Raw genomic sequence first — 56,190 nt, 5'->3', positions numbered from 1 at the left:
TCGTGGCCGACCGTCGTCACCGCGTCCAGGTCCTCGGTCACGGTCACCAGCGGGGCGAGAAGTGCACTCATCGGGCCAGCCTACCGACGCCGACCTGTGATAATCCTGAGCGCGCTGCCCGCCGACCGGCGGCACAACCGCCCGTCGCGGGGTGACCCGCGGTGCTCCGCGCGCCGCGGAACCGCCACCGGAACCGGTGCCCGAATCCGCGCTGCCGGGTGGCTGCGCGGACTCGGTGGCTCCCCGGTCACGCCTGCGCCAGGGATGCCTCGGCGCGCGCGGGGTCGATCGGGGTGCGGCCGGCGGCGGTCACCGCGCGACGGGCATAGGCCCGCACATCGGCGTCGGGGTCGGTGATCGCCGACTCGAGCGCGTCGAGGGCGGCGGTGCTGTCCGGCCAGGTGGACAGGGCCAGCACCGCGGCCTTGCGCACGTCGAGGTGCCGATCGGTCAGCGCCTCGGTCAGCGGCACCACACCCACCTCGGGAGTCGACCCCGCCAGCCCGCGAGCGGAACCGACGCGGACCTGCCAGGCGGAATGTCGCAGTGCCGCAGTGAGTTCGACGACATCCTCGGCGGCGGTGCCCAACGCGGCGTAGGCGGTGAGGGCGGCGGCGCGAACCAGCGGATCGGGGTCACCGGTGAGCACGCGGATCACCTCGACCCCGCCGGCACCGATCGAGGCCAACCCGTGCGCGACGGCGATGCGCACCTCCCGGTTGACGTCCCCGGCGATCGAGGCCACCGCGTCGGCATCATCGAGCGACACCAGCGCCCGCACCGCCTCGATCCGCACCCGATGGTCGGTATCACCCAGTGCCACCCGGTAATCCGCCGCGTCGCCCGCTCGCAGCGCGCGAAGCAGATCCACGACGGTGGCGCGGACCAGCGGATCGGGGGAGCCCAGATGCTCGGCGAGCGCGCCGGCGCCCGGCACCACCTCCACCAGTTCCCGCAGGCTCTCGGTGGCCGCCCGCCGCACCGAGGCCGCCTCGTCACCCAGCGCCCGCACCAGTTCGTCGGCGAAGCCCTCGGGGGTGTTCTCGGTGAGCACCGACAGCGCCGCCACCCGCACCACCGGGTCGGGATCGGCGAGGTAGCTCGAAAGGTCCTCGACCGCAGGGGAATCCAGGGCGAGCAGCGTGACCAAGCGCGGTGAGGACGGGGTGACCGGGGCGGTGGCGACCCGTGCGGGCGCGTCACGCTGCGGTGCGCGGGTCCCCACCAGTTCGGGTTGCGCGATCACCTCGACGATCGGTTCGGCTGAGGGCACATCGTCGAGTCCGGGAACCGGCACCAGATACGGCGCCACCGACCGCTTCACGAATTCCATGGCCCCGTCGACGGTTTTGCGCAGGTTCAGGTGGAAGTTCCACGACTCGTCGTCGCGCTCGGGGATGTCGGCGCGATCGTGATAGAGCCCCCAGCGCGACTCGGTGCGGGTCAGCGAACTGCGCGACGCCATTTCGGCGCAGTCGCGAATGAACTGCACCTCCACCGCCCGCATGAGTTCGTGCGGGGTGTGCGCGCCGATTCCGTCCACCTCGGCCCGCATCCGCTCGAACGTCTCCACCGCGATCGACAGTTTCGCGGCCGTCTTCGGCGGTGCCACATAGTCGTTCACGAACCGGCGCAGCTTGTACTCGACCTGCGTCTGCGGCGGCCCCTCGGGTTGGCGCAACGGCCGGTAGATCAGTTCGTGGGCCTCGGCGAGCTGGTCGGTGGGCAGCGCGGTCGGGGCGTCGAGCTCGGCCAGTGTCGAGGCCGCGTGGGTGCCGGCGAGATCGCCGTAGACGAACGCGCCGATCATGTAGTTGTGCGGCACGCACGCCAGATCGCCTGCCGCGTACAGGCCGGGCACCGTGGTGCGGGCGTTCTCGTCCACCCACACCCCGGACGCGGAATGTCCGCCGCACAAACCGATTTCGGAGATGTGCATCTCGATATCGTGGGTGCGGTAGTCGTGGCCGCGGTTGGCGTGGAAGGTGCCGCGGGTGGGGCGCTCGGTGGTGTGCAGGATCGATTCCAGCGTCGACAGGGTCTCGTCCGGCAGGTGCGAGACCTTGAGATAGATGGGCCCGCGCGCGGATTCGATCTCCTGCTTCACCTCGGCCATCATCGCCCCCGACCAGTAGTCGGAGTCGACGAACCGCTCACCCTCGGCATTGACCTGGTACCCGCCGAACGGGTTGGCCACATACGCGCAGGCGGGACCGTTGTAGTCCTTGATCAGCGGATTGATCTGGAAGCACTCGATCCCCGACAGCTCCGCACCGGCGTGATAAGCCATCGAGTAGCCGTCGCCCGCGTTGGTCGGATTCTCATAGGTGCCGTACAGGTACCCCGACGCCGGGAGCCCGAGCCGACCACACGGACCGGTCGCCAGAATCACCGCCTTCGCGGCCACCTCGACGAATTCGCCGGTGCGCGTGTTCAATGCGGCCGCGCCCACCGCGCGCCCCTCGTGCGTGAGCACCCGCACCGGCATCAACCGGTTCTCGATCCGGATCTTCTCGCGCATCGTGCGCTGTCGCAGCACGCGATACAGCGCCTTCTTCACGTCCTTGCCCTCGGGCATCGGCAGCACATACGACCCGGACCGGTGCACCCGTCGCACCGCGTACTCGCCGTACTCGTCCTTCTCGAACTTCACGCCGTACCGCTCGAGTCGCTGCACCATCGCGAAACCCCGTGTGGCGGTTTGATACACGGTGCGCTGATCCACGATGCCGTCATTGGCGCGGGTGATCTCGGCGACGTAATCCTCCGGCACGGCCTTGCCGGGAATGACGGCGTTGTTGACCCCGTCCATGCCCATCGCCAGCGCCCCGGAATGGCGCACGTGCGCCTTCTCGAGGAGCAGCACGTTCGCGCCGGACTCGGCGGCGGTGAGCGCGGCCATCGTGCCAGCGGTGCCGCCGCCGATGACGAGCACATCGCAGTCGAGCCGAATACGGTCGGCCAGGTCGGGAATGTTCACAGGGACTCCAGGATTCGGGCCCGGAGCGCGTGCCGGTCGACCGGTTCGCGGGGTTCGGGCACCTCGACGACCGCGCGCAGCGAACCCGCGCCGAGTACGGCGATGCGGTCCCCGAGCAGCAGGGCCTCGTCGAGGTCGTGGGTGACGAAAACGATCGTGGTGGGATGCGCGCGCCAGGTCTCGATGAGCAGGCGCTGCATGTCGGTGCGGGTCTGGCTGTCCAGGGCGCCGAACGGTTCGTCCATGAGCACCGCGCGCGGCGAGCCGGCGAGGCTGCGGGCGAGCTGAACCCGTTGGCGCATCCCGCCGGACAGGTCACGCGGCAGGTAGTCGCCGTAGGCGGTGAGCCCCACCTCGTCGAGCCAGCGCTGTGATTGCGCGGCCCGCTCGCCCCGCGCGACGCCCCGAAGGCGCAGGGCCAGGTCGATATTGGCGCGCGCGGTGCGCCACGGCAGCAGCGCGTCGTCCTGGAACACCAGCGCCCGATCGGCCGAGGGCCCGGTCACGATGTCCGCGTCGGCGCGGATCACCCCGCCCGACGGCTTGCGCAGCCCGGCCAGCGCGCGCAGCAGCGTCGACTTGCCGCAACCGGATTTGCCGACGAGCACGAGGATCTCGCCCGCGGCGACGGTCAGATCGATGTCGCGCACCACAGCTTGGGCGCCGTAGCTGATCCGAACGGATTCGAGATCGAGCCGCATGCCGACCGAGACGGCGGGCGCGGTGGTGGTCGTGGTCATGCGGCGACCTCTCTCGGCAGCCAGCGGGTCACCCGGCGGCCTGCCAGTTCGACGATTCCGGAGGTGAGGAAACCGAGCACCCCGATGGTGATCATCCCGACGAACACCGCCGGGTAGTCGACGATGGTGTAGGACTGCCAGGTGCGATAGCCGATGCCGAGGCGCCCGGAGATCATCTCCGCCGAGATCAGGCAGATCCAGGCCACGCCCATGCCCACCGACAGCCCGCTGAACACCCCGGGCAGGATGCCGGGCATCACGACCCGGGTCAGTACCTCGCGCCGCGAGGCGCCGAGTGTGCGCACGGCGTCCTCCCAGATGGTCGGCAGCGCGCGGGTGGCGTGGCGGGTGCTCACCAGCACCGGGAACAGCGAGGCGGTGAAGGTGATGAACACGATGCCGGATTCGTCGCTGGGGAACAGCAGGATCGCCACCGGCACCAGCGCGATCGCGGGAATCGGGCGGATCAACTCGGCCAGCGGACCGAACACATCGGCCAGCAGACGCGAGCGGCCCAGACCGATCCCGGCCAGCACGCCCACCACCGCCGCCAGCCCGAACCCGGTGACGATCCGCACCAGCGACTGCGCCACGTCGAGGTAGTACTGCCCGGTGCCGAGGTGCTCCCCGAACTCGGCGACGATCTCGGTCACCGTCGGCAGCGTGTCGAAGCGCAACCACAGGCGCAGATCACCCGCGGTGAGCACCTGCCACACGCCGATCGCGGCGGCGACCGAGGCGATCCTGATCGCCCGCGACACCCACACCGATCGGCCGGTCGTGCTCTCGGTGTCGACGGTCTCGGTGGGTGGCGCGGTGAGCTCGGTGCCGTTGCCGAGGGTCGGGTGCGGTGTCGCCTTCGGGAGCGTGGCCTCGGCCGTCGCGACGGTGGAGTTATCGGTTCGGCGCGACCCGGCGGGGTCGTTCTCTGTCAGTTCGATACCGGCAGCCGTGGCTTCGGCCTGGGTGTGTGCCCCGGGAACCGTGCTCATCCGCGGACTTCCGTCACGGCTTGCTCGTACGACACCGCCGCGGCACCCGGGTGGGCGGCGCGGTAACGATCGGCAGCCGCCTGCGTGGTGAACGGCAGGTACCGCGCGCCATCACGCAACCAGATGGCCTTGTCGGCGAACCAGCGCGTGCCCAGTTCGGCATCGGGCACATACACCGCGCGCACCGTCTTGCCCTGCGCCGTCAGCGCCTGGACCGCCCGCAGCAGGCAGCCGGGATTCGCGGCGGGCTGCGGCTTGTCGGCGCCGTCGACCCAGATCTCCCCGGCCAGCGCCGGATCCTGCACGGGCACAGCGCAGATCGGGTCGGTCCCGGTCACCTTGCTCGGATTGGTCTGTGTCGCCAGCGCGGCGTCGTAGTCGGCGCCGGTCTCGGCGAACGCCTTGCGCAGCGGACCGTCCTGCACGAACCCGTCGATATCGAGTTCGGCGAAATCACCGATTGACTTCAGGTAGTTCACGTCGTCGCGGAACGCGGCAATCAGGCTCGCCTTGAGCGTGGTGTCGAAACTGGTTCCGCCCGGACCGTTGTAGAGATACACCACCTCCTGCGGCAATCCCGAACCCTTGGCGACGATATCGGCTGCCTCGAACGGCTTTTCGTTCAGGAACGCCGTCGCGTCCAATTGCGCGGCCAGGAACGCCTGCAATACCTCGGGATGATCGGCGGCGTAGGCGCGCCGGGCGACCACACCGTGGAAGGTCGGCACATTCAATTCGGCACCGTCATACAGCAATTTGGCTTTGTTCTGGTGCACGAGTAGTCCCGGCCACGCCACGAATTGCGACAGTGCGCTCACCTGATGCGATTCCAGCGCGGTCGCGCCCACCTGCGGCTGCTGATTGAGCACCTCGACGCCCTTGGCCGGATCGATCCCGGCCCGCGACAGCGCCTGCACGAGCGTGCCGTGCCCGGCCGACCCCACACTCGCCGAGATCTTCTGGCCCGCGAGGTCGGTCAGCGATCGTGCCGTCGAATCATTCGACACCACAACCATATTGAGCGCGCCCTTGGGGTTGTAGCCGGTGATCGACACCAGTTCTGTGCGGGCCCGCTCGTTGGCCTGGGTGCGAGAACCGTTGATCAGCAACGGATAGTCGCCCATCGAGCCGATATCGATCTTCTCGGCCACCATCTGCGCGGTGATCGGGGCGCCGGTATCGTAGTCCTGCCACTCCACCTGATATTTCGCGCCACCACCGTCGGTGATCTTCCGCAAACGCTGTTCCAGGTAACCCTGCGCTTTGAGCAGGGTGCCCGCGGTGACGGTATTGATGGTCTTGGACTGGTAGCCGATGACGACCTTGACGGTGCCCGCCGGTGCGGCATCGGAACTTTCGAGGGAACAGCCCGTCGCGGCGAGCGCGAGAGCCAGGGCGAGCGGGACGAAACGAGTGATCTTCATACGAAAAATTCCCGGGGGTTTCAGCGAAGCAGATAGGGCATATTGACGGTGACGGCCCCGGTGGGGCAGCGCGCGGCACAGGGTCCGCAATACCAACATTCATCGACGTGCATATAGGCCTTGCCCGAATCCTCGTGAATGGCAAGGGAATCGAGCGGACACATATCCACGCACAGGGTGCACCCGGTGATGCACAACGATTCGTCGATCGTCACCGGGACGTCGGCGCGCTGGGGAACCAATGCCATTACAGGACCTTCCATTCGGGAGCGCTGCGGGTGAGGCTGCCGCGCATGGTGATGCGGTCACCGCGCATGCGGATGTATTCGAGGTCGACGGGCCGGCCGTCGTCGAGGTGGGTGAGGCGTTCGAGCATCAGCAGCGGGGCGCCCGCCGGGGTGTCGAGGGTGGTGGCGGTGTGCGGGTCGGCCGCGACGGCCTCCAACGCGAGCTCCGCGGCACCCAGCGACCGGCCGGTGATCTGTTCGAGCAGGACGAATACATCGGTGGTCTCGAGATCGTGGGTGAGCAGCTCGACGCCGATATCGGGCGCGAGATAGGTGAGGTCCAGGCTCAGCGGCAGATCGGCGAGAAACCGCAGCCGTTCGATGTAGACGACCTCGTCGCCCGGGTCCAGGTCGAGCCTGCGCGCGACGGCCGGGGGAGCGGTGATCGTGGTCGCGGCGCGCACCTCGTTGCGGACGGTGCCGTGCCCCTTGAGGGTCTCCTGGAGGCCGAGCAGGGCGTCGAGGCCGTGGTCGAACTTGCGGGCCGACACCCGGGTGCCGACCTTCGGGGCACGATCGATGAGGCCCTCGTCGCGCAGCAGCGTCAACGCTTCGCGCACGGTGTTGCGGGAGGTGTTGTGCTCGGCGGCGAGTTCCTGCTCGCCGGGCACCGTGCCCGTCACCGCGCCCGCCAGGATCTGGTGGCGCAGGATATCGGCGACCCGGCGCGCCCGATCGGCGCGCTGACCGCGGATCGGGGTGGGCTCCGGGAGCTCTGATTTCTCGCTGACCTGCATGAACAGTGACGATAGCGGCGATTTTCCGACCGCTCGGTCGGCGCTTCGGCTGCCCGAATTCAGCCGATGTTTCTCCGCCGGGTCGCCGTTCGCGCGACCTGCGCGGACGGCACGCTGATCGGCTATTACGCCACCTGGGCGCGGGTGCCCGACATTGCGATCACGTCGATCGCAATGTCGGCGTCGATCACGGTTGGCCGGGATTGAGCACGATGAACAGCCCGTGCGCCTCGGCGCACAGCCGCTCGCCGTCGTGCATCGTCGCCCGCAGATACACCTTGCGACCCTCCACCCGTTCGGCCCACGCGCGCACGGTGAGCTCGCGGTCGAGCGGGGTGATCGAGCGGTAGTCCAGGGTGAGCGAGGCCGTGCGGGTCACCGATTTGGTGGCCAGGGCGGCGGTCATGCCGATGATGTCGTCGAACGCGAGTGCGATGTGCCCGCCGTGCGCGGCGTTGTTGCCACCGAGGTGGAATGTGCGGAAGGTGACCTTCGCGGTCACGCCCTCGCGGCTGCCGCTGACCACCGTGTACGGCGGCAGGGTGATGTTGCCGCGCGCGGGTAGGTCGGTGCGGGTCCAGCTCGGCGAGGACCACTCGTCCACCACGCCCTCGTCGAGGCGGGCATTGAGCTGTTCGAGGGTGGTGATCGCGTCTTTGGCCAGCTCGTCGGACGGGCTGAGCAGTCGCGCCCGGTCCATCAGGGCCCGAACCTGCTCGATCAGTTCGCCCAGATGCGGGCCGCCGGCGGTGATGTCGTTGCCGCGATCCTTGCGGGCCTGGATCAGCTCGGCAACCGGCCGGAATCCGCCTTCGTGATGCTTCTCGTCCGGGAGCGGGGTACCGACCTGTGTTTCGTCCATATGTAACACGTTATCGCTGTCGAGCTGGCTGTTCGCGCCGGGGATCGGTGTCGGGTCCACTAGGCTGGGTGCCGAATACCGAGCAGGTCTCCTACGTACCGGGGCGTCGGCACACCGCTGGTGGTGCCCCTCCGGGTGAGCGGCGAAAGGCTGAACGCATGGGTATCGCGGCGGTTGTGTTCGACATGGATGGCGTGCTGATCGATTCCGAACCCCTCTGGGAAAAGGTCAGACACGATTACGTGGTTCTCAAAGATGGCCGGTGGCAACCGGATTCGCAGAAGAAGATGATGGGGATGAGCACCGTCGAGTGGTCGAGCTACATGGCCGACGATCTCGGGGTCGCCGAACCGGCCGAGCAGGTGGCCTCCGACATCATCGACCTGATGGCCGAGAAGTACGCCCAGCACGTGCCGCTGCTGCCCGGTGCGGTGGAGGCGGTGCGGCGGTGCTCAGGCAGCTGGACGTTGGGATTGGCCAGTTCGTCGCCGGCCACGCTGATCGATCTGGTGCTGGCCAAGGCCGGGCTGATCGACTCGTTCTCGGCGGTGTTGTCCACCGAGGAGGTCGGGCGTGGGAAACCGGCGCCCGATGTGTATCTGACCGTTGCGCAGCGGTTGAGTGTGGATCCGAAAGACTGTACGGCCGTGGAGGATTCGACCAACGGTCTGCTCTCGGCGCATGCGGCCGGGATGCGGTTGATCGCGGCGCCGCGTCCGGAGTTCCCGCCGGTGCCCGATGCGTTGGCGCTGGCCGACGCGGTGATCGACAACCTCGACCAGCTCACCACCCAGGTCGTCACCGGTTCGTAGGCGGCGGGTCGCGGTCGGCGCGGGTGTTGCCGCGCCGACCGCGTTCCCGGCGAACCACCGGGGTGGCCTGCTCGGGCCCGGTTTCCTCGACGCGGCTTTTCGCGTAGGCGGCTCATCCGGCACACTGGCCCGATGGGTGCCCAGCGCGACGATCAGCCCGAGGTCGTAGTCCACCTCGGCGACGGCTCCGACGCCCCACGCCCGGTCGACCCCGCCCGCCCCGGCATCGCCGCCACCGCCCCGGCCCCCGAGCACCCCTTCCTCCTGCTCACCCGCACCCCCACCGACACCATCCAGGCCCGCTACCTCGCCGACGGCACCTACGAAGTCGAACACACCCGCGGCCCCCAACACCGCCACCTGTTCACCACCGACGCCCTGTTCGTCCGCGACATCGTCTGGTCCTGGATCCAACGCGACCCCTGGTGGTCCGACACCGTCGCCTGGACCACCCCCGACCCCGCCGTCGCCGACCTCCACGCCCTCCACACCGAACTCTCCACCCTCCTCGACGGCCTGACCCTCATGGACTCCGCCACCACCGACCTGGACCGAGCCCTCACCCGAGCCGACAACCTCCTCGCCGACTTCGACTTCGACGCCTAGAGCCAACCCGTCCCTCCCGGTCCACCAACCGCGCGTACCCTGTGCTCGACAAATATGAATTACAGTGTCGCCGTGGGGATTACCGAGTACGGTCCAGGTGACGTCGTGTACTTTCCGGCGGGCCCGTTCAGTGGCATCTGCGCGGTCGTCCAGGACGTCGACGTCCGACGTGCGCAGCTGCGAATCGAATTCGGCGAGGGGACCGTGCACCGCGAAGGCAACGTCCTGCGTGAACGGCGACATCGGTTGACGGTCGGATTCGACGAGGTCGAGTTGGTGTAGCTCGGTTGCGGTGCGTGCTGTCGGTGGGCATGATGGCGGGTCGTATGGTGAATTTCGGTCTCGCGTTCGACAGTCTCGAGGGTTTGTCCGTCGGTGATGCGCTCGGTGCGCAGTTCTTCGTTCCCGGTAGTTCGGTTCCCGGTCTGCTCGCCGGACAGCCGCCGGTCGCGCCGTGGCCGTGGACCGACGACACCGAGATGGCGTGTTCGGTCTACGTCGAGATCCGCGATCACGGGGGTGTGGACCGGGATCGTCTCGCCGCTGCCTTCGCCGATCGGTGCGAGCCGTATCGCGGCTATGGTCCCGGCACCGTGGTCGTGCTGCACGAGATTCGGGACGGGCGTCCGTGGGCCGATGCGGCGGGAGCGGTATTCGACGGGCTCGGATCGTGGGGCAATGGTGCGGCGATGCGGGTCGCTCCGCTGGGGGCGTACTTCGCCGATGATCCGGATCGCGCGGCGGCGCAGGCCGCGCTGTCGGCCGAGGTCACCCACCGGCACCCCGAAGCGGTCCTCGCCGCGATGCTCGTCGCGGTGGCCGCCGGGTATGCCGCCGCCACGCGGGGAAAGGATTGCGCGCCAGTCGAACTGCTGGACGCTGTCGAGCCGTATCTGATCGACGGGCGCACCGCGCAGGGGGTTCGCAGGGCGCGCGAACTTCTCGGACGCACCGTCGCCGAGGCGGCCTACGAGCTGGGTAACGGTGCGCGGGTCAGCGCGCACGACACGGTGCCGTTCACCCTGTGGACCGCTGCCACGCACCTCGGGGATTATCCGAGCGCGATCCACGCCTGTGTCGAGGCCGGCGGTGATGTCGACACCACGGCCGCGATCGTCGGCGGCATCGTGGCGGCACATACCGGCATCGGCGACACCGGTCGAACCAGGGGAATTCCGCCGGCGTGGCTCGCCGCGCGCGAGCCACTGCCCGGGTGGATCTCGGAAACCGCGCGCTGACAGCGGCTACGCATCACTCGGCGGGGCCCTCGCACCAGTCGTCGAAGGCGTCGAATTCTGGTTCGTACTGTGGCGGGATCGAGTCTTCGATGGCGTTTTCGATGGGGTCCCAGACGCCGTTGCACCAGTCGGGGGCGGGAGGCCAGGATTCTATGTACTGGACCAGGGGGGAGGGCGGTGGTTCGGCTTCCTCGGCGGCGGCTACGCCCGCGGTGGCCAGGGTCAGGGCCGCGGCGGCGCCCGCGGTCGCGATGATGCGGAAAACGGTGCTCATGACATCCTCCTGTTCGCGTCGAACCAGTGATGTCCAGCAATTTTAGCGCTACCTTTCGCGGGGGATCCGTCAGCACCAGCCGGTCAGGTACATCAGGGCCAGGCTCGTGGCGCCGAGGATCAGGCCGAGGGAGCCGCCCAGCAGGAGGGGGCGCGGGCCCGCGGCGCGCAGGCGGGCGGGGCTCAGGCAGGTGCCGATGGCGGCGAGGACGGCGGCGATGAGCCAGCCACTGGCGGTCGAGAGGGGGTCGGTCAGTTCGGTGGGGACCAGGCCGAGGCCGGCCAGGAAGGACGCGGCCAGGAACAGGATCACGAACAGTGGAACCGACTGCCGCAGGGCGGTTTTCGGCAGGTCGGTATTCTCGGCGAGGTGGCGGCGGCCGAGATGCAGGCCGAGGCACAGCGGGATGATGGCCAGACTGCGCACCATTTTCACGATCACCGCGAATTGCGCCGCCCCGGCACCGAAGACGACACCCGCGGCCAGCACCGACGAGGTGTCGTTGATCGCGGTACCCGCCCACAGCCCGAAAGCCTCCTGCGACAACCCGAGTGCGCGACCCAGCGGCGGATACACCAGCACCGCGGTCACATTGAAGACGAAGATCGTGCACAGCGCGTAGGCGACCCGCTGCTTGTCGGGGCGAAGGACCGCGGTGGCGGCGGCGATCGCGGACGCGCCGCAGATGGTGGTGCCCACCGCGATCAGCGTCGCCGACTCTCGATCCACCGCCAGCATCCGCCCGACGAAGAACGCCGCCACCCCACCGACGAGCAAGGTTCCCAGCAGCACCACCGCGGTCTCGCGCCCCACCGCCACGACCGACCCGAGCGGCAGGCAAAGCCCCAGCAACACGATCGCCACCCCGAGCACCCGCTGCCGGGCCACCTCGAGCCCGGCGCCGAACACCGCACCCGCCGGGTCGCGTCGTCGCAGCACCACGCCCGCCGCCGCGCCCGCGCCCAGCGCCAGCACCGGCGTCCCGACCATCGGCAGCGCCGTGCCGAACGGGGTGGCCGCAGTCGCCAGCGCGGCGGCCAGGGCGAGCCCGGGAGCGAGGGGGTGTACGCGATTCACTTCTTCACTGTTGTCGAGCGGCGACACCCCAGGTAGAGGCCGATTCGCGAGGAGCTCATAAGCGTGGCTTATGGGACTCGACAGGACGACCGGGTGGGTCCGTGGTTTGCTGGAGACGTGCGGAAACGGACTCGGCTCACCCTCGCCGCCGGTCTGAGCGTCCTGCTGTGGGGTGAGTGGACGAACTGGCGCGCCTCGCGCGACGGCGTCGGAACCGGGATGCCCGGCTCGGAGGCCGTCGTCGTCCTCGGCTATCGCGACGCCGGACCGCGCGCCAACGCGATGAACCGCTGGCGGGTGCGCGCCGGACTGCGTTCGATCGACCCGACGGCGCCACGGACCCGGCTGGTGCTGAGCGGCGGAGCCTGCGCGGGCCCGATCCCGGAGGCGGCCCTGATGGCGCGCTACGCCACCGAGGAACGCGGCTACACCGGGGAACTGGTCCTCGAGGAATCGAGCCGATCCACCTGGGAGAACATCGCTTTCGCGATGCCGTTCCTGAAGGACGTCGACCGGATCAAGATCGTCTCGTTGCCCACCCACGCCGAATCGGCCCGCCGCTTCCTCGCCGAGCAGAGCCCGGAACTGGCCGAGAGACTGGTGCGCGCCCGCGACTACCGCTTCGGTGAGTGGCTCCCGCTCAAACCGGTCTTCGCCCTCTACAGCGTCGCCAAGGCGGTCCGGCGCGCACGCGCGCGCACCCGCTGACCGATAATCGGCGCATGCCCCTGCCGCCCGGAACGCCCGACCTGGACGTCCTCGACCTCCTGGTGTCGGTGGCCGAACTGGGCAGCCTCGGCGCCGCCGCCCGCAGGCACGGCATCAGCCAGCCCGCCGCGAGCATGCGGATCAGCGCACTGGAACGTCGCCTGGGCCTCACCCTGCTCGATCGCGCGCCCACCGGCTCCGAACTCACCGACGCGGGCCGCACGGTCCTCGCGCATGCCCGCAGCGTGCTGGCCGCGGTGGACGCCCTGGTCGACGATGTCGCCCGCCTGCGCAGCGCCGACGCCCCGCGCCTGCGCATCGCCGCCTCCAAAACCATTGCCGACCATCGCATTCCGCACTGGCTCGCCGCGCTGCGCACCGATCACCCCGAGGTCGTGGTCGCCCTCGAGGTCGAGAACTCGACCCAGGTCGCGGCCCTGGTGCGCGCGGGCGCGGCCGATCTCGGCTTCGTCGAGGGCCCGCACCCGCCGACGGGTCTGGGCAGCCGGGTGCTCGGCGCCGACGATCTCGTCGTGGTCGTCGCGCCGAATCATCCCTGGGCCCACCGACACTCGCCGGTCACCCTGACCGAACTGGCCGCCACGGCGCTGCTGTGGCGCGAACCGGGTTCGGGCACCCGCGACACCGTCTGGGACCTGCTGTCCACCGCCGCGCCGCCGGCGGGCCCGGCCGCCGAACTCGGCTCGACCGTCGCGATCGTGGCCGCCGCCAGAACCGGCATGGCCCCGGCCGTGCTGAGCCGATTGATCGCCGCGCCCGACCTCGTGACCGGCACCCTGGTGGAGGTCCCGGCGGCCGACGCCGCCCGCCTGACCCGGAAATTCCGGGCGATCTGGCGACGCAACACCCCGCCCGCCGGCACGGGCGAGCTGCTCGTGCGCCGCGCCGCCCGCCTCGAAAACGTCCGCGGGGCGGCGACGATACCCCCGGACCGACCCGGCCAGCCGAGCACCTCACCGTGAAATGGTGCGTAAGTGGAGTTAACAGCTCTAGTCTGTTAGCGCTACGCACTGTGGAGGTTTGATCAATGACGGTCGAGATCGTGACCGAACCGGCGCCGGACGAGATGTGGACCGGAGCCGGCCGGGCGACCGGAGCACCGCCGACATCGATGATCGAGCGGATGACGCTCATCCTCGACGCGTTCGACGCCACCACCCCCACCCTGACCCTGCTCGGGCTCTCCGAACGCACCGGGCTGCCGCGCTCGACCGTGCACCGCATCCTCGACCAGATGATCCGGCTGCGCTGGTTGGCGCACACCCCCGGCGGTTACCGACTCGGCCTGCGGGTTCTCGAACTCGGGGGGCTGGCGGCCGAACAGAACGAACTGCGCGAGGTCGTCGGCCCGCTGCTCTACGAACTGAGCCAGCGCACCGGCATGGTCGGCCACCTGGCCGTGCTCGACGGGCGCGAGGTGCTGTTCCTCGATCGCGCGGGCGGGCGTGGGCGCGCGGTCATCCCGACCAGGGTGGGCGGCAGGCTGCCCGCGCACTGCACGGCCGTGGGCAAGGCGCTGCTGGCCACCCTCGAACCCGGTATCGCGGAGGCCTCGCTGCGCGGCAACGCCGTGGCCCGCACCGCGCGCACCATCGTCAACCGGGCCGAACTGCACCGCGAACTCACCCGCATCCGCAACCGGCAGGGCGTGGCCGTGGACACCGAGGAATCGCTGCCGGGGGTGGGTTGCGTGGCGGTGCCGATCCGGGGTCGCGGGGTCGCGGTGGCCGCGATCTCGCTCTCGGGCACGGTCAAGGGCGAACGCGCCGCCCTCGACACCGCCCGGCTGGCCAGGGCGCTGGCCGAGGTGGCCAAGGAGGCCGCGCGCACCCTGGCCCCCCGGCACGCGCACTAGCTGCGCGCGATCGCCCGCCCGGCCGCGCGACCGGAGAAGATGCAGCCGCCGAGGAAGGTGCCCTCCAGGGCGTTGTAGCCGTGCACGCCGCCGCCGCCGAACCCGGCGACCTCACCGGCGGCGTAGAGCCCGGGGAACACCGTGCCGTCGGGGCGCAGCACCTGCGAGTCGAGGTCGGTTTGCAGGCCGCCCAGGGTCTTTCGGGTGAGCACGTTGAGGCGCACCGCGATCAGCGGGCCGTGCGCGGGGTCGAGGATGCGGTGCGGCTTGACCACGCGGACCTTGTCGCCGGGGAACTTGCGCGCGTTGTTGATCGCGCTGATCTGCGCGTCCTTGGAGTAGCCGTTGGCGACCTCGCGGTCCCTGGCCACGATCTGGCGTTCGAGCGTGGCGGCGTCGAGCTTCGGGCCGCGCGCGATCTCGTTCATGCCGTCGACGAGCTCGGCCAGTGAGTCGGCGACCACGAAATCAACGCCGTGCTGTTTGAACGCCTCCACCGGACCCGGCGCGCCCTTGGCGAGCCTGCTGCGCAGGGTGAACTTCCAGTCCTTGCCGGTGATGTCGGGGTTCTGTTCCGAACCCGAGAGGGCGAACTCCTTCTCGATGATCGACTGGTTGAGTACGAACCAGGAGTAGTCGTGGCCGGTGGACAGGATTCGGCGCATGGTCTCGTTGGTGTCGAAACCGGGGAAACACGGTGCGGGCATGCGGATTCCGTCGGCGTCGAACCACAGCGAGGACGGGCCGGGGATGATCCTGATGGCGTGATCGGGCCAGACCGGATCCCAGTTGTTGATGCCCTCGGTGTAGTGCCACATGCGGTCGCGGTTGACCAGCGACGCTCCGGCCTGCTCGGAGATGCCGAGCATGCGCCCGTCGACGTAGGCGGGCACGCCGGAGATCATCGTCTCCGGGCACGGTCCGAGCCGCTCGGTGGGCCAGTTGCGGCGGATGATGTCGTGCGCGTGGCCGATGCCGCCCGAGCTCACGATCACCGCGGGGGCGTCGAAACCGAACTCGCCCACCACGTCCCGGTTCGACGCCACACCACGATCGGTCTGCGAGGGGGCGAGCACACTGCCGCGCACGCCGGTGACGGCGCCGTCGGTGACGATCAGCTCGTCGACGCGGTGCCGGAACGCGAAGCGCACCAAGCCTTTCGCCTCACCGGCCAGCACCGGTTCGAGGAACACACGCACCACCTCGGGGCCGGTGCCCCAGGTGAGATGGAAGCGGGGCACCGAGTTGCCGTGGCCGTCGGCCAGGCCGCCGCCGCGCTCGGCCCAGCCGACCAGCGGAATGACCCGCAGACCGAGCGCGGTCAGGTAGTCGCGCTTCTCCTCGGTCGCGAACCGCACGTAGGCGCGCGCCCACTCCCGGCCCATCCGGTCCTCGTCGTCGCGGTCGAAACCGGCCGAGCCGAGCCAATCCTGCAGTGCCAGTTCGTAAGAGTCCTTGATGCCCATGCGGCGCTGCTCGGGACTGTTGACGAAGAACAGCCCGCCCAGCGACCAGAACGCCTGTCCGCCGAGGTTGGCGCGGTTCTCCTGATCGAGGATGAGGACCTTGCGCCCGGCCAGGACCAGTTCGTGCGCGGCGACCAGGCCCGCCAGTCCGGCGCCGACGACGATCGCGTCGGGGGTGAAATCTTCGGGGGGCGCGGTGCTCGACATTCCTGGAACGTAGCATTGCTGGGTCGGGGGCCGGGGGCAAGTCCTGGAAAACGCCCTTGACCAGCGATATTACGTTCCCGTGAAAGGGCTGTGACCACCATGAACGTCCGTACCCGCACCGGCGCCGCCGTGTTGACCCTCGCGGTCGTGGCCGGCCTCGGCGCCACCTCGTGTTCCAAGTCGCGCTGGTGCGAGCGCGACATCGGCGACGTGCACGTGGCCGACTCCTACTGCGAGCGTGGCGTGGCGGGCTACGAGTGGGAGCCCGACCACGACAAGCCCAAGTACAAGAAGAAGTCCAAGAAGCACTGACGACGCGGGTGGCGTTGTGCCACAGGCGATTCGAGACGCAAACGTGGCGCAGCCGATGCTGATCGTGTGCCGTGAACTACCAGGTCGACGGGTATTCCACCACTGAGCGAAAGCTCTTTCTCCATTCCTCACAACGGCGTGAGAAGGGTAGGTGGTCACCGTGACCTATCGGAAGGTAGTTCGTATCGTCGCAAGGCAGACCGCGCGAGCGCTGTCGGTGTTGCTACTGAGCGCGGGAATCGGGACAGTGATGTCCCCGGCGGCGATGGCGCAGAACTGCGCCGCCATCGACGTCGTGATCGCCCGTGGCACACACGAACCCGGATATCTGGGAGCCGTCATCGGCGACCCGCTCTACGCGGCGCTGAGCTCGCAGCTACCGGTGCGCACCAGCGCCCACCGTGTCGAGTATCCGGCCGACCTGCTGGTGCCCAGCTCGGTCAGCGACGGTACCAGGGCCATGACCACGCATGTGCTCGCCCAGGCCGCCGCCTGCCCGGACCAGCGGTTCGTGCTGGTCGGCTACTCGCAGGGCGCGGCGGTGACCCACGGGGTGCTCGGCACGCACGCGATGATGCTGCTGCCCGGCATGTGGGTGCTGCCGCCGGAGGTGTCGTGGCGGGTCGTGGCGGTGCTGCTGTTCGGTGATCCGCTGCGCCTGGTCGGGGGTACCGTCCAGCCGTGGTACGCCGACCGCACCGCGAACTATTGCGCCGCGGGCGATCCGGTCTGCGCGGGCGGGATCTTCCCCGCCGCGCACGGCACCTACCAGTGGTCCTTCACCGCCGCCACGAATCAGGTGGGCGCGCGGCTGTAGGACGCGCACCCGCGAACCGGCCGGTCACGACGACATCGTGACCGGCCGGTGTCGTCGTGCCTACCAGTGCACGCCGGGCAGCACGCGGCTCATCCGGGCGGCCGAACCCGGCATGACCATGAGCGGGGTCAGCACCGGGGCCATGAAGGTCAGCGCGTTGCGCGCCGGCTCGGCCGATGCTGTAGCCGACTCGGACGACTTGCCTTGGGCCGCAGTCGATTCCCCGAACAGGCGGAAGCCGGTGTGCATGATCGTGCGCTTGAGCGAGGGCAGCAGCATCTCGACGGCCTGGGAGAAGGTGCCGACGGGAGTGTCGATGCGATCGGGGCGCTCGAGCAGCGCGCGGACGACGATATCGGCGGCGCGCGCGGGATCGGGCAGGGGCAGGGAACGGTAGATATCGGTGGGGGCGATCATCGGGGTGCGCACCAGCGGCATCCTGATGGAGGTGAAACTGACTCCGTCGCCACGGTTCTCGACCGCGGCGATCTCGCTGAAGTTGTCCAGCGCGGACTTGCTGGCGGCGTAGGCGGCGAAGCGGGGGACCTTGGTCTGCACGGCGATCGAGGAGATGTTGACGATGTGGCCGAAGTGCCGTTCGCGCATCGACGGCAGCAGGCCCAGGATCAACCGCACCGCGCCGAAGTAGTTGACGGCCATGGTGCGTTCGAAGTCGTGCATGCGATCCACCGAGTTGGCCACCGACCGGCGGATCGAGCGGCCCGCGTTGTTGATCAGGTAGTCGACGTGGCCGTGCTCGGTGAGCACCGCCTTGACCAGCAGATCCACCGACTCGGCATCGGTGATGTCGCAGGGGTAGGCGAACGCGGTGCCGCCATCGGCGCGCACGGATTGCGCTGCGGCCGTGAGGTCGTCGACGCCACGGGCGACCATCAGCACGATCGCCCCGCGCCGGGCGACGGCGTGCGCGGTGGCCAGCCCGATCCCCGAGGAGGCCCCGGTGATGAGCACGGTGCGGCCCGCGAGCTGGGGTGCGTTCGCGGCGGGCCGACCCCGGTTCGGGTCGAGATTGGCGCGCCAGAACTCCCACAGGCGCTCGGCGTAGGTGTCGAAGGCGGGCACGGTGAGCCCGGACAGCAGTGCCCGGGTCGACTCGGAGACGAACTCGGCGGTGAAACCGACGTGCGGTGCCACCGCGGCCGGAATGCCGGCCTGCTCGAACAGGAAGTCACGCACCGCGTGCGCGCCGGGAACGTGGCCGAGCCCGCTCAGGGCCCGCGCGCTGCCGGGCACGGTGCCGATGCCGACGGGGCCGCCCGCCGCCGTGGCCAGGGCCCGGTAGATCTCGCCGAACGGTTGCGGGCGCGGGTTGACCAGGTGGAATGTCCTGCCGTCCAAGCCTTCTCGGCGGACCAGGCGCACCATCGCCGCGGCCACGTAGTCGACCGGCACCACATTGGTGGCGCCCAGATCGGGCAGCGGCAGCGGCAGTTCGGCCGGCAGCGCGGACAGCGAGGAGATGGCCGAGAAGAAGTAGTAGGGGCCGTCGATCTTGTCCATCTCGCCGGTGCGCGAGTCCCCGACGATGATGGCCGGGCGATACACCCGCCACCGCAGGTCGGCGGCCTCGCGCACGAGCTTCTCGGCGGCGAACTTGGTGCGGTGATACGGCGAGGTCAGGTTCTGGCCGAGGTCGAAATCCTCCTCGAAGAACTTGCCGCGATGATCACCGGCCACCGCCACCGAGGACACGTGGTGCAGGGTGGCGTCGAGGCCGCGGGCCAGCTCGATCACCGAGCGGGTGCCCGCGACATTGGCCGCGTGGGCGCTCGCCTCGTCGGCGGTCATGTCGTAGACCGCGCCCAGGTGCAGCACGTGATCGGCGCGCGGGGCGCCGTCGGCCAGGCCGAGACCCGCGGCGGTCAGGTCGCCGACCAGCGCGAAGACGCGGTCGCTGTCGGGCTGTCGGTCGTTGTGGGCGGTGAACTTGGCCAGCGATTCGGCGCGCACCAGCACGTGCACGATCGCGGTGGGGTCGGCCGCGAGCAGCCCCCGCACCACTCGCCGACCCAGAAATCCGGTACCGCCTGTCACGATGTAGGAAACCATCGCCCCTCCTGAAAATCTCGAAACACGGTGTCGCGCAACAGTGATCGGCATGCGGCAGTGGATGCGAAATCAACGGTTGGAATCCGGCGACGATATCGCCGGAGAGAAACCGGGCACGTCGTCGTCCCGGCTGCGCTAACCGTACTCGCCAGTAACCTTGTCCGGCAAGCGGATAGCGCCAGGTCGCCGTGTGGGACTCATCACCTGTCTGCGCAGGTCAAAGGGTATGTGTGACAGCAACTTTCAGTAACCGTGAGTGTCAGACAACTTGTCGCTACCGGCCGCGCACCACGTCGGCGACGGTGGCGGCCATCTTCGCGCGGAACACCTCGGGGGCGAAGGTGTCGGCGTGATCGCGGATCTTCGCGGGATCGTAGGCGGCGCTCCGGAATTCGCGCATCACCTCGGCCAGCGCGGCCACGACCTCGTCATCGGAACCGGCCGGGACGTACTCGCCGGTGACGCCGGGGCGCACGGTGTCCAGGGATCCGCCCGCGCCGACCGCGAGCACCGGGGTGCCGCACGCCATCGCCTCCACCGGCACGATGCCGAAGTCCTCGATGCCGGGCATGAGCAGGGCCTGGCAGCGGCGGTACATGTCCAGCAGCATCTCGCCGGAGGTGGCGCCGAGGAACGTCGTCTCCGTGCCCGCGATTTCTTCGAGCTGGGCGCGGAAGCGGCCCTCGCCGAGCACGACCAGGCGCACCCCGGCGCGCTGTGCGGCGCGGATGGCGAGATCGGCGCGCTTGTAGGGCACCAGCCTGCCCGCGCACAGGAAGAAGTCCTCGCGCGGCACCGACGCGTCCGGGGTGAAGCGGCTGACCTGCACCGGCGGGTTGATCACCGAGGCGGGCAGACCCCACCAGTCGGTGACGCGCTCGGCGACGGCGTGCGAATTGGCCACCACGTGGGTCAGTTTCGGCACGGCGCGCAGTTCGCCGCGCTTGGCCAGGGTGCCCAGCGCCGCCAGGGCGAGCTGGCCGGCGCGACCGCCCGCCTCCTGGGCGCGGAACTCGCGGTCCCAGGCCCAGCGGGCCGGGCTGTGCACATACGCCACGACCGGGGCGTCGGTGGCCAGCGCGGCCTGGGTGGCGAACGCGTGATGGCTGATCACGACGGCGTCGAAGTCGCGCAACGGCAGGCGGCGCAGTTCGCGCGGGACCAGCGGCAGCAGGGGGGCGTGCCTGCCGCCGGTGCGCGCGTGCGCCTTGCTCAGCCAGGTGTCGTGGACCTCGCGCACCGGCTCGCGGACCCCGCCGGGGGCGACGATCGGGGCGAAAACCTGGGCGTCGGGCCAGGTTTCGACGAATTCGCCGACGACGGCCTCGGAGCCGCCGAACTCGGTGAAACGTTCGTGGACGATCGCGATTCGGGTCATCGGCGGGTACTCGCTTCGATCTGTCGGGGCGCCGCGGTCCGGCGCAGAGCGGGGGCGACCGGGCGGCCGCGCAGCAGCCCGTCGACGGTGCCGCGCGCGATCGCGCGGCGGTAGATCTCGGCCGCCTCGGCGCAGGCGTCGATGGTGGCGGTGATGGCGTCCGCGTCGTGCGCGGCGGAGGTCACGAAGGACTGGCCGAGCACGCCGCGAACCAACAGTTCCTGGAGGAACAGGGTCCGAAAGGCTTGCGAGGGAGCACCTTCGGCGTCCAGGGTGCGGTAGATCAGACACGAGGGCCTGCCGCGCACCTGGAGGAAATCGGCGAGGCCGAGGTCGTCGGCGATCGCGTTCACCCCGTCGGCCAGGCTCTGGCCCGCCTTCTCCATCCGGGCTACCGGGTCCTCGGTGCGGTAGGCCGCCACCACGGCGCGAAACGCCGCCAGCGCGGAGGTTTCGGGGCCGTGCGTGGTGGAGAGCAGGAACACGCGGTCGTCCTCGGTGCGCAGGCCGCCGCGCTCCATGTACTCGCGCTTGCCCGCGAGCGCGGAGATCGGGAACCCGTTGCCCATCGCCTTGCCCCAGCACGACAGGTCCGGCCGCACCCCGTACACGGCCTGCGCGCCACCGGCGGACCAGCGGAAGCCGGTGATCATCTCGTCGAACACCAGCAGCGTGCCGAACCGATCACACAGCGCCCGAACACCTTCCAGATATCCGGGCAGCGGTTCGGCCATCGCGGTCGCGGCCTCCATGAACACCGCCGCCACGGTCGCGCCCGCCAGGGTCGCCTCGAGGGCGTCGAGGTCGTTGTACGGGAACTTCACCGTGTCGACGGCCGGAATGCCCCCGGCCATGTCGGTGGTGCCGATGAACCAGTCGTCGACGGAGAAGAACGGCTGATCGCAGATGGCGATGGTGGCGCGACCGGTGACCGCGCGCGCCAGGCGCACGGCGCCGGTGGTGGCATCGGAGCCGTTCTTGGCGAACTTGACCATGTCGGCGCCGGGAACCAGGTCCAGGAAGTCCTGCGCGGCAAGCAGTTCGAGCTCGGTGGGCCTGCTGAAGCTGACCCCGTCGGCGATGGTCTCGGTGACCGCGGCCAGGACCGGGGCGTAGGCGTGGCCGAGGGTGACCGCGCGCAGACCCATCCCGTATTCGACGTAGCGGTTGCCGTCGACGTCCCACACCTGCGCGCCCTTGCCGCGCACCAGGATCGGGGCCATGGCGTCGGGGTACTGGTCGGCGCCACGGGCGTAGGTGTGCGCGCCGCCGGGGACCAGGTCGTGCAGGCGGGCCTGGAGCGCGTTGCTGCGGTCGAAACCGTGGTGGTCGGTCATGGGAGTGCCCCTCCGGTGTCGGCGGTTACGTGGTCCGGTGCGGTACTGAACGCCCACAGGTCGTGATCGGTGAACGTGCCGTCGCTGCCACGGAATCGGTGCAGGGTGCCCTCGTGGTGCAACCCGGCCGACATGGCCACCGCCGCGCCGGTCCGGTCGCTGGTCGGCACCGTCAGCGCCACCCGCCAGATGCCGAGTTGCTCGGTGGCGTGCGCGATCAACATCCGCAGGGCGGTGGCCGCGATCGCGGGATCGGTCGCCGGCGAAATCGCCACCGCCGCACGCACATTGCGATCGAACATGTCCTGGTCGAACAGGCGGCAGGTGCCGACGCGGCGGCCCTCGTGTTCGACGGTGAAGACCAGTCCGTGTGAACTGCGCAGGCCCGCGCGGGAGGCGAGCGCGCCGCACCACCAGGCGCGCGGCGTGCGTCGGCGCCGAGCGGCCGCCACCGAGGATGTCGTGGGCAGGGCGGTTCCGGCTGTCGGGTGCTCGGTGTCGTGCAGGAAATCCCGTGGGCGCCAAGACCGTACGGTCACGTGCTGCTTGTCGTCGTACACCGAGATCGGTCGTGATCCGCGCAGGGGGTCGGCGAGGTGGCGCACCCGGCCCAGGAGCTGGCGGGCCCGCACGCACAGCACGGTCGTCCGGGGAATCGGGCGGCCACGGACCGGCGCCGGTGCCGGGACCGAGGTCCGCGTCGCACCGGGGTGCGCGGCCAGCAACTCCGCGACCAGGCCGCCCTCGGGCAGGCGATCACGGGTCAACGCCCACAGTTCGTGGTCGATGCGTCGGCCGCCGACATCGAAGTAGCGGGTCAGCACCGCCTCGCGCGCCCAGTACTTGCGCACCGCGCGGCGCGCGTCGACATTGGTCACCGCGACCGGCGCCGTGACCCGTTCCAGGCTCGCCTCGGCGAAGGCGAAGTCGAGCAGCATCGCTCCCGCGAGCCCGGTGACCCCGCGTCGACCGACCTCCGCGTCGACCCACACGCTCAGTTCCGCGGCGCGGGTGCGCGGGTCGATGCCGACGAGTTCGATCTGTCCGGCGAACTGTCCGTCGATCTCGAGGACGGTGCCGATGCGTCGGCCTGCCGCGGCTTCGCTGGCCGCAGCGAGACATTCGCGCACCCACTGCGCGCGCGAATGCCGCTGGTCCCAGGTGAGCGGGGAGCTGAACCAGAACGGTTCGAGCTCGTCGCGATCGCGCAGGCGCAGGCGCCGCCACGCGTCGAAGTCGTCGAACCTCGGCGGCCGCAGCAGCGCCGTGACCCCGTCCACACGGACGGGGCCAAGGCGCAGCGAGGCGTAGGAGGCGCTCATTGTCTGGGTCGCTGCTTACCCAGCGGCGCGGTGCGCAGCGTGCCGTCGGTGTCGACCAGCAGGCGCCAGTAGCCGCCGGCGGGATCCTTGAGCACCACCCCGGCCTCGGCGTGATCGGAAAGCCAAGCCCCGCTGGACAACACGGCCGAACGGACCGCGCCGGTATTGGCCTGGGCCTGGAACAGGTCCGCGTCGCCCTGGCCCGCCCTGGTGACCACCGTGCCGGTGAACCGGGACGTGCGCATCCCGCCGCGCCCGATGACCTGCCAGCCGTCGGGGAACACCCCCATCCGCAGGTCCTCGGCGGTGCCGGAGATCAGGTTGATCGCGGTGCCCTCGGGGCAACCGACGGGGTCGATCCGCAACTCGGTGGGCGGCTGCTCGGTCTCCTTGTCGAAGATCACGTTGGCCAGGTAGGGCTGCCTGCAGTGCACGAGGTCGATCGCGACCGAGCGGGCCGCGACCTTGCAGTTGACCATGCCGAACTGGGAGGGTCCGCCCTTGCCCCTGGTGCCGACCGAGACCGCCATGTCGGCGCCCTCGAACCAGATATTGGTCAGCCACCAGTCGTTGGCCGCGCCGTCGATCATCAGGTGTCGATCGGTGGTGCGCGGATCGAGGTCGGAGACGAATTCGGTGTTGGTCAGCGCCAATCCGGCGTTGTGGTCGTTGCCGGTGCCGAGCACACCCACGTAGTTGCTGGTGAACTTCGAGGAGGTGACGTAGTTCTGGATGCAGTGCGTTTCCAGGCCGATCCCGAAATTGTTGATGTCGCAGTTGATGAACGCGGTGCCGCCGGTATTGCGATTGAGTACCACGCCGCGCTGGGCCAGATACCGGGGATGGTTGCCGCTGAGGTGATTGCCGCGGATCACGACGCTGTCGAACGAACAGCGGAAGCACTCGGTGAGCACGAAACCGGTCGCGCGCGGGCCGGTGAGGAAGAAACCGATGCGCGAGAACCGAATTCGGTTGCGGTTCTCGAGGCGGATCAGGGTGATGTCCTCCTCGCAGAGCACGATGCTCGCGTCGCCGCCGTCACCGAGAATCGTGGTGTAGTCCGACATCTGCGGCCACGACCGGACGCGATAGGTGCCCGCGGGGAAGTACACGATCGCGGGCCGGTCCCCGGCGGCCATGGCCGCGGCGACGGCCGCGGTGTCGTCGGCCTTGCCGTCACCGACCGCGCCGAAGTCGCGCACATTGCGCGAGGCGGGCGCGTCACTGACATTCGGCGACCGGAACTCCGCGCCCGGGTCCGGTTCGGCGGCACACGCCGCGGCCAGCGACAGCACCGCCGCCGCACCGAAGGTGGCGGCGAGCAGACGCCGCCGACCCACCGACTCTTCGCTCATATCGGCAGTCGCTCCAGGAATCGGGCCAGTGCGGCCGACGGGCGGGTGTAGACGACCGCGCCGGTGAGCCGCGCGGCGCCGAGGGTCGCGACCGCACCGCGCAGGCCGGGCCCGGACAGCGCGCCGAGTTCGACGACGCCGACGGTGGCGTCACACAGCGGCGCCACCCCGATCGCGTCGGCGGCGACGGTGACCGGTGCGGTCTCGATGATGACGTGGTCGAACCGCGAGGTCAGGTCGGTCAGCAGTTCGGCGAAGCGTCCCGACGCGATCAGATCGGCGGTCTTGTCGTCGGCGGCGCCCAGCGGCAGGAACGCGATCCCGGTCTCCGACCAGGGCGTGAGCGCCTTGGCCACGGGCAGGCCGCCGCGCAGCACCGCGGCCAGGCCGGGGCTTTCGCTGGTGATGAACGCGGTGCTGCCGCCGCCGCTGGTGTCGGCGTCGACGAGCACGACGTGGTGCTCGCTGTCGGCCAGCGAACGGGCCAGCGCCATCGCCACATCGGGTTCGGACTTCGGTGAGAGGCTGGTGAGCTGCACGGACTTGGCCGAATCGTGTTGCAGCAGTCGGCCGCGCAACCGGCGCGTCTCCCCGGCGGCACCGGGTTGACCCGCGTCGATCACTCCCAGCACGGGCACGGGCAGCGCCGCGGCCACCGCGTCGGGGGTGCGCAGCGAGCGGTCGGTGCGTTCCCGCAGCAGCGCCGCGCCGGCACCGAGCGCCAGGCCGGCGATCAGACCGAGCAGCACGATCCGGCTCGGTGGCGGGCCGAGCGGGCCCGAGGGCACCTCGGCGCGGTCGACCGCCGCGACCCGCGCCGCCGGGGCGGCGTCGCGCTGGATGGACTCGAGCTCGTCGACCAGGCGACGGAACTGGGCCACCGCGGAATCGGTGAGGTCGCGGGCGCCGGTCGCGGTGGAATCCTCGACGGTGATCACGATGACCGAGGTCGCCGGCGGCGAGCTCGCGGTGATCTTGGCGCGCATCTGCTCCGGGGTGACCTTCAGACCCTTCTCGTCGACCACGCGCGCGGCCACCGTCGTCGAGGACGCCAGATCCAGGTAGGAGCGCACGCGCTGCTGCGCGGCCAGTCCACCCTGGTACGAGTCGTTCACCGAGGTGCCGGTCGCCATCGAGACATACATCGAACTCGACGCCGAGTAGGTGCTCGGGATGGTCTGCGCGTACGCCGCGGCGGCCCCCGTGCACACCAGCGCGACCGCGAGAATCAGTAACCATCGCTGTCGCACGATGCGCCACATATCGATCAAACCCATCGCTGGGACTCCATTTCCCCTGATACCACACATGATTCGGTGCGTCGGAACTCTTCGACCACCAGATACACCAGCCACGCCAGGACGGCGGTTTGCAAGAACTTCCCGAGATTCTCGAGACTGCCGAGAATGCCGCGCTCGAACAGCGTCGAGGCGCCGGTGATCGCCAGGCCGAGCACGACGATCGGGAACCACCGCGAATACAACGAGTGCGACCACGCCACCAGCAGCGCGAACGTGAACAGCGCGCAGACGACCACGCCGACGTAGCCGCCGAGCACATAGCCCTCGTTGAAGTTGCCCTCGGCGAGTGAGACCGTGACGGTGCTCATGTCCACCGAGGCGCCGCGCACCTCGTTCGCCCACGCCGTGCCGGACTGGAACTTCTCGATGCCCAGCAGCGGCGCCGGAATCAGACTCAGGCTGGCGTGCTGGAGCACCTCACTGGGTTCCAGCCACCCGCCCGGCCCGTAGAACAGCGCGTCGGTCGCGGCCTCGAGCAGGTCGAACCGGCGCAGGATGCTCAGGAACGGCTGCACGTTGTCCGGGTAGATCGCGTCGACGGAGGCCACATCGCGCTCGGCGTGCCCGGTGGACTTGAACGACTGCAACCAGCTGAAGCCGATCACGCCCACCACGCCGATGCCCGCGACGCCGAGGGCGGTGCGCTTGTTCCAGCCGATCATCGAGAACCGGATGGCCAGGGCCAGCGCGGCGCCCAGGATCGGGGTCTTGGACTGCACCACCGAGGACCACCACAGTTCGCCGCCGAGCAGCGCGGCCAGCACGAGCGCGGAGCGTCGGGGATCGGGCAGGCGCAGGAAGATGATCAGGCCCAGCGCCGCGATCGAGGCGGGCACGGCGAGGAAGGCCAACATCGGGTTGGCGCTGTCGACCTCGCCCGCGGTGCCGGCCGAGCCGGAGGCCTTGCCCGCGAGTCGACCGACCATGCCCAGGGCGTAGAGCGCGATCAGCGCGGGCACGAAATCGGGATCGTCGAGCACGGCCGGGCGGCGCAGCGGGCGCCGATGCGACCAGATCGCATAGGCCACGACCAGCGCCGCGTAGACCCACAGCCCGAACACCACGTGCTGCATGGCCATCGCGATGCCACGGTCGTAGCCGAGATCGGCCAGCCGGGGATCGGGCACGTTGTCACCGAAGTGCGGGTCGGGTCGCACGCTGAGCAGCACCAGCGGGCGCGCCACATACGACAGCGACCAGAACGCGGCCTGGGCGATCAGGAACACCCGCGCGACGCCGGGCACCCACAGGGCGGCCACCACGATGACGAGCAGCGCGGCGGCGACGGCGTAGACGGTCGGGTAGCCGGTCAGGATCGGACCTCCCGCGCCAGCGCCACGATCTCGCGCGCCCGATCCACATAGCGGTGCCCGTCGGCGACGACCCGGCGGTGCCCGGCGGCGGCCACCGCGGCGACCCGGTCCGGTTCGGCCGCGCAGCGATCGAGGATCTCGTGCAGCTCGTCGGTGTCGGAGAACAGGAAGCACTCGGTGGTGTCGTCGAGGAGTTCGGCGTGTTCGTCGGTGCGCTCGCCCACGAACAGCCCACCGGCCGCGGGCACCTCGAAGGTGCGGCAGGTGTGGGTGTCGCGGTTGTCGGAGTTGAGCAGCACCAGGTTGGCCCCGATCTGGGCGATCGCGGCCGAGTACTGCGCCCCGTAGACCGCGCCGCCGACCTGGGCGCCGGTGGCGCGCAGTTCGGGCACGCGACGCCAGCCGGGACCGCGCACCAGCATGCGCTCGCCATAGCGCTTCGCCAGCGCGACCATCGCGTCGCGGCGGTCGGGTCGGCACACCCCGATGAAGCCGACGAGGAAGTCGCGGCCGTCGCGGCGGGCGGTGGGGTGATGCCAGGCGGGGTCGTAGGCGCTGCGCACGAAACCGACGGCGCGCGCGCCCCGCGCGCGCAACTCGGGGACGTTGTGGCGTTTGGTGGTGAGCACCAGGTCCCACTCGGACTCGTGCGCGAGGTAGGCGTCGGTGAGGTTCTCGGGGTTGGCCACATCGTCGGCGCTGTAATGCACGTGCAGCGCGGCCGGCAGATCGAGCAGCCTGCGCTGGTCGAGATGGATTCCCTTGAACACGAAAACCATATCGGGCGCGAAGGCCGCGGCGCTACGTTCGATCCGCTCGTGTAAAGCGCGCACCTGCCACGGCGCCCGCTCACCACGGGCTTTGGCGTACACCCACGGCGGCGACAAACGGGTGGGCAGGGTGATCGCGGTCGAGTCCACGACGAGCACCTCGTGCCCGGCCTGACGGAAGCCGTCGGCCAGCGAGCGCGCGTTGCTGCCGACCCAGTCGTCACCGATGAACAGAATTCTCATGCGAGCAGTTCCTTGCTGTGCCGATCGCGCAGGACCAGCATCCTGACGCGCGCGAGATACCAAGCGGCGACGCTGTATTCGACCAGCACGCTGCCGTAGACGAGGGTGTGGACCGAGCGGGTGTGGAAGGTCAGGCCCAGTGCGCAGGCCGCGATGACGGTGCCGATCACCGCGCCGGTGAGTACCCCGAAGGTGTCCTGGCGCACCGGCAGGATGGCGGTGGTGATGAACGAGGTGATCGTGGTCGCGGGCAGGATCAGGATCTCGATCCGCAACAGCGCGGTGGCGCCGTGGAATTCGGTGCCGAAGATCACGTCGATGAGCAGGGGTGCGCTCACCCACACCATGGCGCTCACCAGCGCGGCCAGGCCGACGCACGCCGCGAGCACGCGCATGCTGTCGCGCCAGAAGGTGCCGTCGCCGCTGCGTCGCGCCATGCGCGGCAGCAGCGCGAAACCGATCGGGTCGAGCAGTGATTGCAACGCCCGCACCAGGCGATCGCCCGCCGAGTACAGGCCGAGCGCGGCGGCGTTGAGCACCACCGAGTAGATCGCGGCGGCGCCCTGGCCGTAGGTGGTGATCAGCAGGCGCGAGGCGAAGACCGGCGCGCCCGTGCGCACCAGCGCGCCGACCTCGCGCGGTCGCGAGGGTCGCCCGTAGTGGCGGGAGGTGTCGATCCAGGTGGCCACGACCGTGGGCGCGGAGGACACCAGCAGGCACAGCACCGCCACCTGGGCGCTGGGGAAGCGCGGCAGCACGCCCAGCAGCAGCGCCAGGTAGCCGAGTCGGCCGATGCCCTGGTAGAGCGTGGACGCGCCGAAGCGGCCCTGCCCGATCAGGACCCAGTCCTCCGACATCGACCAGAACCCGCCGGCGAACAGGCCGAGCAGGATCATCTGCACCGGCTCGGGCACGCGCAGCAGCAGGCCGGCGCCGAGGGCGAGCCCGAGGACCAGCAGCAGGGTGACGCGCACCGCGAGGTAGTCCCCGCGCAACTGGTTGATCACCGCGAACCGGGGGCCGGGGCCCTGGTTCTCCTCGGCTTCGGGCAGGCGCGCGGCCATGAACGAGGTGATGCCGAGGTCGACGATCAGCGAGCCGATGAAGTAGGCCGACATCGCCATCGCCAACAGGCCGAGTCCATGCGCGCCGAGCACGCGCGCGATCAGCGGGACGGTGATGAAGGTGACCAGGTACTGCCCGTACTTGCCGAAGCTGACGAACCCGATGTCGCGCAGCACGGCCAGCGGACTGGACTTGACGTGCTTGCCGCCCCCGCCGCCCCCGCGTTCGTTGTCGGGGTGCCGATGCGCACCGGGTTCGCGCGGCATCGCCTGCACGTGCGGGAAGACGTCGGTGGTGACGGTGGCCAGATAGCGGTCGTGCTCAGTCACCGCGGGTCACCACGGTGTCGAGGAAGTCGGCGACGACGCGCGCCCCGGTGTGGATGTCGAAATCGCGGGCCCGCGCGCGTCCCGCCGTGGCGAGGCGCACCCGGGTGGCGGGGTCGTGCAGCAGGGTGTCGAGGGCGGTGGTGAGGGCGGCGGTGTCGCCACCGGGCACGAGCAGCCCGTGCACGCCGGTCTCGATGATCTCGGCGGGACCGCCGGGGGTGGCGGCGATCACCGCGCAGCCCGCCGCCATGCCCTCGACCACGACCTGGCCGAACGGTTCGGGCAGCACCGAGCAGTGCACGAGGATGTCGGCGGTGTTCAGGTACTCGCTCGGGTCGTCGACGTGGCCGGTGAACTCCGCGGCCACGCCCAGTTCGGCGGCGAGCTTCTCCAGTTCCGCCCGATACGGTTCCTCGCCGAAGAAGGTGCCGCCGACCAGGACGACGCGGGCGGGCCGCTGGTCGAGCGCGGCGATCGCGCGCAGGAAGACATCCTGGCCCTTCCACGGGCTGAGTCGACCGACCACGACCACGACCGCCTCGGCGGCGGGCCGCGTGCGCGGATCGGCTTGTGTCGCAGGCAGTTCCACGCCCGGGTAGGCGATCGCGGTGGGTAGCCCGGTCGGCAGGGTGGCGGCGGTCGCGCGGCTGTTGGCCAGTTGTCCCCGGCACATCAGGCGCGCGAGGCAGCGAATCGCCAGGGCGGGCAGCCTGCCGAAGTAGTCGGGGGAGACGCGGTCGTGCACCTGCCAGACCAGCGGAACCCGGGCCCGTCGGGCCGCGACCGAACCCAGGACCAGGGCCTTGGTGCTCTCGGCGACGACCACGTCGGCGCGGGAGTCCCGCACGGCCGCACCGACATTCCACCCCAGTCGCAGCAGCGCGAGGAAGCCGGTGAGCAGGCCGAGGATGCCGGTGCCGATGCGCATCGCGCGCGAATCGAACTGTCCCGACACGATGTCGGTGTCGATGCCGCGCTCGCGCGTGCGGGCCACCATCGGCCCGTCCTCGGTGTAGATCATGGTGACCTCGTAGCGCCCGGTCGCGCGCAACGCGTCGAGTAGCCGCAGGGTTGCCAGCTCGGCTCCCGACGGTGCGGCGGTGTGGGCGAGGAACACGGCTCTGGTCATCGCAGGGTCCGATACAGGTCCGCGTGCCGGGCCGCGGCGGCATCCCAGGTGAAGGTTTCCGCGTGCGCGCGGCAGGCGGCCGGGTCGGGGACGGTGCCGTCGAGCGCGGACACCAGTCGGGTGGCCAGGGCGTCGGGTTCGCCCGCGGGCACGATCAGGCTCGGGTCGAGGCCGCGCACCGCGTCGGGCAGGCCGCCGCAGTCGGTGACGATCGGCGCGCGCCCGGCCGCGAGGGATTCCAGGGCGATCAGGCCGAAGCCCTCGAGCGCGACGGTCGGAACCACGGAGACGGCGGCCTCGGCGTAGAGCTCGGTGAGACGCTCGTCACCGACGCGCCCGGTGAACTCGACGGTGCCGGGGAACCGAGCCGCTTGCGCGCGCAGATCGGCCTCGGCGGTACCGGTGCCGACCACGACCAGGCGGGCGTCGGGATGCGCGGCCAGGACCTTCGGCCAGGCCTGGAGCAGCACGTCGATGCCCATGCGTCGCTCGAGCCTGCGCACACACAGCACGGTGCGGGTCGGCGCGGCGGTGTCGAGGGGCGCCACCTGGAACCGGTCGAGGTCGACGCCGGGGGGAATGATCGAGATGCGGTCGGCGGGCACGTGGTAGTCACGCTCGAGCACGTCCCGGAAGACCGTCGAGAGCACGACGAACCGGTCGGCGCCGCGATAGCGCAGCCGTTCGAAGAGGTATTTGGCGCGCACGACCCGGTCGGATTCGCCCGCCATCGCGCTCTCCTGCGCCCAGGGTCCGTGGAAGTGGACCACCAGGGGCAGCGTCGAGGTGGCGGTGCGCGCGACGGGGCCGTAGAGGCAGAAGTGCCGGTCCACGACGGTGCCGGAGGCGAGGTCGGAGCGCGCGAGCAGGGCCGTGCGGGCACGCCGCAGGGTCGAGCCGCCCGTGGGCCCCCACGAGCCCGCGCCCGGTACATCGGGCGTGCCGAAGGCCGACGCGGTGACCGCCACCTGCGGTTGCCGGGCCATAGCTCGATACAGATCGGTGAAATACCGGTTGAGTCCACCCGGTGTGGCTCCGAACCATTCCGATCCGGTCATGTGCACACCGAGCATTGCGGTCGCAGTCGTCAACCCCCGCACCCTTCATCATGTGTCCCGCGAAGTGCATCCCGACCGGCGAATTCGCTCCTGGACCGACAGTCTAGGGGAGTATCCGCGCTCGAGCCTACCGGGCGGCGGGGTGAACAGGGGTGAGGTAGATTCGTCACAGGGACTGACAGGTGGGGGTGCGCACGGCACACCCGGGGACAGGAAAGTGCGAGATGGCTTCCGCGTTGACGGTGTGTGTACCTGCCTACGACGCCGAGCGCACGCTCGCGGTGACCTTGGACTCGGTGCTCGCCGAGGACGTCGATTTCGAGCTGCTCGTCCTCGACAATGCCAGCGCCGACCGCACCGGTGAGATCGCCCACTCCACCGGCGACCCGCGCGTGCGGGTGATCCGCAACGAATCCGTGCTCCCGATCGGCGCCAACTGGGACCGGGTGATCCGCGCCGCGTCCGGCGAGGTGATCAAAGTCGTCTGCGCCGACGACATCCTGCGCCCCGGCGCGCTGACCGAACAGCTGGCGGTGCTGGCCGACCCCTCGGTCGCGATCTGCGCCGGCCGCTTCGATGTGATCGACGAACAGGGCGAGCTGCTCGAGACCGACCTCGGTCTGCCCGGTCTGCTCGGCCGCCGCACGCCGCGCGAACTGGCCAGGGTGATCGTGCGCCGCGGTCCCGCCGAATTCGGGCCGACGGCCGCGGCGATGTTCCGTCGCGCCGACTACGAGCGGGTGGGCGGGCTGCGCCCGGACCTGGTGTTCCCGATGGATGTGGACCTGTTCGCGCGGGTATCCACGGGCGGGTCCTTCGTCGGGACGGAGCGGATCGTGGCCGCCTGGCGCAATTCCTCGTTCAACCTGTGCAGCCGCACGACCACCCGGTCCAAGTTGACCGACATGTACCGCTTCCACCACCGGATCGCCACCGACTACCCCGAATTGGTCACGCGCACCGATGTTCTCACCGGAGATCTGCGTCTGGTCGGGCAGATCATGGAGCGGGTCAGGGTGCGCACGGTCGGTGCGGTCGTGGCGGTCCGACCGGGTAATTAGCCGCCCACCCGGGCGAGGTGGGCCGTGCGCAGGGTCCGCTGGACCTGGTCGAGGAGGGCGCCGACGACCTCGTGCGCGGTCGGTGTCGACGGGGAGCGGGCGCGTAAGGCCAGGCCGTTGTCGCTGCGGGACAACCACAGTTGGACGTCGTCGGCGGAGCCGGTGTTGGAGATGTGGGTCGCGTTGATGGCGCGGTGGTGCGCGGCACCGGGCAGGCGTCGGTAGTCGACGTAGGACGCCATGAAGATGTCGGCGTGGTGGGGGCGCAATCCGCCCAGCGCGTGCAGGGTTTCGGCGAGGGGGACCGTGCCGAGGTCGATGGCGGCGCGCACCGCGGACTGGGCGGCGTGGATCGTGTCGGCGAGTTCGGGCGTCACAGTGACGGTGACCGGGGCGTTGGCGGTGAACCAGCCGACGGCGTGATGCCACTGTGGTTCTCGGCGGGTGTGCAGCGGAAACAGCAGTCGTAGTCGATCTCCACCCCCGATCGCGTCGACGCTGTGGGCCAGGGCGGCCAGCGTTCCGGCGAAAAGTCCCGCTTGCTGTGTGCGGCAGAAGCTTTCGTAGCTGTCGGTGTCTTCGGCCGAGAGCAGGTGGCGCAGTTCGACGGCCTGGGGTGCGCGCTGTCCCGGTGCGAGGCCGAGGTCGAGCGGGAAGGTCGGTGGCGTCACGCCCTGGTCGCCGAAGAACGCCCGCCAGCCCGCCAGGCGGGGGTCGTCGGGGCCGAACTCGACCGGGGTGGCGCAGAAGTCGACGAAACTGCCGGTGGGAGAGAGCAGTTCAGGTGTGACGCCGAGGTAGAGCTGTCGCAGGTCCTCGATGACGATGGCGATCGAGTAGGCGTCGACGTGGGCGTGATCGAACGCGCACACGATCGTGGCGGTGTGGGGCCGGTCGATCGCGGCGAGCAGATAGGACCGCTCGGCGAACGGAGCGCACGCGATATCGCTGTGGCGGCGCAGGGTTTCGCGCAAGGTCGTCGCGCAAGTGTGGGGTTGGTCGGGTTGGGGTTCGAGGTGGGGCGGAGTCGGGTGCAGGACGCGTCGTGGGCCGGACGGTGTCGCGGTGAAGGAGCTGCGCAGGGTGCCGTGGCGGGCGATCAACGCGCGATAGGCGGCGGCGAGACGTGCTCGGTCGAGTGCTCCGGGAACGTCGAAAGCCGCTGCCAGCCAGATACTTCCGGATTCCGCGCCGGACAGGTGGACGAGCTGATTGAACGACGGGGGAATCGGCGACGCCACCCCGGTCGGCTCGGTCGGGACGGTCCAGTGCATGAAGGTGCCCGGTTCGGGCAGGTAGTGGTCAACCGTGGTGACGTGCAAGCGCCACCTCCTTGCCCGCGCCGATCGGGTAGTCGCCGGTGGCCGCCACGGTGGCGAACACGCCGCGCAGGTGGGCGTGGTAGCGGGCGAGTTGGCGTTGGGCGAACGGGGTGAACGGGCTCTGGCAGCCGAGGTAGAGGTGGTCGGCGTCGCGGTTGAACCACATCGAGGCGTTGGCCGTCTCGCCCTCGCCGGTGAACAGCATCGCCCGCTCGTAGGGGGCGGTGCCCGCGCCGGGGAAGCGGCGGAAGTCCAAGTAGGACAGCATGTTCGGGCTCGTCATCACCGAGCGCGGATCGGCGCCCGAGGCGAGCAGTGCGCTCAGCACCGCCGACAGCGGGGCGCCGGCCAGGCGGATCGCGCGGTCGTAGGCGGCATTGGCGCGCGACACCAGTTCGGTGAAGGACGCGCAGTCCTCGACCCGGAAGCTCAGGGGCGCGAAGTTGCACAGCCAGCCCTGGGTGAGCAGGAAGTCGCCGAGACCACGGGTGCTCACCACGGTCATGCCGTAATACTCACCGCGCCCGGCGGTTTCGAGATCGGTGACGGCGACCGCGGCGAGCACACCGGCCAGGTACCGACCGCCCGCCGCCCGGCAGACCTCGGCGAAGGCCGTCGAGCCCGCGCGCCCGAGCAGGTCGAACTCGATGCCGTGCATCGGCGCCGTCTGTCCCGGCGCCAGGCCCAGATCCAGGGGGAAGCGCGGCATCGTATTGCCGTGCTGCCGAAAGGTTTCCACCCACTGCCTGAGCTCGGGACTGTGCTGGTCGTAGGTGCGGGCGAGCGCGTGCTCGGCGCGCGCGTACTCGGGGAACCCGCCGGTCGGCATGCTGGTGTACGGGCCGAGCGCGCGGCCGGTGGTCTCGCTGTCGTAGAAGTCGAGCAGTTCGGTGAGCACCAGCGCCTGCGACGCGCCGTCGCTGAGGGCGTGGTCGCAGGCGAAGTACAGGGTGAACGACTCCGGTCGGGCCACGGCGCCGAGCACGAACCCGGGCCACGAGGTGGCCACCGCCTCGGCGGAGAAGCGGTCGAGCGCGTAGTCGCGAAAAGCCTTGTCGCCCGGGGTATTCCCCACACGCCGTGCCTCGAACGCGACATCGTCGGCGGCGACACTGTGGCGGGCCACGGTGGCGCCATCGGTGCTGAACCAGGTCCGCATTCCGGCGTGGCGGCACACGAACCGTCGCAGCGCGCGACCCATCGCCTCGGCGTCGAGCGCTCCGTCGACCTCGGTCGAGACGGCGAGGTAGGCGGTGTGCGGTGCGGTGGAATGGCGTGTGGCACAGAGGCCGCGAATGTGGTTGTCCTGCAAGAATGTTCCCGGATCGGGATCGGGGCCCGACGTGGCCGCGACCCGCGCCGCGTGGTCGCTCGGGTGCCATTCCACCAGCTCACCGGCGGCGGGGCGCCAATTGCGCAGTGCGGTGATGATCATCGGCGCCTCATCCCGCCGCCGGGGCGACATCGATGCGGCGGTCCACCAGCGCGCCCTCGCTCGTCACGGTGGACAGGATGGCCGTGAAGGTATTCAGGAAGCGGTGCACGGTGGCGGCGGCGACCTCGTTGCTGGGGAACCGCGCCGATACCGCGATGCCGCCGGGGGAGCGCACGATCCAGAGGTAGACCTCCTCGTCGGAGAGCTCCCCGCTGCGCAACGGTCGCACCTGCCACTGCTGCCAGCGGGTCGCGTCGGGCACGAACCGCACATCCACGTAGGACACGACGAAACGGGGCGCTTCCGCGCAGCCGAGCAGATCGGCGATGCGCGGAAAAGGATACTGCGCCAGGGCTTTCGTGGAATCGATGGCCGTGGCGGTGCGGGCGAGCAACTCCTCGAGGGTGTCGGCGCCGTGGTGGTCGATCTCCAGGGGGAGCAGGCCCACGTACCAGCCCATCGCGTGCGCGTGCGCGGGCGTGGACCGGGTGTGCACCGGCATGGCGCAGCGCAACGGGCGCGCGCCGACCAGGACGCGGTGGGTCGCGGCGAGCGCGGCGAACACCGCGGACTGGGTGGTGTAGCCGGCCGCCCGGCTGCGCGCCTGCAACCGTTCGGCCTGCTCGGTGGTGAGCACCCAGGACGACAGCCCGCTCTGGTGTGTGCCGCGGTATGTGTGACGGTGGAACGGTTCCCGTCGTAACCCCTTGCGGCCGTGGGTAACTCGTGGCGCGATCGGGAGCGGGAAGGCCGGGAATCGGCCGCTGTCGTGGCGCAGGAACCGCTCCCAGTGGCGCACTGCCGGATGGTCGACGGTCATCGTCGCGCCCACCGCGCGGTCCTCGGCGCCGAAGTCGATATAGCTGCCGACCTCGGGCAGTTCGGCGGGGGCTCCGGTGAGTTCGCTGCGGTAGATGCGCTGGATCTCGCTGATGGCCAACATCATCGAGTACGCGTCCATCACCGAGTGATCGGCCCCGAACGCCAGCAGGAAACCCGCGCCCTGGCCCGTCTCGCTGACCGTGGCCACCAGGCAGTGCGGCCACCGGGTGGGTGACAGGCGACTGCCGAAGAAGTCGGTGAGGTGCTGATACACCCGGGTGCCGCTGCGCAGATGCCCGACCGGGCGGGCCGCCACACCGATGTCGTCGGTGTCGCAGGTGTAGCGCACGAACCGTTGCTCCGCCGACGCGTCGGCGGTGGTGCGGAACGCGTCGTGCCGCGCCATCCAGCGGCGCAGCGTCGTGCGGACCGCGCCCTCGTCGAAGGGCAGCGGGACCTCGAAAATGGCGCCGAGCCACGAGCTCTCGCCCCCGGCGCTCCCGGCCCGCGCACAGTGTTCCTCGTGCAGGTGACTCAGTGCCCGCGTGTCCGGTGACCAGGCGGTTGCCGCGCTGGTGACCGGTGTCCATTCGATGACAGTGCCCGCGGGAAGCGGATAATCGGCTAGCTCTGTGAATTCCATACGAACGCGCCCCAACCCTGTTGCTGACCGAAAGCTGAAAACACCTGTGAATCCGCATGCTCGCTCGATGACGAACAACCTCGACGTCGTTCGCACCAACGGCGTTGGCCCGTCTCGGACCTGAATCGAGCGTAGGGGGCGCACGGAGATAGTTCCTCCCGGATCGTCGTGGCCTTCGTCACGAATGATTCCAGCTGGATATACCCGCTGGTCATGGTGATATTTCCGCGCCGACACCGGTTTTCGTCATTTCGCGCATATGTGGAAGTGGTTACCGAACGATGTCGAAGCCGTGTCGGGGCTCGGGTGGGGGTCTGGCTCGACCGGTCGCGGGGTTGCCGCTGTCTTCGCCGAGAACATAAGCTGCCAGCAATTCGCAGTGGTGCGACCGCACTCCCCGACCGAGGAGGAGATGACGATGGCCGCAGTCGAATCGGCGATCGAAACAACGGGTTTGACGAAATCTTTCGGCGCGTTCCGGGCGGTCGACGGGATCGATCTGACGGTGCGCGCGGGCACGGTGTGCGCGGTGCTCGGACCCAATGGGGCGGGCAAGACGACCACGGTCAGGATGATCGCCACCCTGGTCCGCCCCGACGCGGGCAGCGCCAAGGTTTTCGGGTACGACGTGGTGCGCGACGCGGCCACGGTGCGGTCGCTGATCGGCGTCACCGGTCAATACGCCTCGGTCGACGAGGATCTCACCGCGCGCGAGAATCTCACCATCTTCGCCCGCCTGCTCGGCCTGTCCGGCCCCGACAGCGGCCGCCGTGCCGACGAACTCCTCGACGAATTCGGGCTCCAGGATTCGGCGCGCCGACCCCTGCGCCATTTCTCCGGCGGCATGCGACGCCGACTCGACCTGGCCGCGAGTCTGATCGCCCGCCCGCCGCTGCTGTTCCTCGACGAGCCGACCACCGGGCTCGACCCGCGCACGCGCGCGCAGATGTGGCAGACGGTGCGCGAGCTCGTCGCCACCGGCACCACCGTGCTGTTGACCACCCAGTATCTCGACGAGGCCGATGCTCTGGCCGATCACGTGGTGGTGATCGACCACGGTCGGGTCGTCGCGAACGGCACCGCCGACGAACTCAAGACCGCCGTCGGCGCGGCCGCGTTGACCCTGCGCGTGGATCGCGCCGATCTGGCGGAGGCGACCGCGATCGTGCAGCGATTCAACAGTGGCTCCGCGGTCGTCGCGGCCGAGGAGGGCCGGATCCGGGTGGGTTCGGCGAATACCGACGCGCTGCCGGAACTGTTGCTCGCGCTGCGCACGGCCGGGATCGCGGTGCGCGAACTCGGGGTGGCGCAACCGAGTCTGGACGAGGTGTTCTTCGCGATCACCGGCACCGCGCGCGTGCCGGAGCCGGCGTGACGGCGCTGGACCGGGTCGGCGCGCCGCCGCCGATCTCGGTCTCGGTCTCGCAGTCGATCTCGCACGCGGTGACCATGGCCCGGCGCGGGCTGCTCAAGATCCGACACAACCCGCAGGAGCTGTTCGACGTCGTCGCGCTGCCGGTGGTGTTCACGGTGATGTTCTCGTCCATCTTCGGCGGCGCGATCGCGGGCACGGTCTCGGGCTATCTGCCGACGCTGATTCCGGGCGTGCTCGTCCAGGTGGCCGTGGCGGCCTCGGTCAATACCGGGGTGAAATTGCGCGAGGACATGAACAAGGGCGTCTTCGACCGGTTTCGCACCCTGCCGATCGCGCGGGTGGCGCCGCTGGCGGGGTCGCTGCTCGCCGACATGGTGCGCTACGCCGTCGCGACGACCATGACGATCCTGGTCGGGCTCGCGATGGGGTACCGGCCCGCCAGTCCCGCGGGGGTGGTCGTGGCGTGTCTGCTGGTGATGGTGGTCGCGTTCGCCCTGAGCTGGATCTTCGCACTCATGGGCGTGCTGATGGACAAACCTTCGACGGTGCAGGGGGTTTCGATGCTGGTGTTGATGCCGTTGACGTTCGTGTCCAACGCGCTGGTGCCCGTGTCGACCATGCCCGGGTGGATGCAGGCGTTCGCCCAGGTCAATCCTGTTTCGCACCTGGTGACGGCGGTGCGGGAACTGACCGAGGGCCACTTCGGGCCGCAGATCGGTATCTCGCTACTGGGCGCCGCGGTGGTGATCGCGGTGCTGGCGCCGCTGACGGTGCGCGTGTACATGCGCCGTGCCTGAGTGGCCTCGGGGTTCTAGGGTGCCACGCGGTCGGCGGTCTTGCGGAAGAGGTTCGTCGGGGTGAAGGTGCGGGTTTTCGTGTCGTAGGTGCGCAGCAGAAGCAGTCGGGTGGCGTGGACGGCGACGATCGGCGGGAGGTAGAGCAGGGTCGCGCCGGCGGCCAGGGCGTAGCGGCGGTGCAGGATCAGGGTGCGGGGCAGGCAGGACATGTAGCGGATGAAGGACGGCATCGCGGTTTCCATGCGGCGGGGGGCGACGCCGACCGTGATGGTGGGCAGGAAGGCATTGCGACCGCCGATCTCGGTGACGCACAGGCCCATGTCGACGTCTTCGAAGATGTCGCGGCGCATGGTGACGCGGTCGCGGATCGCGGTCCAGGTGTCGTGGCGCAGGATCATGTTCGAGCCGTAGAGGACGGGGACCTGTTTGATCCGGTCCTTGTTCCTGGTGCGCCAGCGTTGCCGTAGGGCGCCGACGGTATCGCCGTAGGGCAGGTCGTAGGCCTGGCCACGGCCGCAGGCGGCGGACCAGCGGTGTTCGGGGTCGGCGGCGAAGAAATCGAGGATGCGCTCGGCCCAGTCGGGTGGGACCAGGGTGTCGGCGTCGATGCGGGCGAGCAGGGTGCCGGTGGCGGTGTCGAGACCGCGATTGCGGGCATGGACCAGGCCCTGTTCGGCTTCGGAGATCAGGCGGATCGCGGGCCAGTCGCGGGCGTGGGCGGCGACGATCGCGCGGGTGTCGTCGGTGGAATTGTTGTCCACGACCAGGATCTCGGTGATGTGCGCGCGCTGGCGGGCCAGGCGGCGCAGGCACTCGCCGATGATCTCGGCCTCGTTGTAGGCGGGGATCACCACGGACAGCGACAGGGCGTTCATCGGATTCCTTCACGGACGGCGGGACGGACCGCGGCTTCGACGAGGGTGGCGGCGGACCGCACCGCGGATTCGGGCGCGATCAGCTGCTCGCCGAGTTCCTGGGCAGCAGTGCGGCATTCGGGTGAGAGCAGAGAGCGGAGTGCGCGAGTCAGGGATTCGTGGTCGACTCGGGCAGCGGGCAGTGCGGTGCCGACGCCGAGGGCGCGCAGTCGGCGACCCCACAGCGGCTGGTCGGCGCCGATCGTGCACGCCAGGGCCGGGATTGCGGCGCGCAGGGCGGCCGCGGTGGTTCCGGCGCCACCGTGGTGGACGGCCGCGACGCAGCGGGGGAGAACGGTGGCGTGGTCGACGGTGCGCACCACCCGCACGTCGGCACCGGTCGTGCCTGCCATGAACTCGCTCCACCCGGCCGCGACCAGCAGGCGGAGGCCGAGTGCGGCGGCGACCTCGGTGAGGGTGGCGGCCAGGCGCTGGGGTTCGGCGATCGACATGCTCCCGAAGCCGACATAGAGGGGCGCGGGTCCGGCGTCGAGCCAGGTGTCCAGCGCGGTGGTGTCCGCGTCGTCGCCGAGCTGGGCACGGGTCGCCGGGGTCGGCTCGAGGAAGCCGACCAGGGGTCGCGCCGAGCCCCACTGTTGCGCCAGACCGGGAAACAGCAGCGGGTCGTAGGCCTGGATCTCGGGAACGCCGGTGGCGCTGATCCGGCGTGCCGGCGGACTCGACGGTGGTAGCAGGCCGAGGTCGGCGGCGAGTTCGCGTTCGGCCGTGCGGGTCGCGAGCCAGCTCAGGTGCTCGAGCGCCGCCCAGCTGAGGTGGTGCGCGGCACCGGGTGCGCGGTCGACGGGCAGCAGCGAGGCGATGCTGTTGCGCCGCAGCGGGCAGTAGTGCACCGGCACGTACGGAATTCCACGCGCCAGCGCCACATTCGATAACCGTTCCTGTCCGACACTGCCGCCGATCACCGCGTCGGCGCCCTCGGTGAGGTCGAGTAGTTCGGATTGGGTGCGGCGGCCGTTATGTATCGTGAGTTCGGCGAGGGCGCGAAGTCGTTCGAGCGGATTCGCGGATTTCCTTCCACGCGAAACCACCTGCGAGTCGAGTAATTCCTTGGTGTCGGCGCCCAAGGATTCGGTGGGAATTGTGGTCCGTCGACAGAATTCGACGAGATTCGGCGGCACCGCCATCGTCACCGCGTGACCACGGGACCGTAATTCCACACCGAGCGCCACACCCGGTTGAACGTCACCGCGGCTGCCGGTGAACGCGAGAACGAATTTCATCGAGCTCCTCGCAGGACGGCGGGGTCGAGAAATTCCACCGTAACCAGAGGATCGCCGAACACGCCCGGTGAAATCACCTCCGGGTGCTTCATCTCACACGGGCGGACCGGATGCTGGTCCCTTGCTGCCGGTCTCGCCTACCGTGCTGGCATGTCGAGGTTTCTACTTGCGTTCAACGGAACACGGGGAGATATCCAACCCGCGGTGGTCATCGGCGCCGAACTCGCGCGCCGCGGCCACGAGGTGGTCGTCGGGGCACCACCGAACCTGTGCGAGTTCGTCGCCTCGGCCGGGCTGGACGCCCGACCGTTCGGCTACGACACCCACGCGCACATGAACTCCGAGGTGGTGCGCACGAAACTGCGCACCGGCGGACCACGCCAGCGGTGGGCGGCCTTCACCGAGATCCGCGACCTCGGGTGGGCGCGGGCCGTCTCGGACATGGCCGGGCTCAGCACGGGTGCCGACGCGATCCTGACCGGGTTCGTCACCGAACAGATCGCGACACCGTTCGCCGAATCGGCAGGGGCGGAATGCCTTTCGGTGCATCACGCGCCGATCCGGCCCAACAGCACGGTGTCGCCGGTGCCCGCCGGTCTGTCGGGCCTGCCGCCCGTGCTCAACCGGGCGAGCTGGTGGGCCACCGATACCGCGATGTGGACGCTGACCCGAGGTCGACAGAACACGCTGCGCCACGAACTCGGGCTGTCCGGCACGGTCGCGCGCGTGCCCGGCGATCGGCTCGAGATCCAAGCCTACGATCCCGCGCTGTGCCCGGAACTGGTGGCGGAGTGGGCCCGAGCGCGTCCGTTCGTGGGGTTCCTCGGTCTGTCGGGGGAGCAGCGCCGTCGGATCGGCGCCGACACCGATGATTCCGCCCTGCTCGACTGGATCGAACAGGGTTCGGCACCAGTGTATTTCGGGTTCGGCAGTATGCCGGTGCCCGACCCGGTCGGCGTGGTCGGTGCCATTGTCGCGGCCGGTGAACGGCTCGGCGTGCGGGCGCTGATCAGCACGGGCTGGGCCGACCTCCCGCCCGTCGAGAGCGCGGACGTGCGGGTTGTCGGCGCCGTCGACCACGAGACGATCCTGCCCCGATGCCGGGCCGCCGTCCACCACGGTGGCGCCGGAACGACCGCCGCCGCGCTCCGGGCGGGCATCCCGAGCCTGGTGTGCTGGGTGGGCTCGGACCAGCCGTACTGGGGCGCACAGTGCGCGCGGCACGGCGTCGGTGCCTCGATGCGGCTGAAAGGGTTGACCACCGAATCGCTGGTGGCCGAGCTGACCACCGTCCTCGCCCCGGAATGCGCCCGACGAGCCGAAGTGCTTGCGCGACAATTGATCACGCCCGAGGAGGCGGTCGCGCGATGCGCTGATCTGGTCGAGGAGCGCACCGACGCGCACCTGCGCTCGCGGGCGCGACGCTGATGGTCGACACGCTGCGGATGCAGCCGGAGGACAGCACGTATTGGCTGGTGCGCGAGGCATTCGGCTGGTCGGTCGTCTTGCAGATCGTCTGGCGATTCCCGACCCGCCCCGATCCGGCGGGGCTGGTGGCGTTCAACGAACAGCTCAGGAACAGTGTGCTGAATCGGCGGCTGATCCGGGTGCGTGTGCCCGGTGCGCGACACCGGTGGGTCCACGCCGATTTCGCTCCCGAACTGGAGCTCGACACCACACCGATCGCGGTCGAGGACATCGAGAAGTGGTCGGGGGCAGAGCTTTACGGGACACCGCTCGACCCCGAACGCGGACCCGCGTGGCGGTTGCGCGGGGTCGCGGTCGACGACGGTGGTTTCGTCCTCTCGCTGACGGCACTGCACCTCGTCGCGGACGGGCGCACGATGGTCGGTGCCGCCATGGACGCCCTCGCGGGCACGGCGTCGGACCCGCTCGATCCAGGGGTCGCGCGTGCCGCCGCGAGACCCGTTGGCTCCCTGTTCGATACGGTCGGCGACGGCCTGCGGGATGTGCTCGACGGCGTACACGTCCTCGTCGCGGCGGGACGCGGTATCGGCTCGGCGGCCGCCACCCTGGCACACGACCGCCGGAACGGCGAACCCGCCGGCTCGGCGCACAACGGCGGACCTTCGCCCACGCGTGCGAACACGGGATCGGTGAAGGTGCCCGCGCAGCGGCGTTCCCCGCGGGCACGGTGCTCGTGGGTGACGGTCAGTGTCGAAGGGGCGCACTGGGATTCGGTCGCACATCGACACGGCGGGACAGCCAATACGCTGTTCGTCGCGGTGCTGGCCGCCGCCTTGCGCAGCTCGGGATACGGTGACGGTGGACCGCTGAAACTGGGGATTCCGGTGAGCAGGCGCACCGAGGACGACGAACGCGGCAACGCGACAGCGGGAGTGTCGGTGGTGCTCACCGACGAGCTGAGGACCGGGGGAGACCTCGGACCGCTGCGGCGACTCTGCAAGGACGCGTTCACACGACTCTCCGCCGGGCGGCGCGCCGCCCATGTGCACCTGCTGCCCCTGGTGCCGCTGTTGCCGACCGGGCTGGTCGTGCGCGCCGCGACGGCGGGGTCGGGAATGCCGGACGCGGTGGCGTCGAACCTGGGCGACTTCGGTGCGGACCTGCGGGTCCTCGGCGGCGTCGATGCCGAGGCGGTCGCGTTTCGCGGGATCGCGCAGGGGGTGGACCCCGACCTCCCGTACCGGTTCGGAGACGGGCTGCAATCGTGGGCGGTCCGCTCCGGCGACACCATGACCTTCTCGGTCGCGGCCTTCGACGAACAGCGCTTCCCCGATACCGAGGCGCTGCGCAGGCTACTCGTCGGCGAACTCGACGGGTGGGGTCTGACCCACCGGGTGTGGTGAATGTCGCTCTCGCGCTCGCCCGGGATGCGCGCTCCCGACACCGTGGATAGCCTGACGACATGAACCGTGTTGCCGGGGCAGACGAGTCATACCTGTTGGCGCAGGACCTGTTCGGATGGTCCGCGCCGATCCAATACGCCTGGGTGTTCGACAGCGAACCCGAACCTGCCGACCTCGAACAATTCGGCGCGCAACTGGCGGCGGGATCGTTGAGCCGCAAAGTGATTCGCGCTGTGGTGCCCTTCGCCCGGCACCGATGGGTGCGCTCCCCGCACCCGCCCGTGCTGCGCGTGGAACCCGACCCGATCGCCGACGACGAGATCGGCGCTTGGGCCGACCGCACCCTGCGCACCGCCGACCTCGACCCCGTCGGCGGGCGCGGCTGGCAACTGATCGGGGTGCGCACCACCTCGGGCGGTTTTGTACTCTCCCTGCTGATCTCGCACATGGTCGCCGACGGCCAGGGTCTCTACAACGCGCTGGCCGCCGCCCACGCGGGCAGCTCCACCACCAGCCTGCCCACCGAAGCCGAGGTCATGGCCGCGCCCCGCTGGCGCGACGACGCGAAAGACGCACTCGCCCAACTGCGCGAGGCCGCCGTAGCCGCCCGCGTGATCGCCACCGAACTGTGGCGCACCCGCCACGACCGCCCGCCGACCGCCGCGCGCGCCCCGCGCACCATCGACACCGCCGCCGACGGACCCGACACCACCCTGGCCATCGTCGACATCGACCGCGCCCGCTGGGCCGACCGGGCCCGCGCGTTCGACGGCACCGGCAACACCCTGTTCACCGCCCTGCTCGGCGGCCTCGTGCAACGCTCCGGCTACCCGATCGGCCCCGACGGGCTGCGGGTCTGCATCGCCGTGAGCAACCGCGAAGCGGGCGACGAACGCGCCAATGCCTCCGGCGGCGTGTGGATCCGGGTGCCCGATCAAATCGCCCCGGAAACCGGCCTCGCGGGAATCAGGGCACTGAGCAAGGCCGCGTTCGCCCGCAACGCGACCGCGGGCCAGGACGCGCTCACCGACAATCTCCAACCGGTCGTGCGCCTGCTGCCCGACCGCGTGATCGAGAAGATGATGCGCTCGATCGCGGGCCCCGACACCACCGTGTCCAACCTCGGTGCCGCCCCCGACAGCGCCATCGAGATCGGTGGCAGGCGCGCGCGATCGTTCGCGATCCGGGCGATCATGCAGGGCCGCGACGCCGCCGAACGCCGTCGCCAAGGTCCCGCCGTGGCCGCCTGGGCCGTCGAATACGACGACAAGCTCACCATCACGTTCTTCGGGATCCACCCCGAGTACTTCGGTGACGAGGCGAAACTGCGCGCCCACATCGTGGCCGAACTCGAGGCGTGGGGCCTGGCCGCCACCGTGTGGTGACGGCCGGGCGCCCGCGTCAGATCGAGAAGGTCTTGCCGTAGGTGACCACGGTGTCGCCGCCGGAGCCGACGATCTTCACGAACGGGCGGACGTTGGTCTGCCCGACCACACCGGTGACGGTGCCGTGGAAGCCCGAAAGGCGCACCACGCCCGAGGAACCGGAGACCTCGCCACCGGCGACCTCGACCTCCTGGATGCCCGGACCGAAACCGACGGCCAGCTCGATTCCCGCGCGCGGGATCAGGCCGTCGACGGTGGCGCTCGGATCGGAGCCGAGCTCGACGCTCAGACCCGGCGTCGACCACTCGAACTTGATCTTGCCGTCCAGGGTGGCCGGGTAGCCGACCTGGTAGCCGATGGTGATGTGGCCCGACCAGTCCTCGGCCTCGGGGCCGGTGACCACGTAGGACGCCGCGCCGCTGTGGAACCACTCACGGGTGAGCGGGTTGCCGTCGAGCGGGGCGACGAAATCGATCCTGGTGTCGGACTGGATGGCTTCGACGGTGCGGTTCTTGCCGTCGAGAACGGTGCTGCTGCTGTCGATGTCGGCACCGGCGGCACCGGCCCCCATGGCGAGGCCGACGGCGATGGCCGAAGCCATCGCGGCCACTCGGAGCGCGCGCGGACGAAGCACGGTGATTCCCCTCATCAGATTCTTTCCCCTGGCTGTTCACCCTCGAACAGGAGCGTTCGAACGCCGCTGCTGGCCCGTCGAACCGGGCACCGGCCACCGCGACACTGCGACGGCCCAGCGGTGACCGGGCTTCGATCATGGTGCGGCGCTGGGCGATCCGAGTATCCCACGCGAACCTGTCATGTGCCGGGCGACATTAGATCGTCTATGCCACAGCCCTCACGGCCGTGGTATCACCGGTGCGGGGCCCGCCGGATCGTCGATCATCCAGCGCCCGTCCAGTTCCGGGAGCGCCGCGCTGACTTCGGGGAGCAGGTCCGGCAGCGTCAACAGGACGAGATCGGGGTCGGCGGCGACGAGGTCGGCGGGGGAGATGATGGGCACGTCGGTGCCCGGCATCCGTGCGCCCTGCTTGCCGGGGGAGGCGTCGGCGACACCGGCCAGCACGCCCCGGTGCGCGCCCGCCATGGCCAGCAGCGCGACAGCACGGGAGGCGGCCCCGTAGGCGTAAACCCGAAGTTCTTGCGCCGCACTGTCTTCGAGCCAGGCGCGGAGCGTCCTGACATGACGGTCGACCGTGTTCTGTAACGTGACAGTCGATCTCAGGGCCTCGGCCTCGGCCGCCAGGATCCGCTCGACCGTCGCGTCGGGCGCGTGCGCGCCGTGACGCACCGCGAGCAGCACCGTGCCGCCGTAGAGATCGAACTCCCACGCGGTGACCACGCTCATCCCCGCCGCACCCACCAGCGCGCACAGCGCCGACAGCGAGTAGTACGCGAAGTGCCCGTGCCGCAGGGCATTCCACTGCCCCTGCGCGACGATGGTGGCCAGCGAGTGATACTGCACCAGCAGCACACCCCCGGGATCGGTCGCGGCGGCGCGGGCCGCGAAGGCCGCGCGCTGGTCGGGTTCGTGCATGATGCCGAAACAGTCCAGCACCACCGCCGCCGGACCGTCGGTGACCTCGGTGAAGCCGTGCTCGGTGAGCAGCGGCAACCAGGTGCCCCCGTGCGGGCTGCCGAACTCGGTCACCGTCGTCGCGCGCAGCAGACCGGCCGCGCGCACCAGCCGCACCGCCTCGGCGGCCTGGTCGCGCAGGGCCTGCGGTTCGACCCCGTGGGGTTCGGCGGTGACGGTGTCGTCGTCGGCGAGCTGGGCCAATCCGCACGTCGCGCACTGATCCATGCGCAGCGGATGGCCGGTCTCGTCGGGGCCGATCGCGCTGTCACGTGGCGGAAAGTGGTCGGCGGCCGGGACCGTGCCCAGATCGAGCACGGGAACGAGCGTGGTCTCGGCACAGCCGCGGCATCGGCGGGTCATGGCAGGATGTCCTCGTGCGTATCGAACGGACCGAACTGGCCGACGTGGTGGTACTCGTTCCCGAACCGTTCCGGGACGAGCGTGGACTGTTCACCCGAACCTTCGACGCGAACGAATTCGACGCCCACCTCGGGATCGAGGGCGCCGCGGCGCGTTTCGTGCAGGACTCGCAGTCGCGGTCGGTGCGCGGGGTGATCCGTGGCATGCACGGTCGCGGCGGCCGCGGCGAGGCCAAACTGGTGCGGTGCGCGCACGGCGCGGTGTACGACGTGCTCGTCGACATCCGCCCCGACTCGCCCACATTCGGTGCGCGCCAAGGCTTTCGGCTCGACGACGCGGACTTCCATCACCTGTACGTGCCGCCGGGCTTCCTGCACGGCTTCCAGGCGCTGACCGAGGTCGCCGATGTCTGCTACCGCATCGACCGACCCCACGATCCGACCGAGGACCTCGGGGTCGCCTACGACGACCCCGAGCTGGCCATCGACTGGCCGCTGCCCGTCGGCCCGGTCTCCGCGCGCGACGCGCGGGCCGGGAGCTGGGCGACGCTGCTGGCTACGCTGACGCCGACGCACTGATCCGGCGCAACCGCGCGTCGAGCACCCCGTTCTCGCGCAGGCCCTCGAGGTGCGGCAGGCGGGTGAACCGGCGGAAGAACGCGTCGGAGGTGAGTCCACGCGCGGTGTACTCGGTGAACAGCTCGGCCGCGCCCGCGGGCACCGTCCACTGCGCCTCGAAGCCGAGAACCTCACGCGCGGAGGAGAAATCGACGCGGTAGGAGCGCGGGTCGGCCCCGTTCTCGCCGGTGATCAGCAGCCGCGAACCCGGCACCGCCTCGACCACCGAGGCGGCGATCTCGGCGACGGTGAGGTTGTTGACCTCGGTGCCGATATTGAACGCCCGGCACGAGACGTCGGCGGCGGGCGCGGTCAGGCAGGTGGCGAACGCGGTCGCGATGTCCTGGGCATGCACCAACGGACGCCACGGGGTGCCGTCGGAGAGCACCTTCACCTCGCCGGTGAGCACCGCGTAACCGACCAGATTGTTGAGCACGATATCGGCGCGCAGGCGCGGCGAGAAGCCGAAAGCCGTGGCGTTGCGCAGGAATACCGGCACGAAACCGTCGTCGGCGAGCGCGGCCACATCGTCCTCGACGCGGACCTTGCTCTCGGCGTAGGGGGTGATCGGGCGCAGCGGCGCGTCCTCGGTGACCAACTCGGCACCGGCGGCGCCGTACACCGAACACGTCGAGGCGTAGAGGAACCGGGAGACCCCCGCCTCCTTGGCCAGCCGGGCCAGGCGCACCGACGCGTGATGGTTGATGTCGTAGGTGATCTCCGGGGCCAGCGCGCCGAGCGGATCGTTCGACAGCGCCGCCAGGTGGATCACCGCGTCGAAACCGCGCAGGTGCTCGACGGTCACCTCGCGCAGGTCGACGTCCAAACCCTCGGGGTCACCGGCGAATTCGCCCAGCAGGCAGTCGGCGAAGTAACCGATGTCCAGGCCGGTGACCCGGTGGCCCGCGGCCTGCAACACCGGCACCATCACGGTGCCGAGATACCCCTGGTGGCCGGTGACCAGTACCCGCATGTTCACGTCTGTTCCCATCTGATGATCGCTTTGTCGAGCACGAACGCCTCGGCATACGGCGCGTGGCACTGCACGCCACGCATCCGGGCCAACCCGAGGAAGGCCTGATCGTCGAACCAGTCCCGGCCCGTCTGCGACGGATAGTGCTGGTGCAGCAGTTGCGACTTACGCTGTGCCAGTTCGTGACTCAACGGGTGATAAAGGGTGGGCCGCGGAGTGTCGGTCTCCCACTTGAGGATTTCGTAGCCGAGGGTCAGGTGGTCGCGGAACTCGGTCGGCACCAGTTCGGCGAGCAGGCGGTGGTCCTGGTGGGCGTCACCGCGCTGCGGGGCGAACACCACCTCGGGCTCACCACCGCGCCGGAATTCCGCCAACGCGTCCTTGATCCGATCCCAGTGCGCGGGGGCGCGCCCGTCGGGCACATCCAGTACGCGCAGCTCGGGCTCGATGCCCGAGCAGAACGCGGTCAGCGCCGCGCGCTCCTCGTCCTCGCGCGCGGTGCCGCCGCCGGCGAGCACCAGCGCGCGGACCTCGAGGTCGGGGACGGCGGTGGTGAGCGCGAGCAGCGTCGCGCCCATGCCGATCGCGATGTCGTCGCAGTGCGCGCCGAGCACCGCGATCCGCCGCGGCGGCTGGGTGAACAACCCGATCACGGCTTGTCCCACACCATCCACGGGCGGTCGCCGTTGCGGTAGGCGTCGTCGAGTTCGGCGCGCTCCTTGAACGTGTCCGCGGGCTTCCAGAAGCCCAGGTGCTGGAAGCCGAAGAGCCTGCCCTGCCCGGCCAGCGCGCCACACGCGTCGGCCACCAGATCGCCGCCGGGCGGCAGCAGATCGAAGACCTCCTGGCTCAGCACGAAGTAGCCGCCGTTCTCCCACAGCGGCATCTGCGCCACCGCCACGATGTCCTTGACCGCGCCGTCGGCGGTGATGTCGACACAGTGGAACGAGGACTGCGGCGGCACCACCATCATCGACGCGGCCGCACCGGAGGCGTGGAAGCGCTCGATCATGGTGTCCAGCGGCGCGTCGGTGAGCACGTCGGCGTAGTTGGCCAGGAAGTACTCGTCGCCGTCGAGGTGCTCGCGCACCCGACGCAACCGCTCACCGATCGCCGACTCCACGCCGGTGTCGACGAAGGTGATCGTCCAGTCGCTGATATCGGTCCCCAGCAGCTCGACCTCGCCGTTGCGGATGACGAAGTCGTTGGACGCGGACTCCTGGTAGGTCAGGAAGAAGTTCTTGATGTGCTCGGCGCCGTAGCCGAGGCACAGCACGAACTCCTTGTGGCCGTAGTGCGCGTAGTAGCGCATCACGTGCCACAGCAGCGGTCGCGGACCGACCAGCTGCATCGGCTTGGGCACGACATCGTCGGAACCGCCGCGCATGCGCATGCCGTATCCGCCGCAGAACAATACGACCTTCATCGGTTCGTTCACTTTCCTTCGAGGTGTGCGCCGGCCGAGACCGGTTCGCCGACCGGGACACCGCGATGCAGCACCGGCAGCGGGTAGATCAGCTCCCCACCCCAGTCCCCGACATGGGCGAGCTGGGCGGTGATCTCGGTCTCCAGATTCCACGGCAGCACCAGCACCACATCGGGCCGGTCCGCGTCGATGCGTTCGGGCCCGTGGATCGGGATCCGGGTGCCCGGGGTGTAGCGGCCGTGCTTGTAGGGATTGCGGTCGACGGTGTATTCGAGCAGGTCGGGGCGGATGCCACAGTAGTTGAGCAGGGTGTTGCCCTTGCCGGGGGCGCCGTAGCCGACGACCCGCTTGCCCGCCGCGCGGCAGTCGAGCAGGAAGCGCAGCAGCTCCTGGCGCACCGACTGCGCGCGCGCCTCCAGCGCGGCGTACCCGGCGGGCTCGTGCAGGCCCGCCGCCCGCTCGAGCTCGAGCACCTGCGCCACGCGCTCGGTCGGCTCGGCGACGGCGTCGGGGCGGGCCCACAGCCGGATCGAGCCGCCGTGGGTGCCGAGCAGCTCCACATCGACCACCGTCAGCCCGGCGATCGCCAGGGCGCGCTGGGCGGAGTGCACGGTGTAGTACTGGAAATGCTCGTGGTAGATCGTGTCGAACTGGCCCAGTTCGACCAGGTTCAGCGCGTGGTGCACCTCGATGCTGAGCCAGCCGTCGTCGGCGAGCAGGGTGCGCAGCCCGTGGGTGAACCCGCGCAGATCGGGCACGTGGGCGTAGACGTTGTTGGCCACCACCAGGTCGGCCGGACCGTGCTCGGCACGCACCCGCGCGGCAGAATCCGGTTGCAGGAACGCGGTTTCGGTGGGCACACCGGCCTCGCGCGCGGCCTGGCCGACATTGACCGAGGGCTCGATGCCCAGGCAGCGGATCCCGCGCGCGACCGCGTGGCGCAGCAGGTAGCCGTCGTTGCTGGCCACCTCCACGACGAACGAGTCGGCCCCGAGGCCGAGCCGCTCGGTGGCGGTGGTGACGAACTGTTCGGCGTGGCGCACCCAGCTGTCGGAGAACGAGGAGAAGTACGCGTACTCGGTGAAGGTGTCCTCGGGGGTGATCAGCGCGGGGATCTGCAACAGCAGGCAGTCCTGGCACAGCCGCAGGTGCAGCGGGTAGGTCGACTCGGGCGCGTCGAGTTCGGACGCGGCCAGGAAGCTCTCGCACGGGGGTGTGGCGCCGAGGTCGAGCACGCTGGTCAACCGTTCGGAATCACAAAGTCGACAGTGCACGTGGAGCCCCCACCTTCATTACTGATTTTCGCTGATCATCGAGCTGTCGCGGCTGCTGCCGCGGGTCATGCCGGACGTCGGTCCGACGGGCAGACACGTTACAGCCATCAGGTGAAACGTTCCCTCCGAAGGGGAGGGGGGAGAAACAGAACCATGGTATGTTTTCGAGTTCGACACGGTCTTACCCGCACCGGCTAACCGCAGGCGAGGACGACCGTTCCCCTCCCGTTTGTGACGCCGCGCACGCGTTGGTGTGGCTGTCCTGCGTTCATATCGAAAGGCGATGACGGATCAGTGATAGCCGTCCGGTTGCTGTGTGATCTGGCTAACCGCTGGAATCCGTTGTGGCACTGACTCTTCGATGTGATTGCTCGGTGACGGTCTGTAACAATCGAGGCACGGGTTTCGACTCGACGGAAAGTAGGGCGACCGCAACGTCCGCGTTCCGGTCGACGGGGATCGGGAATGGTTTTTTGTCTCCCGAAGGGGTGGTGGGTTCATGAGCTACGAGCTCGCCGGGACTGGCGACATCGACGTTGTCAACGGAGTCCGAGTGCGCAACAGCACACAACGTCAGAGTTGGCAGGCCGCGTTCGTGCAACGCCTGGCTGTGACAGATGTCATCGCCGTGTTCGGCGCGGTCGCCGCCGCCCAAGCCATCCGCTTCGGCGGACCGGTCGACCCGCCGCTGGCGTGGCCGCTGCCCTACGAGGTCGGCTACTCGGTGGTCTCGCTGGCGCTGGCCCTCGGGTGGCTGGCGCTCCTGCACGGTTACGGCAGCCGGACCCCGCAGGTGGTCGGCGCGGGCAGCGAGGAATTCCGCAGGCTCGTCTCGGCGACCCTGCGCCTGTTCGGCGTGCTCGCGATCCTCGCGCTGCTGTTCCGGGTGGAGGTCGCGCGCGGGTATCTCGCCATCGCGCTGCCCGTCGGCCTGGCGGGGTTGGTCGCGGGTCGACTGGCCTGGCGGGTACGCCTGCGGCGCTGGCGGGCCCAGGGACGGTGCCTGACCTCGGTGCTGGTCGTCGGCGCGCCCGAGGCCGCCCAGGCGATGGCCACCGCGTTCACCGACCACCCCGGCTCCGGCTACGACGTGGTCGGGGTGTGTGTGCCCGCGGGCTCGGTGGGCAAGCAGTTCGATTCCGAGGACGGGCCCTCGGTGCTCGGCGACGACCGCTCGGTGCTCGACGCGGTCCGCCGCAGCGGCGCCGACTCGGTGGCCGTGGCCGCGACCGACCATCTGGGTCCGGTCGAGCTGCGCCGGATGGCGTGGGCCCTGGACAAACTCGGCGTCGACCTGATCGTGGCGCCCGGTGTGGTGGACATCGCACAGGCCCGGTTGACCAACCGGATCGTGGCGGGCATGCCGATGCTGCACATCGACCCACCGCAGTACGGGCGCGCCAAGTCCAGCCGCAAGGCCGTGTTCGACTGGTGCTTCGCCGCGATCGTGTTGATTCTCATCGCGCCGATGCTGGCCGTGATCGCGCTCGCGGTGAAGGTCACCAGCGCGGGCCCGGTGTTCTATCTCTCGGAACGGATCGGTCGTGACGGCACCCCGTTCCGGATGATCAAGTTCCGCAGCATGTACGTCGACGCCGACCGCGCGGTCGAGGCGATGATCGAACGCGACGGCGGCAATCCGGTGTTCTTCAAGGTCAAAGACGATCCCCGGGTGACCGCGGTGGGCCGGTTCCTGCGCAAGTACAGCCTCGACGAGCTGCCGCAGTTCTTCAATGTGCTGCTCGGGGACATGAGCGTGGTCGGGCCGCGTCCGCAGGTGCAGCGCGAGGTCGACAGCTACGACGGCGAGATGCGCAGGCGACTGCTGGTCAAGCCCGGCGTCACCGGCCTGTGGCAGGTCAGCGGCCGCTCGGATCTGTCGCCGGAGGACTCGGTGCGCCTGGACATCTCCTACGTCGAGAACTGGTCGATGGTGCTGGATCTGGCGTTGATCGCGCGCACCATCGGCGCGGTCACCCGCGGCGACGGCGCCTACTGAACGCGGCCGCCCGCGCGAGGCAGCAGCGCGGCGCGTCCGATTTCACTAGGGTCGGAGGCATGGCTACCGGCACAACAACGACGGCAGAACACCTTCGCTCAGCGCTGGACGGGCCGTGGCGCGCGATCAGGGAACAGGCGCGAACACAGCTCGCCGGTGAGGAATTCACCGACGACCCCGAACTCGATATCCACGCCGCGCGCGAGCGCGTGCTCGAGCAGATGCGACTCATCGCGGCCCTCGGCTACCCCGAGAAGGGCTTCCGCCCGCAGAACGGCGGCACCGGCGACCCCGGCGGCGCGGTCACCGGACTGGAGATGCTGGCCTACACCGACCTGTCGCTGTGGGTGAAGTCCGGGGTGCAGTGGGGCCTGTTCGGCGGCGCCGTGGAGAACCTGGGCACCGAGCGCCACCGCGACTACATCAAGCGCCTCATCTCCCTCGACCTGCTCGGCTGCTTCGCGATGACCGAGTCCGGCCACGGCAGCGATGTCGCCGACCTCGAGACCACGGCCACCTACGACACGGCCACCCAGGAATTCGTCATCAACACCCCGACCCCGTCGGCGCGCAAGGACTACATCGGCGGCGCCGCGAAGCACGCGCGGATGGCCGCGGTGTTCGCGCAGTTGATCGTCGGCGGTGAGAGCAAGGGCGTGCACTGTCTGCTGGTGCCCATCCGCGACGAACTCGGCGCCGATCTGCCCGGCGTGACCACCTACGACGACGGCCTCAAGGGCGGCCTGCCCGGCGTCGACAACGGCCGCATCGTCTTCGATCAGGTGCGGGTGCCGCGCGAGAACCTGCTCAACCGCTACGCCGACGTCTCCGCCGACGGGGCCTACAGCTCCGAGATCGAGAACCCGAGCCGGCGCTTCTTCACCACCCTCGGCACGCTCGTGCGCGGCCGGGTCAGCGTCGGCGGCGCGGCCGCGGCCGGTGCGCGGGTGGCCCTGAGCATCGCGGTGCGCTACGCGCTGGCCCGCCGCCAGTTCGCCGATCCCGACACCGGCGAGGAGACGCTGCTGCTGGACTACCGCAGCCACCAGCGTCGCCTGCTGCCGCTGGTCGCGAAGTCCTTCGCGCTGGCCTTCGCCCAGAACGACCTGGTGCGGCGCATGGACACCGTCCAGCGCGGCGACAATGTCGAGGCCGGGGCCCAGCGCGCGCTCGAGAAGCGCGCCGCCGGTCTCAAGGTCGCGCAGACCCGCCACGCCACCCGCGCGATCCAGGAGTGCCGCGAAGCCTGCGGCGGCGCGGGCTATCTCACCGAGAACCGCCTGGTCACGCTCAAGGCCGACACCGACGTGTTCACCACGTTCGAGGGTGACAACGTCGTGCTCACCCAGCTCGTGGCCAAGGAACTGCTCACCGCCTACTCCGACGAGGTCCGCGACCTCGACGCGATGGGCTGGGTGCGCTTCGCCGCCACCATGGCCGGGGACGTGGTGCGCAAGAACACCGGTGTGCGCCAACTCATCCAGACCCTGCGCGATCGCAGCGACGAGACCATCGACGAGGGTGATCTGGCCAAACGCGATGTGCAGCTGCAACTGTTCGCCGACCGCGAGGACTACCTGCTGCGCACCGCCGCGCACCGACTGCGCGCCCGCGCCGCCGACACCGGCCCGTTCGAGGCGTTCAACAACGCCCAGGACCACATCCTGGCTGCCGGCGCGGCCCACATCGACCGGCTCGTGCTCGAGGAGTTCGTCGACGGGATCGCCGAGATCGAGGACCCCGAGGCCAAGGCGCTCGCCGAGAAGGTCTGCGATCTGTTCGTGTACTCCACGCTCGAGGAGAACCTGGCCTGGTACATCATGCACCGGTTCATGTCGGTGGAGCGGGCCAAGGCCGTGCGACGCGGGGTGAACGAACTCGTCGACCGGTTGCGTCCCGAGGCCCTCACCCTGGTGGAGGCGATGGGCGTTCCCGAGACGATGCTGCGCGCCGAGATGCTGCACGACGCCAGCGTTTTCGACCGCCGGTAGCCATCGCCTCGGCCGCCCAGCACAGCGCGGTCGACATCGCGACCG

The 56,190-nt window shown here is 69.9% G+C and carries 52 protein-coding genes (1 of these 52 cut by a window edge); 19 read left to right on the top strand and 33 right to left on the bottom strand.

Going from position 1 to position 56,190, the window contains the following annotated elements; all coding sequences use genetic code 11:
• The 7 genes from ACFP3H_RS06435 to ACFP3H_RS06405 form a co-directional block, all read right to left on the bottom strand.
• Nucleotides 1–71: the 5' portion of a serine hydrolase gene (locus tag ACFP3H_RS06435; protein WP_378600934.1), read on the bottom strand. It extends 1,180 nt beyond the left edge of the window; the window shows 71 of its 1,251 coding nt (coding positions 1–71); the start codon lies at nt 69–71; its stop codon lies off the left edge, out of view.
• Between the two features lie 176 nt (nt 72–247).
• Nucleotides 248–2,980 (bottom strand): fumarate reductase/succinate dehydrogenase flavoprotein subunit, encoded by a 2,733-nt coding sequence (locus ACFP3H_RS06430; protein ID WP_378600931.1) that lies wholly within the window; start codon nt 2,978–2,980, stop codon nt 248–250.
• Nucleotides 2,977–3,720 carry an ABC transporter ATP-binding protein gene (locus ACFP3H_RS06425; protein ID WP_378600928.1) on the bottom strand — a complete coding sequence of 248 codons (744 nt, stop codon included), beginning with the start codon at nt 3,718–3,720 and terminating at the stop codon, nt 2,977–2,979. Before ACFP3H_RS06425 ends, ACFP3H_RS06430 begins: the two co-directional genes overlap by 4 nt.
• The gene (locus ACFP3H_RS06420; RefSeq protein WP_378600925.1) at nt 3,717–4,712 is read right to left on the bottom strand and encodes an ABC transporter permease; all 996 of its coding nucleotides are present in this window, start codon (nt 4,710–4,712) and stop codon (nt 3,717–3,719) included. Before ACFP3H_RS06420 ends, ACFP3H_RS06425 begins: the two co-directional genes overlap by 4 nt.
• Nucleotides 4,709–6,136, bottom strand: coding sequence for an ABC transporter substrate-binding protein (locus ACFP3H_RS06415; RefSeq protein WP_378600921.1), 1,428 nt, complete (start codon nt 6,134–6,136; stop codon nt 4,709–4,711). Before ACFP3H_RS06415 ends, ACFP3H_RS06420 begins: the two co-directional genes overlap by 4 nt.
• A gap of 20 nt (nt 6,137–6,156) precedes the next feature.
• The gene (locus tag ACFP3H_RS06410) at nt 6,157–6,384 is read right to left on the bottom strand and encodes a 4Fe-4S dicluster domain-containing protein (RefSeq protein WP_019046727.1); all 228 of its coding nucleotides are present in this window, start codon (nt 6,382–6,384) and stop codon (nt 6,157–6,159) included.
• A complete protein-coding gene (locus tag ACFP3H_RS06405; RefSeq protein ID WP_378600917.1) occupies nt 6,384–7,160 on the bottom strand; it encodes a GntR family transcriptional regulator in 777 nt (258 codons plus the stop codon). The genes ACFP3H_RS06410 and ACFP3H_RS06405 overlap by 1 nt, the downstream gene beginning before the upstream one ends.
• A 66-nt stretch (nt 7,161–7,226) precedes the next feature.
• Between ACFP3H_RS06405 and ACFP3H_RS06400 the strand changes: the two genes are divergently transcribed.
• Nucleotides 7,227–7,367: a hypothetical protein gene (locus tag ACFP3H_RS06400; RefSeq protein ID WP_378600914.1), complete on the top strand. Its 141-nt coding sequence runs from the start codon at nt 7,227–7,229 to the stop codon at nt 7,365–7,367.
• Here the strand turns inward: ACFP3H_RS06400 and ACFP3H_RS06395 are convergent.
• Complete coding sequence (locus ACFP3H_RS06395; RefSeq protein WP_378600911.1) at nt 7,348–8,022, bottom strand: PaaI family thioesterase; 675 nt, start codon at nt 8,020–8,022, stop codon at nt 7,348–7,350. The two genes, ACFP3H_RS06400 and ACFP3H_RS06395, sit on opposite strands and share 20 nt — an antisense overlap.
• Nucleotides 8,023–8,180: 158 nt before the next feature.
• Here ACFP3H_RS06395 and ACFP3H_RS06390 point away from each other — a divergent pair, with 158 nt between their 5' ends.
• From ACFP3H_RS06390 to ACFP3H_RS06375, 4 genes are all read left to right on the top strand, one after another.
• Nucleotides 8,181–8,834 carry an HAD family hydrolase gene (locus ACFP3H_RS06390; protein WP_378600908.1) on the top strand — a complete coding sequence of 218 codons (654 nt, stop codon included), beginning with the start codon at nt 8,181–8,183 and terminating at the stop codon, nt 8,832–8,834.
• A gap of 132 nt (nt 8,835–8,966) precedes the next feature.
• Nucleotides 8,967–9,440, top strand: a complete 474-nt coding sequence (locus ACFP3H_RS06385) for a hypothetical protein (RefSeq protein ID WP_378600905.1) — start codon at nt 8,967–8,969, stop codon at nt 9,438–9,440.
• 72 nt (nt 9,441–9,512) lie between these two features.
• The gene (locus tag ACFP3H_RS06380) at nt 9,513–9,722 is read left to right on the top strand and encodes a hypothetical protein (protein WP_378600902.1); all 210 of its coding nucleotides are present in this window, start codon (nt 9,513–9,515) and stop codon (nt 9,720–9,722) included.
• An 83-nt stretch (nt 9,723–9,805) separates the two neighbouring features.
• Nucleotides 9,806–10,678 carry an ADP-ribosylglycohydrolase family protein gene (locus tag ACFP3H_RS06375; RefSeq protein WP_378600899.1) on the top strand — a complete coding sequence of 291 codons (873 nt, stop codon included), beginning with the start codon at nt 9,806–9,808 and terminating at the stop codon, nt 10,676–10,678.
• Between the two features lie 13 nt (nt 10,679–10,691).
• On the opposite strand, the gene ACFP3H_RS06370 is transcribed toward ACFP3H_RS06375, so the two are convergent.
• Nucleotides 10,692–10,952: a hypothetical protein gene (locus ACFP3H_RS06370; protein ID WP_378600897.1), complete on the bottom strand. Its 261-nt coding sequence runs from the start codon at nt 10,950–10,952 to the stop codon at nt 10,692–10,694.
• A gap of 69 nt (nt 10,953–11,021) precedes the next feature.
• Nucleotides 11,022–12,029 carry a YeiH family protein gene (locus ACFP3H_RS06365; RefSeq protein WP_378600895.1) on the bottom strand — a complete coding sequence of 336 codons (1,008 nt, stop codon included), beginning with the start codon at nt 12,027–12,029 and terminating at the stop codon, nt 11,022–11,024.
• 117 nt (nt 12,030–12,146) lie between these two features.
• On the opposite strand from ACFP3H_RS06365, the gene ACFP3H_RS06360 reads away from it, so the two are divergent.
• From ACFP3H_RS06360 to ACFP3H_RS06350, 3 genes are all read left to right on the top strand, one after another.
• Nucleotides 12,147–12,737 (top strand): YdcF family protein, encoded by a 591-nt coding sequence (locus tag ACFP3H_RS06360; RefSeq protein WP_378600893.1) that lies wholly within the window; start codon nt 12,147–12,149, stop codon nt 12,735–12,737.
• A 14-nt stretch (nt 12,738–12,751) separates the two neighbouring features.
• A complete protein-coding gene (locus tag ACFP3H_RS06355; RefSeq protein WP_378600891.1) occupies nt 12,752–13,720 on the top strand; it encodes a LysR family transcriptional regulator in 969 nt (322 codons plus the stop codon).
• A 65-nt stretch (nt 13,721–13,785) separates the two neighbouring features.
• On the top strand, nt 13,786–14,613 hold the full coding sequence (locus ACFP3H_RS06350) for an IclR family transcriptional regulator (RefSeq protein WP_378600888.1): 828 nt from the start codon (nt 13,786–13,788) through the stop codon (nt 14,611–14,613).
• Here ACFP3H_RS06350 and ACFP3H_RS06345 read toward each other — a convergent pair.
• Entirely contained in the window at nt 14,610–16,286 is a 1,677-nt protein-coding gene (locus ACFP3H_RS06345) for an FAD-binding dehydrogenase (RefSeq protein WP_378600885.1), read from the bottom strand. The genes ACFP3H_RS06350 and ACFP3H_RS06345 overlap by 4 nt on opposite strands.
• Before the next feature lie 99 nt (nt 16,287–16,385).
• Between ACFP3H_RS06345 and ACFP3H_RS06340 the strand changes: the two genes are divergently transcribed.
• A complete protein-coding gene (locus ACFP3H_RS06340; RefSeq protein ID WP_378600882.1) occupies nt 16,386–16,598 on the top strand; it encodes a hypothetical protein in 213 nt (70 codons plus the stop codon).
• Nucleotides 16,599–16,758: 160 nt separating this feature from the next.
• Nucleotides 16,759–17,415, top strand: coding sequence for a cutinase family protein (locus ACFP3H_RS06335; protein WP_378600879.1), 657 nt, complete (start codon nt 16,759–16,761; stop codon nt 17,413–17,415).
• Between the two features lie 60 nt (nt 17,416–17,475).
• Here ACFP3H_RS06335 and ACFP3H_RS06330 read toward each other — a convergent pair whose 3' ends face one another.
• The 11 genes from ACFP3H_RS06330 to ACFP3H_RS06280 all read right to left on the bottom strand — a co-directional run bounded on the left by ACFP3H_RS06330 (nt 17,476) and on the right by ACFP3H_RS06280 (nt 32,085).
• The gene (locus ACFP3H_RS06330) at nt 17,476–19,485 is read right to left on the bottom strand and encodes an SDR family oxidoreductase (RefSeq protein ID WP_378600876.1); all 2,010 of its coding nucleotides are present in this window, start codon (nt 19,483–19,485) and stop codon (nt 17,476–17,478) included.
• 274 nt (nt 19,486–19,759) lie between these two features.
• Nucleotides 19,760–20,863 carry a glycosyltransferase gene (locus ACFP3H_RS06325; RefSeq protein WP_378600873.1) on the bottom strand — a complete coding sequence of 368 codons (1,104 nt, stop codon included), beginning with the start codon at nt 20,861–20,863 and terminating at the stop codon, nt 19,760–19,762.
• Nucleotides 20,860–22,200: a glutamate-1-semialdehyde 2,1-aminomutase gene (locus ACFP3H_RS06320; protein WP_378600870.1), complete on the bottom strand. Its 1,341-nt coding sequence runs from the start codon at nt 22,198–22,200 to the stop codon at nt 20,860–20,862. Before ACFP3H_RS06320 ends, ACFP3H_RS06325 begins: the two co-directional genes overlap by 4 nt.
• Nucleotides 22,197–23,522 carry a GNAT family N-acetyltransferase gene (locus tag ACFP3H_RS06315; protein WP_378600867.1) on the bottom strand — a complete coding sequence of 442 codons (1,326 nt, stop codon included), beginning with the start codon at nt 23,520–23,522 and terminating at the stop codon, nt 22,197–22,199. Before ACFP3H_RS06315 ends, ACFP3H_RS06320 begins: the two co-directional genes overlap by 4 nt.
• Entirely contained in the window at nt 23,519–24,877 is a 1,359-nt protein-coding gene (locus ACFP3H_RS06310; RefSeq protein ID WP_378600864.1) for a glycosyl hydrolase family 28-related protein, read from the bottom strand. The genes ACFP3H_RS06315 and ACFP3H_RS06310 overlap by 4 nt, the downstream gene beginning before the upstream one ends.
• Nucleotides 24,874–26,154 carry a Wzz/FepE/Etk N-terminal domain-containing protein gene (locus ACFP3H_RS06305; RefSeq protein ID WP_378600861.1) on the bottom strand — a complete coding sequence of 427 codons (1,281 nt, stop codon included), beginning with the start codon at nt 26,152–26,154 and terminating at the stop codon, nt 24,874–24,876. The genes ACFP3H_RS06310 and ACFP3H_RS06305 overlap by 4 nt, the downstream gene beginning before the upstream one ends.
• Nucleotides 26,145–27,440 (bottom strand): hypothetical protein, encoded by a 1,296-nt coding sequence (locus tag ACFP3H_RS06300; RefSeq protein ID WP_378600858.1) that lies wholly within the window; start codon nt 27,438–27,440, stop codon nt 26,145–26,147. The genes ACFP3H_RS06305 and ACFP3H_RS06300 overlap by 10 nt, the downstream gene beginning before the upstream one ends.
• Nucleotides 27,441–27,487: 47 nt before the next feature.
• Nucleotides 27,488–28,504 carry a CgeB family protein gene (locus tag ACFP3H_RS06295; RefSeq protein WP_378600855.1) on the bottom strand — a complete coding sequence of 339 codons (1,017 nt, stop codon included), beginning with the start codon at nt 28,502–28,504 and terminating at the stop codon, nt 27,488–27,490.
• Nucleotides 28,501–29,898 (bottom strand): lipopolysaccharide biosynthesis protein, encoded by a 1,398-nt coding sequence (locus ACFP3H_RS06290; protein ID WP_378600852.1) that lies wholly within the window; start codon nt 29,896–29,898, stop codon nt 28,501–28,503. The genes ACFP3H_RS06295 and ACFP3H_RS06290 overlap by 4 nt, the downstream gene beginning before the upstream one ends.
• Entirely contained in the window at nt 29,891–31,027 is a 1,137-nt protein-coding gene (locus tag ACFP3H_RS06285) for a glycosyltransferase family 4 protein (RefSeq protein WP_378600849.1), read from the bottom strand. The genes ACFP3H_RS06290 and ACFP3H_RS06285 overlap by 8 nt, the downstream gene beginning before the upstream one ends.
• Nucleotides 31,024–32,085, bottom strand: coding sequence for a glycosyltransferase family 4 protein (locus ACFP3H_RS06280; protein WP_378600846.1), 1,062 nt, complete (start codon nt 32,083–32,085; stop codon nt 31,024–31,026). The genes ACFP3H_RS06285 and ACFP3H_RS06280 overlap by 4 nt, the downstream gene beginning before the upstream one ends.
• 224 nt (nt 32,086–32,309) lie before the next feature.
• Between ACFP3H_RS06280 and ACFP3H_RS06275 the strand changes: the two genes are divergently transcribed.
• Nucleotides 32,310–33,146 (top strand): glycosyltransferase family 2 protein, encoded by an 837-nt coding sequence (locus ACFP3H_RS06275; protein WP_378600844.1) that lies wholly within the window; start codon nt 32,310–32,312, stop codon nt 33,144–33,146.
• On the opposite strand, the gene ACFP3H_RS06270 is transcribed toward ACFP3H_RS06275, so the two are convergent.
• The 3 genes from ACFP3H_RS06270 to ACFP3H_RS06260 are packed head-to-tail and all read right to left on the bottom strand — an operon-like array spanning nt 33,143 to nt 37,368.
• Nucleotides 33,143–34,468 carry a condensation domain-containing protein gene (locus ACFP3H_RS06270; RefSeq protein WP_378600841.1) on the bottom strand — a complete coding sequence of 442 codons (1,326 nt, stop codon included), beginning with the start codon at nt 34,466–34,468 and terminating at the stop codon, nt 33,143–33,145. The genes ACFP3H_RS06275 and ACFP3H_RS06270 overlap by 4 nt on opposite strands.
• Complete coding sequence (locus tag ACFP3H_RS06265; RefSeq protein WP_378600838.1) at nt 34,449–35,903, bottom strand: condensation domain-containing protein; 1,455 nt, start codon at nt 35,901–35,903, stop codon at nt 34,449–34,451. Before ACFP3H_RS06265 ends, ACFP3H_RS06270 begins: the two co-directional genes overlap by 20 nt.
• A gap of 7 nt (nt 35,904–35,910) precedes the next feature.
• On the bottom strand, nt 35,911–37,368 hold the full coding sequence (locus ACFP3H_RS06260; RefSeq protein ID WP_378600835.1) for a condensation domain-containing protein: 1,458 nt from the start codon (nt 37,366–37,368) through the stop codon (nt 35,911–35,913).
• A 412-nt stretch (nt 37,369–37,780) separates the two neighbouring features.
• On the opposite strand from ACFP3H_RS06260, the gene ACFP3H_RS06255 reads away from it, so the two are divergent.
• On the top strand, nt 37,781–38,743 hold the full coding sequence (locus tag ACFP3H_RS06255; RefSeq protein WP_378600833.1) for an ATP-binding cassette domain-containing protein: 963 nt from the start codon (nt 37,781–37,783) through the stop codon (nt 38,741–38,743).
• Nucleotides 38,740–39,540: an ABC transporter permease gene (locus ACFP3H_RS06250; protein ID WP_378600831.1), complete on the top strand. Its 801-nt coding sequence runs from the start codon at nt 38,740–38,742 to the stop codon at nt 39,538–39,540. Before ACFP3H_RS06255 ends, ACFP3H_RS06250 begins: the two co-directional genes overlap by 4 nt.
• A gap of 14 nt (nt 39,541–39,554) precedes the next feature.
• On the opposite strand, the gene ACFP3H_RS06245 is transcribed toward ACFP3H_RS06250, so the two are convergent.
• Nucleotides 39,555–40,415: a glycosyltransferase family 2 protein gene (locus tag ACFP3H_RS06245; RefSeq protein ID WP_378600829.1), complete on the bottom strand. Its 861-nt coding sequence runs from the start codon at nt 40,413–40,415 to the stop codon at nt 39,555–39,557.
• On the bottom strand, nt 40,412–41,695 hold the full coding sequence (locus ACFP3H_RS06240) for a glycosyltransferase (protein ID WP_378600827.1): 1,284 nt from the start codon (nt 41,693–41,695) through the stop codon (nt 40,412–40,414). The genes ACFP3H_RS06245 and ACFP3H_RS06240 overlap by 4 nt, the downstream gene beginning before the upstream one ends.
• Before the next feature lie 150 nt (nt 41,696–41,845).
• Between ACFP3H_RS06240 and ACFP3H_RS06235 the strand changes: the two genes are divergently transcribed.
• From ACFP3H_RS06235 to ACFP3H_RS06225, 3 genes are read left to right on the top strand one after another with little or no spacing between them, the layout of a single operon-like run.
• Nucleotides 41,846–43,123 carry a glycosyltransferase gene (locus ACFP3H_RS06235; RefSeq protein WP_378600825.1) on the top strand — a complete coding sequence of 426 codons (1,278 nt, stop codon included), beginning with the start codon at nt 41,846–41,848 and terminating at the stop codon, nt 43,121–43,123.
• Nucleotides 43,123–44,526, top strand: coding sequence for a hypothetical protein (locus tag ACFP3H_RS06230; RefSeq protein ID WP_378600823.1), 1,404 nt, complete (start codon nt 43,123–43,125; stop codon nt 44,524–44,526). The genes ACFP3H_RS06235 and ACFP3H_RS06230 overlap by 1 nt, the downstream gene beginning before the upstream one ends.
• A gap of 59 nt (nt 44,527–44,585) precedes the next feature.
• A complete protein-coding gene (locus ACFP3H_RS06225; RefSeq protein WP_378600821.1) occupies nt 44,586–45,911 on the top strand; it encodes a hypothetical protein in 1,326 nt (441 codons plus the stop codon).
• A gap of 16 nt (nt 45,912–45,927) precedes the next feature.
• Here ACFP3H_RS06225 and ACFP3H_RS06220 read toward each other — a convergent pair whose 3' ends face one another.
• The gene (locus ACFP3H_RS06220; protein ID WP_378600819.1) at nt 45,928–46,512 is read right to left on the bottom strand and encodes an MspA family porin; all 585 of its coding nucleotides are present in this window, start codon (nt 46,510–46,512) and stop codon (nt 45,928–45,930) included.
• A gap of 252 nt (nt 46,513–46,764) precedes the next feature.
• Nucleotides 46,765–47,865: a class I SAM-dependent methyltransferase gene (locus ACFP3H_RS06215; RefSeq protein WP_378600817.1), complete on the bottom strand. Its 1,101-nt coding sequence runs from the start codon at nt 47,863–47,865 to the stop codon at nt 46,765–46,767.
• Between the two features lie 14 nt (nt 47,866–47,879).
• Here ACFP3H_RS06215 and rfbC point away from each other — a divergent pair, with 14 nt between their 5' ends.
• Nucleotides 47,880–48,443, top strand: a complete 564-nt coding sequence (gene rfbC / locus ACFP3H_RS06210; RefSeq protein ID WP_378600815.1) for a dTDP-4-dehydrorhamnose 3,5-epimerase — start codon at nt 47,880–47,882, stop codon at nt 48,441–48,443.
• Here rfbC and ACFP3H_RS06205 read toward each other — a convergent pair.
• Genes ACFP3H_RS06205 through ACFP3H_RS06190 form a run of 4 tightly spaced genes read right to left on the bottom strand, consistent with a single transcriptional unit; the run spans nt 48,421 to nt 52,155 of the window.
• A complete protein-coding gene (locus ACFP3H_RS06205; RefSeq protein ID WP_378601615.1) occupies nt 48,421–49,455 on the bottom strand; it encodes an NAD-dependent epimerase/dehydratase family protein in 1,035 nt (344 codons plus the stop codon). The two genes, rfbC and ACFP3H_RS06205, sit on opposite strands and share 23 nt — an antisense overlap.
• A 2-nt stretch (nt 49,456–49,457) precedes the next feature.
• On the bottom strand, nt 49,458–50,108 hold the full coding sequence (locus tag ACFP3H_RS06200) for a PIG-L deacetylase family protein (protein ID WP_378600813.1): 651 nt from the start codon (nt 50,106–50,108) through the stop codon (nt 49,458–49,460).
• Nucleotides 50,105–50,881 carry a glycosyltransferase family protein gene (locus tag ACFP3H_RS06195; RefSeq protein WP_378600811.1) on the bottom strand — a complete coding sequence of 259 codons (777 nt, stop codon included), beginning with the start codon at nt 50,879–50,881 and terminating at the stop codon, nt 50,105–50,107. The genes ACFP3H_RS06200 and ACFP3H_RS06195 overlap by 4 nt, the downstream gene beginning before the upstream one ends.
• An 8-nt stretch (nt 50,882–50,889) precedes the next feature.
• Nucleotides 50,890–52,155, bottom strand: a complete 1,266-nt coding sequence (locus ACFP3H_RS06190) for a methyltransferase domain-containing protein (RefSeq protein WP_378600809.1) — start codon at nt 52,153–52,155, stop codon at nt 50,890–50,892.
• A gap of 553 nt (nt 52,156–52,708) precedes the next feature.
• On the opposite strand from ACFP3H_RS06190, the gene ACFP3H_RS06185 reads away from it, so the two are divergent.
• Both ACFP3H_RS06185 and ACFP3H_RS06180 read left to right on the top strand, forming a co-directional pair.
• Nucleotides 52,709–54,154 (top strand): sugar transferase, encoded by a 1,446-nt coding sequence (locus ACFP3H_RS06185; protein ID WP_465263751.1) that lies wholly within the window; start codon nt 52,709–52,711, stop codon nt 54,152–54,154.
• Between the two features lie 59 nt (nt 54,155–54,213).
• Nucleotides 54,214–56,145 (top strand): acyl-CoA dehydrogenase family protein, encoded by a 1,932-nt coding sequence (locus tag ACFP3H_RS06180; protein WP_378600805.1) that lies wholly within the window; start codon nt 54,214–54,216, stop codon nt 56,143–56,145.
• Nucleotides 56,146–56,190: the final 45 nt, after the last annotated feature.

This window comes from Nocardia lasii, assembly GCF_042658545.1.
GTDB classification, from domain to species: domain Bacteria; phylum Actinomycetota; class Actinomycetes; order Mycobacteriales; family Mycobacteriaceae; genus Nocardia; species Nocardia lasii.
This window is presented reverse-complemented; position numbering and strand designations above follow the sequence as displayed.

What these genes read in the sequence shown, in the direction of transcription:
- ACFP3H_RS06350 (WP_378600888.1), top strand. Translation starts at nt 13,786, where the DNA reads ATGACGGTCGAGATCGTGACCGAACCGGCGCCGGACGAGATGTGGACC.
- ACFP3H_RS06225 (WP_378600821.1), top strand. Translation starts at nt 44,586, where the DNA reads ATGAACCGTGTTGCCGGGGCAGACGAGTCATACCTGTTGGCGCAGGAC.
- ACFP3H_RS06425 (WP_378600928.1), bottom strand. Translation starts at nt 3,720, where the DNA reads ATGACCACGACCACCACCGCGCCCGCCGTCTCGGTCGGCATGCGGCTC.
- ACFP3H_RS06415 (WP_378600921.1), bottom strand. Translation starts at nt 6,136, where the DNA reads ATGAAGATCACTCGTTTCGTCCCGCTCGCCCTGGCTCTCGCGCTCGCC.
- ACFP3H_RS06240 (WP_378600827.1), bottom strand. Translation starts at nt 41,695, where the DNA reads ATGAAATTCGTTCTCGCGTTCACCGGCAGCCGCGGTGACGTTCAACCG.
- ACFP3H_RS06280 (WP_378600846.1), bottom strand. Translation starts at nt 32,085, where the DNA reads ATGACCGGATCGGAATGGTTCGGAGCCACACCGGGTGGACTCAACCGG.
- ACFP3H_RS06345 (WP_378600885.1), bottom strand. Translation starts at nt 16,286, where the DNA reads ATGTCGAGCACCGCGCCCCCCGAAGATTTCACCCCCGACGCGATCGTC.
- ACFP3H_RS06180 (WP_378600805.1), top strand. Translation starts at nt 54,214, where the DNA reads ATGGCTACCGGCACAACAACGACGGCAGAACACCTTCGCTCAGCGCTG.
- ACFP3H_RS06295 (WP_378600855.1), bottom strand. Translation starts at nt 28,504, where the DNA reads ATGAGAATTCTGTTCATCGGTGACGACTGGGTCGGCAGCAACGCGCGC.
- ACFP3H_RS06310 (WP_378600864.1), bottom strand. Translation starts at nt 24,877, where the DNA reads ATGAGCGAAGAGTCGGTGGGTCGGCGGCGTCTGCTCGCCGCCACCTTC.
- ACFP3H_RS06305 (WP_378600861.1), bottom strand. Translation starts at nt 26,154, where the DNA reads ATGGGTTTGATCGATATGTGGCGCATCGTGCGACAGCGATGGTTACTG.
- ACFP3H_RS06245 (WP_378600829.1), bottom strand. Translation starts at nt 40,415, where the DNA reads ATGAACGCCCTGTCGCTGTCCGTGGTGATCCCCGCCTACAACGAGGCC.
- ACFP3H_RS06320 (WP_378600870.1), bottom strand. Translation starts at nt 22,200, where the DNA reads ATGACCGACCACCACGGTTTCGACCGCAGCAACGCGCTCCAGGCCCGC.
- ACFP3H_RS06370 (WP_378600897.1), bottom strand. Translation starts at nt 10,952, where the DNA reads ATGAGCACCGTTTTCCGCATCATCGCGACCGCGGGCGCCGCCGCGGCC.
- ACFP3H_RS06265 (WP_378600838.1), bottom strand. Translation starts at nt 35,903, where the DNA reads ATGATCATCACCGCACTGCGCAATTGGCGCCCCGCCGCCGGTGAGCTG.
- ACFP3H_RS06390 (WP_378600908.1), top strand. Translation starts at nt 8,181, where the DNA reads ATGGGTATCGCGGCGGTTGTGTTCGACATGGATGGCGTGCTGATCGAT.
- ACFP3H_RS06340 (WP_378600882.1), top strand. Translation starts at nt 16,386, where the DNA reads ATGAACGTCCGTACCCGCACCGGCGCCGCCGTGTTGACCCTCGCGGTC.
- ACFP3H_RS06220 (WP_378600819.1), bottom strand. Translation starts at nt 46,512, where the DNA reads ATGGCTTCGGCCATCGCCGTCGGCCTCGCCATGGGGGCCGGTGCCGCC.
- ACFP3H_RS06385 (WP_378600905.1), top strand. Translation starts at nt 8,967, where the DNA reads ATGGGTGCCCAGCGCGACGATCAGCCCGAGGTCGTAGTCCACCTCGGC.
- ACFP3H_RS06395 (WP_378600911.1), bottom strand. Translation starts at nt 8,022, where the DNA reads ATGGACGAAACACAGGTCGGTACCCCGCTCCCGGACGAGAAGCATCAC.
- ACFP3H_RS06410 (WP_019046727.1), bottom strand. Translation starts at nt 6,384, where the DNA reads ATGGCATTGGTTCCCCAGCGCGCCGACGTCCCGGTGACGATCGACGAA.
- ACFP3H_RS06230 (WP_378600823.1), top strand. Translation starts at nt 43,123, where the DNA reads ATGGTCGACACGCTGCGGATGCAGCCGGAGGACAGCACGTATTGGCTG.
- ACFP3H_RS06355 (WP_378600891.1), top strand. Translation starts at nt 12,752, where the DNA reads ATGCCCCTGCCGCCCGGAACGCCCGACCTGGACGTCCTCGACCTCCTG.
- ACFP3H_RS06405 (WP_378600917.1), bottom strand. Translation starts at nt 7,160, where the DNA reads ATGCAGGTCAGCGAGAAATCAGAGCTCCCGGAGCCCACCCCGATCCGC.
- ACFP3H_RS06400 (WP_378600914.1), top strand. Translation starts at nt 7,227, where the DNA reads ATGTTTCTCCGCCGGGTCGCCGTTCGCGCGACCTGCGCGGACGGCACG.
- ACFP3H_RS06315 (WP_378600867.1), bottom strand. Translation starts at nt 23,522, where the DNA reads ATGAGCGCCTCCTACGCCTCGCTGCGCCTTGGCCCCGTCCGTGTGGAC.
- ACFP3H_RS06255 (WP_378600833.1), top strand. Translation starts at nt 37,781, where the DNA reads ATGACGATGGCCGCAGTCGAATCGGCGATCGAAACAACGGGTTTGACG.
- ACFP3H_RS06330 (WP_378600876.1), bottom strand. Translation starts at nt 19,485, where the DNA reads ATGGTTTCCTACATCGTGACAGGCGGTACCGGATTTCTGGGTCGGCGA.
- ACFP3H_RS06235 (WP_378600825.1), top strand. Translation starts at nt 41,846, where the DNA reads ATGTCGAGGTTTCTACTTGCGTTCAACGGAACACGGGGAGATATCCAA.
- ACFP3H_RS06260 (WP_378600835.1), bottom strand. Translation starts at nt 37,368, where the DNA reads ATGGAATTCACAGAGCTAGCCGATTATCCGCTTCCCGCGGGCACTGTC.
- ACFP3H_RS06285 (WP_378600849.1), bottom strand. Translation starts at nt 31,027, where the DNA reads ATGACCAGAGCCGTGTTCCTCGCCCACACCGCCGCACCGTCGGGAGCC.
- ACFP3H_RS06275 (WP_378600844.1), top strand. Translation starts at nt 32,310, where the DNA reads ATGGCTTCCGCGTTGACGGTGTGTGTACCTGCCTACGACGCCGAGCGC.
- ACFP3H_RS06420 (WP_378600925.1), bottom strand. Translation starts at nt 4,712, where the DNA reads ATGAGCACGGTTCCCGGGGCACACACCCAGGCCGAAGCCACGGCTGCC.
- ACFP3H_RS06215 (WP_378600817.1), bottom strand. Translation starts at nt 47,865, where the DNA reads ATGACCCGCCGATGCCGCGGCTGTGCCGAGACCACGCTCGTTCCCGTG.
- ACFP3H_RS06205 (WP_378601615.1), bottom strand. Translation starts at nt 49,455, where the DNA reads ATGCGGGTACTGGTCACCGGCCACCAGGGGTATCTCGGCACCGTGATG.
- ACFP3H_RS06195 (WP_378600811.1), bottom strand. Translation starts at nt 50,881, where the DNA reads ATGAAGGTCGTATTGTTCTGCGGCGGATACGGCATGCGCATGCGCGGC.
- ACFP3H_RS06325 (WP_378600873.1), bottom strand. Translation starts at nt 20,863, where the DNA reads ATGACCCGAATCGCGATCGTCCACGAACGTTTCACCGAGTTCGGCGGC.